Genomic DNA, 57,671 nt, shown 5'->3' on the forward strand with positions numbered 1-57,671 from the left:
GACCCGCAGATTGTCAATCCCGCGCACGCACATTGCAGCGTCCAGTACCGCCATTCGATCGCTGTCAGGCCCCATTCGACAGGTCCCGGCCGGATGGTAGTTCGTCTTGACGAACCGCTTGCAGTGCTTCGCCAAAGCCTCGTCACTATCTTCATTGCCTGCCGGCACGGCTATGGCCTTTACGCGATCGGCCAGCGGTTTCGTGCGGAATGCCTCGAGGAAGTAGCGCTGGCCCGAGATCATCTCCTTCATGTCCTCTGGGTGTGCGAGCAAATGAGGAGAAACCACCGGCATGTCCTTTGGATTGGCCGAGCGAAGCTTCACAAAGCCGCGCGACTTTGGCTTCACAACCACCGTTGTTACGGTCAGCCCATACGTGTTGGCGACCAAAGTAAGAATGTCGCGGTCCAGGTATACGTGCGGCACGCAAAATGCTTGGATCGTCGGCTCGCCTTCGGGATCGGCAGGATTGACGAAAGCTCCCGCCTCGACCCCAGCAGACAAGATCGTGCCGGTGCCGAAAAGCTTGAACTGCAGACCGTTTCTGACCATTCGCCAGCCTTGGCCCTGCTTGAAGTAGCCATAGGATCCGTTGGTGGTGGCGATGATCGGCACCTCTGGATGATCGATCAGGTTCTCACCAACCCCGGGCAAGTCGGCGGTACAGGCGATGCCATGCTGCGCAAGCGCATCGGCGGGGCCGACGCCCGACAGCATAAGAAGTTTCGGCGAAATCAGCGCGCCTGATGAGATAATCACGTCGGCGTCGGCATAGGCGGTGTGTTCTGTGCCAGAGGAATCCACATAGGTGACTCCTCTGGCGCGCTCGTTTTCAATCAGCACGCGGCTGACCGCACAATTCAGCTTCAGGGTGAGCCTGGGATCACGAACTAGAGGCTCGATGAACGCATAGGCGGCACTGCTGCGTTTTCCACCACGGTTCGTGAACTGGTAGAAGCCTACGCCGCGCTGCGAAGCTCCGTTAAAGTCATGGTTGTAGGGCAGTCCCAACCCTTGCAGTGCCTGCACGAACCAGCGCGAAACATCGTCGATATGACCGGGGTCGGAGACGAGCAGGGGGCCGGCGCTTCCGTGCAACTCGCCGGCGAGGCGGTTGTTGCCTTCCATGCCGGTGAAATGCGGCAAAACGGCCTGCCAGTTCCAGCGGATGCCGGCATTGTTGCCACGCAGCAATTCATCCCATTCGTCATAATCTGCGGGCCGGCCGCGCATGTAGACCTGGGCGTTGACCGAAGTACCGCCACCCAGCACGTTGCCTTGCGAGACTTCGTGTACGCGGCCGTCGAGGTGCGCCTGAGGTTCGGTGCGATGATAGCTCATGAATTTTGAGCCGTTGATCATCTTAAAAATACCGGGCGGCATGTCGAGCAGCGGATGGCGGTGCGAATGCCCAGCCTCCAGCAAGAGAACCCGCCGGCCCGCTCTAACCAACCTGGCCGCTACAACGCAGCCCGATGCTCCGCCGCCCACGACAATATGATCGTAGGACCTCTTCATCCTTCTTGTCCGTCAGGTGTTTCGAACGTTCCGCGGACATATTCCCATGCCGAGGCAAGATGGTTGAGCAGAGCCCGTTCGGCACCATCGGGATCACGCTCGATGACCGCCGTGCAGATCTCACGATGGCTGAGGAAATTTACCCGATTGCGCTCAGGCGATCTGGGCATGCGCAGCCAATGCGGCGAGAGCCAGGCGGTAAACGCCTTATGCACGGCGGGCAGCACGGGGTTGCGTGCGATGTCGTAAAGAACCGCATGAAACGCAACGTCGGTGGCATAGAAGTTTTCGGAGTCCGGTATCGCGGCCTCGTTCACCGCAAGGGCCGCCCTGAGCGCTGCGACATCGTCCTTGCGGGCGCTGATCGCGGCACTGCGAGCCAAGGCCGCTTCCAGGAAAACGCGCGTGTCGTACAAGGTTTTCACCCCGGCTTGATCGATCAACAAATGGCCGACGATGCCTTCCAGCGCGCCAAGGGCCGTATCGAGCCCCGGACGACGGGCCACCGGGCGAAAGCGGGGGCGCGCTTCGACTAGACCCCGGCTTGCCAGGCGGGCGATTGCTTCTCGCACCACGCCACGACCCACGTCGTATTGCGCCATGAGTTCCCGCTCAGCCGGCAGATAGCTGCCGTCACCGAGCTTTCCGGAAATGATGTCGCGCTCGATGCCCGCTACCATGATGTCGGCCGCGCGAGCAGATCCGACCATCGCCGGCACTCCCCGATGCTGTTCCGCCTGCAGCAAGCCTGATCTCCATGTCGCTCCTCCATTAAGGCGCAAATCGGACCAAAGCACAAGCAGCTACGACATTTAGTCAGACCAAAACGGCTGATCGATGCTTTAAGGTTGCAGCATAGCCCTTTCTGATGCAATTATGGTCGTACCAAATGAGGCGCGCATATGAGGACTCCGATGTGAGCAGCACGGCAATCCAGGACGTCGAGACACGGCTGTTCCGTGTGCCACTGCGCGAAGAGATGAGCGATGCCAAGCACGGCGCCCACACACATTTCGAACTGGTGACCGTGACCGTTCGGCTTACTGATGGCAGCGAGGGTACCGGCTATACCTACACGGGCGGCAAGGGCGGCCATGCCATCCGCGCCCTCATCGAGCGTGATCTGACGCCCTTTTTGCTTGGGCGCGAGGCCGCTGACATCGATGCGATCTACGACGGCATGTTGTGGCATATTCACTATGTCGGGCGTGGCGGCATCGCTTCCTTTGCAATTTCGGCGGTCGATATAGCTTTGTGGGATCTCAAGGGCCTGCGGACGGGCATTCCGCTCTGGAAGATGGCAGGCGGAGCAGGCCGAACTGCGAAGGTGTATCGCGGCGGCATCGACCTGAATCTCACCCTTGATCAGCTCCTGTCCAACATCGAATCTTATCTCCAGGCAGGCTTCACGGCAGTGAAGATCAAGGTCGGTAAGGACAACCTTGCCGAAGATCTTGCCCGCGTGAAAGCCGTCCGGGAGCGTATCGGACCTGATACGCCGTTGATGGTGGATGCGAACTACGCGCTGGATGTTCCGCGCGCGATCGAAGCGGCAAAGGCGTTCGCGCCCTATGACATATTATGGTTCGAGGAGCCTATCATTCCAGACGACTATGAAGGTTACGCGACCATCGCGCACGCAACTGGCATGCCACTCGCGATGGGAGAGAATCTGCACGTGATTGAGGAGTTCGAGCACGCCTTTGCGTGGTCGAGGCTGTCCTATATCCAACCGGATGCCTCGAATTGCGGTGGCGTCACCGGCTGGCTGCGGGTCGCTCACCGTTCACGCAAGGCCGGGGTGCCGGTGTGCAGCCACGGCATGCAGGAACTGCACGTCAGCCTCGTCGCCGGCCAGGAGAACGCCGGGTGGGTCGAAGCGCACAGTTTTGACATCGACTCCTATACGACCAGGCCCTTGGTGCTTCATGGCGGGCTAGCAGTGGCACCCGACGAGGCGGGCGTGGGTGTGGTGTTCGACTGGGAAAAATTATCGGCAGCCAACGCCGCTTAGTTGGGCGTAGGTGAACGCTTCCCGTAGCAATTGCAGTTGGCGCTAGTGCGGACCTGCGCGTTCACGTAATATGCAGGCGCCTTAATGCGGGCGATATTGCCTTCGCGGCGGACCTGATTCCGCTCGGCCGGCGCCAACCCGCCACCCAGCTCCCACCCGGCGCCGGCCACTTCGATACCCTCAGGCACGGCCCGGCTGTCCGCCCGCCTTCACCAAGTCACATCGCCAAGGACGCTTTTCAAAGAGCGGGCGGAAAGCAGGAATTCTCCAGCTTCATCAACGACAAGGACCGTCTCCAGGTTGAACCAGAGCTCCTGTTCCGACAGGCTGGAACACTGACACCGGGCCGCCTCGTGCCGAAGACGTGTAGCGCGACCGCAAAGCAGGCCACCAGCGAAGTCGGCGACCGCACAACCAGCCTTGTTAAGTCAGAGCAAAGGGGCACCTCGAAACTTAGGCGGCAAAAAACTCGCCGTCGCGATCCGGCCAAAACTCCGATATGCTCAGCGCAAAGCGTTGGGGGTGAGATGGACCCGATCAAGAGCCTAGTCGTGGTGCGGGATGACATAATCGCCGCGATCCTTCGCCTCGAAGCAATCCCGGAAGACGACAAGCATTATGGTTTCGCTCTTCAAGAGCGCGGCTATTTGAAGAGCGTGGTTATTAAGATCGAGGCCGACATTCGCATATTACGAGAAGCGCTATAGATGCCGACTGAATCCCTTCAGGGTGGCACGATTCGCATCTCGCACCCAGCAAGCTTGCAAGAACCATGAACTTCAACGGATCCTGGCGACCAGATCGAAGTCGGCGTGACGCTCTCTTCAATCGTTCGTACCTTTACCGGCGTTGTTTGACTTGTCCGCGATCTGAGCGACCGCAACCTTGGCCCCGACGCGGTCGTCAATTCATCCGGCGGGCCGTTGGCAATCGGGGATGCTTCGCATTGGGCGGTTGACCGGACCATGCGCAAGACGGGTTGATATTTCGCGGCGAATGTTCCTGCGCGGCTGGAAGAGCTTCGCTGGGAAGATCTCTACATTTCGCCTCCGTGGGTGTCGTCGTTGTCCACCGCGGGATTAACCTCAGACGCAGCATTCATTCGCATGGTGCAGACCAGTCCCGATTTGTGGAACTTCAGTGTGACGCGTCCGGACGTGCCGGACGCAAACACGCGCTCGAGGAGCTGCGTGCCGAATCCCTTTCGCTCGATCGGCTCGACGGGCGGACCTCCCCGTTCGCGCCATTCCAGATCGAGCCAGCGATGCTGTTTTTGACCAACAAGCTTCCAATGAATGGACACCGTGCCGGTTTCGTTCGACAGTGCTCCATACTTGAGCGCATTCGTCGTAAGCTCATGAAAAGCCAGAGCGGCCGAGAGAGCGACGTTCGGTGATAGCCAGACCGACTCGCCGTTAACCCTGAAGCGGTCGATCGGTGCGTGTGAGCTGACGGATGTGGCAATCAGATCCCTGACGTCGGCGCCACTCCAGTTCTGCTGAATAAGCAGATCGTTGGCCTTGGCTAGCGAGACGAGACGGCTGGAGAGCGTGCGTCCAGCTTCAGGCAGACTTGTGGCGTTGCGAAGTGTCTGGGCGGCAATGGACTGAACCACGGCAAGGATATTCTTCACGCGATGGTTCAGCTCATTGGTCAGCAATTTGAGCTGCTCCTCGCCGCGTTTGCGTTCCGTTATGTCGAGGCTGATTTGAACGGCCCCAATAATGCCGCCACCGGGGTTGCGGATTGGACGTGCGCTGGAAAGCAGAAGGCGCTCGACACCTGATGGCAACGTGTAGACGAACTCTTCGTGATCCGTCAGCTGCCCGCGCATGGCGCGGCTAAGAGGGCGGTCTTCGCGGCTCACTATGTGCCCGTCCTTGACGGCCACCGTGTCGATAACATGGTCGGGGCTGCCGAAGGATTTGTGCGCGTCGGTTGGCAGGCCCATGAGTTCTGCCGCGAAGCGGTTGCGGATGACCTGAAGAGCCTTCGGATCATAGGTAAACCAGACTGCCGCCGGCGCTGTCTCCAACACCGCCTCCAACTCGTAGCGCCGTTCGGCGATCGCCCGCTCTGCATTCACCATCGCCTGGGCGATCGCAGCGAACTCCGTAACCGAGGTCGGCAAGGCTTCGACGCTGCGGCCGTGACCCAACGCTTCGGCCCGTGTCGCCAGTTCAGCGGTGGCCCGGGTGAATCCCTTGCCGACGAAATATCCCAGAGCAACCGAAACAAGTAGCGACAGGAGACCTATCCCGCAGATCGCCGCCAGCGAGCGCCAGAGCGGCGCCTGCGCTGCTGCAAGCGGCACGTTTGCTGTGTAAAACCAATCAGAGTCCGGAGACCTGTAGTAGCCCGCCAGCAGCGTCTCCCCTTCGAAGTTGCGTGACGTGAATGAGCCCGAGCGCCCGACTATCTTTTCCACGTATTCGGGCAATCCGCGCTTTCCGGTCCATTCGTCGTGCAACCTGGAACGTGCAACGTAGTTTCCGTCGCGATCTCCCACGCCCACAGTCCATCCTTGCGGGACCGCCGGCATCAAAACATCGCGGATCCGGGCAGTCGGCACAGAAAGCGTAAGAAGCAGGTCCTCCCCCTTCGGGGCGGGCACCCGAATGGCAACCGCCACGCGGTATTCGCCCGAGCCCTTGTCGCTGAAGACATCGCTGACGAAAACACCGGAACGGCTGAGTTTCTCGCGCTCGACAGAAGCTATAGGTGCGACGGACGGCAAGGCGGCACCGTAGCCTATTTCGGTGTTCATCAGCTGATTGCCGCCAAGATCGCGCAGGACGATCGTCCGGTCCGTCCCGTGGACAAGATCGAGCGCCTCCCGGTGAAAGGCTTGCAGATCGCCACTGGCGAGCGCGGCGGATTTGGACAGGCCGTCGAGGATGGTTTGGAGATTTGCCAGCTCGCCCTCTACAACGAGCGACACCTGGCGAGCCGTTTGCACGGCATCCTGCTCAAAACGGTATCGTTCATGCAGGGCATATTGGGCCAGCAGATAGCCGGCAAACAGCCACACCGGGACAACTGCGGCGGCGGTCAAAGCAAGCAGATGCGATCGAACTGATCGACGAGGCAAGTCCATATCCCGTGCCGGCTCAGGAACCCTCAACCATAATCGGCGGGCGACGAACAGCAAGCGTTAGTTCGAGCGAATATAATGCTTCCGGTGCGCCGTGGCGCACGCGATAAGGTGCCATGGCCGCCGGTCACTGCCGTGGGTTACTCTTTGACCGCCCCGGTCATTGACGACACGTAGTGCTCGACGAAGAAGGAATAAAGGATCACCACCGGCAGCGAGCCGATCAGGGCGCCAGCCATAAGCGAACCCCATTCGTAAACGTCGGAGCGGACCAGCTCGGTCAGCACGCCCACCGGCACGGTCTTATTCTCGGACGACTGGATGAACGTGAGGGCGTAGATGAACTCATTCCACGACAGCGTGAAGGCGAAGATACCCGCCGAGATCAGCCCTGGTACGGACAGCGGCAGCACGATCTTGGTTAGCACTTGCCAGCGGCTGGCGCCGTCGATGAGGGCGCACTCCTCCAGTTCGAAGGGAATGGAACGGAAATAGCCCATCAGCAACCAGGTGCAGAAAGGCACCAGGAAAGTCGGATAAGTCAGGATCAAGGCAAAGGGCGTGTCATAAAGCCCGAGATTAAACACCATCACCGACAGCGGAATAAATAGGATGGACGGTGGGACCAGATAGGCGAGGAACACGGCCAGCCCGACCTGGCGCGAGCCGGAAAAGCGCAGTCGCTCGATCGCATACGCAGCCAACACCGCGGCGACAAGCGACAGCACGGTAGCGGCGACCGCAATGATCGTCGTGTTGAGCAGCCAGCCGGGATAGGAGGTCTCGAAAAGCAGGTAGCGGATGTTCTGCAAGGTCGGGTGGACGACCCAGAACGGGCTCGATGTATCGTAACTCGTCATTTCTGCGTTGGGTTTGATCGCGGTGATCGTCATCCAGTAAAAGGGAAAGAGCAGCACGATGACAAAAATGGCCAGTGGGACATAGATCGTGACCACGCGACGCGGCAGGCTTTGCAGATAGCTCATGCCACCTTCGTCGCCACCGGCTGCATTGGCCTTGGGGTCGCGCAGAGCCATCTCAATCTCCGCCGCCTTGCTGCCATCTGCGTCGCTGCAGGCCGAAATAGCTGAACAGGATCGCGCCCAGCAGGAACGGGATCATCGCCACAGCGATGGCTGCGCCTTCGCCGAGCTGCCCGCCCGAAATGCCACGTTGGAAAGAAAGCGTCGCCATGAGATGTGTGGCGTTCACCGGGCCGCCGCGCGTCAGCACATAGATGAGCTGGAAATCGGTGAAGGTGAACAGCACCGAAAAGGTCATGGTGATGGCGATGATCGGCGTCAGCAGCGGCAAGGTGACATAGCGAAACAGCTGCCATCGACCGGCGCCGTCCAGCGTGGCGGCTTCGTAGAGTGATTGCGGGATCGTCTGCAGGCCGGCAAGCAGCGTTATGGCGACGAAGGGAATGCCGCGCCAGACATTAGCGGCGATCACCGAAGCGCGCGCGTTTTGCGGATCGCCAAGGAAGTTGATGTTGTGGTCGATGAGGCCCATCTGCTTGAGGGCCCAGGAGATGATCGAGAATTGCGAATCGTAGATCCACCAGAAGGCGATCGCCGACAGCACCGTCGGCACCACCCAGGGAAGAAGCACCACGGCGCGGAAAAACGATTTGAACGGCAGGTTCTCGTTGAGCAGCAACGCCAGCCAAAGGCCGAGGGCGAACTTCAGGACAGACGCGCTCACCGTGTAGAGAAGCGTGTTGAACACGGACAGCCAGAACACGCTGTCGTTCCAGAGGTATTCATAGTTCTCCAGGCCGATGAAGACGCCCGGCCTGCCAATGCGGGCGTCGGTAAAGCCGAGCCAGACGCCGAGCCCCAGCGGATAGGTCAGAAAGACCAGCAGCAGCACCACTGTCGGCAGCATAAAGCCAAAGCTAAGCAGACCACGGCTTTCGGCAATGCGCGACAAGAAGGAGGGGTGGGGCGGGGCGGCGGTTGTCACGGCCATGAAACGCTCCTGTGGCGGGTCTCGAGTTGCAGCAGTCCTTCGACTTTCGTGGACTGCAGGCGCGCGGGCCCATTGGTCCGCGCTCTCTCCTTGTGGGCGCGTGCCTTTCGGCGGCACGTCGCGACGCCTGCTGGGCTCGACCGAAAAACAAAGCGTCTTCCCCCCGCGAATGGAAGAAGACGTCCAGACTACACCCGGTAATACCTGTTGGCGCGCTTTTCGGCCTCTTCCATTGCCTCCTGCGGTGTCGCCCGACCAGTCACCGCCTTGGCGAACATGTCGACCAGCACGTAGTCGGCCATGGTCGCGGCGGACGCGTAGCCGAGCGGCCCTGCGTAGCCGTTGTTGCGCAGCGTCGCTGACGCCTTGGCATAGGGCGCATAGTTTGGATCGGCCTTCCAGATCGGATTGTCGTCGTAGGCCTTCAAGGTCTGGCAGCAATAGCCGGAAGAGCCCTTGATCCATTCCGACATCTGCGGTTCCTCGAACATGAACTGCAGATAGGCCTTGGCCGCGTTGGGATAGGGCGTGTAGTTGAAGATCACCGCCGAAGTGACCTGGTAAAGCTCCACCGCCTTGCCGACCGGACCGATCGGCAAGCTGGCCGTGCGGATGTCCTTGGCCATTTCAGCCAGCTTGGGATCCTTGTCCTTGTTGATCCTGGCTGTTTCATAGGCCGAGATACCGTTGGCGATGACCGACAACTCGCCGGCCAGGAAGGCACGATTGTTGTTCACATCGAGCCAACTTTCGGTGCCTGGGATAAAGGTCTTGTAGAGGGCCTGGGCATATTCGATCGCCTTCAGCGTCTCGGGACTGTTGATCACCACCTTGCTGTTCTCGTCGACCATCTTGCCGCCATGGCTCCATAAGAGCCAGTGGGCGTAATTGTTGCCGTCGCCGACGCCATGGCCATGGGTGAAGCCGGCTGGGTGGCCTTTGGCTTGCACAGCCTTGCACAATTCGAGGAAGCTGTCGGTGTCCTTCGGGAACTCGGAAAAGCCGGCCTCCTTAACCCAGCTCTCGCGGTAGACGATGGCGTTGCCTATGGTAGCTAGCGGCAGCCCAATGAACTTACCGTTCTTGGTGGCGTAGCTCTTGGGGCCCTCGTGCCAGCCGCCATATTTCTTGCCCAGATAATCTCCGAGATCGGTCACATCGAGGAGCTTGTCGGGATATTGGAAGGGATCGTCGAACCAGACGAACATCAGGTCGGGACCCGAGCCGACATTGGCGGCGACCGCCGCCTTGGGACGAATGTCCTCCCAGCTCTCCTTGTCGACGCGCACCTCGACACCGGTGGCATCGGTGAATTTCTTCGTCTGCGCCAGCCAGGCGTTCTCATCGCCCTGGACAAAGGGTGACCAGCGAAGGAGCCTGAGCTTGGCGCCCTTTTCGGGCGTGTATTTCGGCCCATCCTGGGCAAAGGCTGACGTGCCAAGCAGCCGGCTACCGATTGCTCCGGCAGCCGCAGCACCGGCGCTGGTGCGGATCACGTCTCTTCTGGTGTATCTCATGGCCATTTCCTCCTGTTTGATTGACTGACCTCGACATATTCAAAGCCGGCGACCCGTATCTGCGTCAAAGAGATGGACCAGGCTTGGCTCGGCGGCGAGCCTGACGGTTTGGCCCGGCTGAAACGGGTGGCGCTCTCGAAAATTCGCGACGATCTCTTCGCCGCCGGGCGCGCGGCCGATGATCTGCAACTCCGACCCGGTCGGTTCGATGACGGATATGGTGACGGGAAAGCCCTGGTCGCAGAGGCGCAGATGCTCTGGCCGGATGCCAAGCACCACTCGACCTCCATTCAGGCCTTTCGGCGTCTGCGGCAAGGGTACGGCGACGCCGGAGCTGCCTTCAAAGCCGCCGGCGCCAATGCGCCCTGTCAGCATGTTCATGGCTGGAGAGCCAATGAACATCGCGACGAAAAGATTGTCCGGGCGGTCATAAAGGTCGAGCGGACGTCCGATCTGCTCCACATTGCCGTCATGCATGACGACGATCTTGTCGGCCATCGTCATCGCCTCGATCTGGTCGTGAGTGACATAGACCGTCGTTGTCTTCAGGCGCTGGTGCAGTTCCTTGATCTCTGCGCGCATCTGCACGCGCAGCTTGGCATCGAGATTGGAGAGGGGCTCGTCGAACAAAAACACCTGCGGGTCGCGAACGATCGCCCGGCCCATGGCCACGCGCTGCCGCTGCCCGCCGGAAAGCTGCCGGGGATAGCGTGACAGAAGCGGCGTGAGGTTGAGAATTTCCGCGGCACGCGCAACCTTGGCATCGCTCTCCCGCTTGGAGACACGCTTCAACATCAGGGAGAACGCCATGTTCTCACGCACCGTCATATGTGGATAGAGCGCGTAGTTCTGGAACACCATGGCAATGTCGCGCTCCTTGGGGGCGACCGCGTTGACAACGCGCCCACCAATGGCGATCTCGCCGCGCGTGATGCCTTCCAGGCCCGCAATCATGCGCAAAAGCGTCGACTTCCCACAGCCCGACGGGCCGACCAGCGTGACGAACTCGCCGTCTTCTATTTCGATGCCGACGCCATGCAGAATCTCGGCGGCGCCGAAGGACTTATAGACATCGCGGATCGCAACGGACGCCATCGATTTCCTCCCGAGCGATGAGACGCCTGCAGGAAGACGTCCACTTCACATACGCAGCTTTCGGTCTTGCTGCGCCCTCCATCTGAAGTGGTAGCGCTACCAGCAGTGCGTGTAAAGCACAGCCGGATCTCCCCGGACTGAGTGATCTAGATCGGATTTCCAATATTTCTCGAGGCACTCGGCCGCTCGGGACAAGCGCAGCATTCCATCGGACATCGCGGCCTCATCCTTGTGCAATTCCGATTCTCCAAGTATCGCCGAACGAGGCGGCGGCTAGGGGGGCCGCTGATGGTCGGCGACAAGTTGGTTCGGCCGGCGAGGCTCGACTCCTAACTAGGGCACTCGCGGTCAACTGCTAGAGCCCGGTCGTCCTCATCCATGCCGCCCGTCTCCTTCGCCGCATTGGTCCGCATCGCCGCCGCTGCCGGAGCGCTTGCGCGGTGGAATCTGCGCTGCCCAGCTTGGCGCAAAATTCTTGAGCCTTTCTCCAGCCGAACCAGTGACAATGTGATTGTCTTCGATCCCCGGAGCGCGGAATCGTTCCCTGCCGAGGCACGCGCTGTCGACGCCGGTGCGGGTGATCCGTGCGCGACTTGGCCTTAGCAGTGCCGCAGCAATACCGCTTGCACGTCTAGAGCCGTGCCAACCGGCCGCCATCCACGTTGAGCGCCGCGCCGTTGACAAAGGCGGCGTCGTCTGAAGCCAGGAAAGCGGCGGCCGCGGCAATCTGCTCCGGCTTGCCCACATCTTCCGGGCTGATGGATTCGACGCCTGATTTGATGTTCGGATTTTCCCAAAGCATCGGTGTGTCGATGGCCCCTGGCAGGATAGCATTGGCGCGTATGCCACGCGCCCGGCCTTCGACCGCAGTGGACCGGGTGAGCGACAGTAGGGCCGCTTTTGCCGCAGCGTAGGGGGCAACGTGCGGCGTCGTTTCAAGCGCGTGCACGCTCGAGATGTTCACGATCGAGCCGCCATGGGTCATGTGCGCGAATGCCTCACGCGTGAAATGGACTGCCCCCAGCAAGTCCACACTCAGCACCTTCAGCCAGTCGGCGCTGGTGAACGCCTCGATGGGCTTGAACATTATCAGGCCGGCGTTGTTGACGACGATGTCCAACCTGCCAAATCGCGCGAGGGCCAGTTGACAGCACTGCCCGACGGCAATCTCGTCTGAAACGTCGCAAACCGAGACGGCGGTGTCCAGCGCGCCGGCTTTTCGGACTGCCTGTGCGGCCGCCTGCGCACTGCCTTCATCCAGGTCGGCGATGATAATCCGGGCGCCTTCGGCGCCCAAGCGGGTCGCGATGGCCAGCCCAATGCCGCTTGCGGCGCCAGTCACAATCGCGCTCTTGTCAGCCAGGCGCATCGGGTTTCACCTTGTCTTTGGAGGGTTCCAGCGGTTCGGCCCCAGCCTCGGCGATCCGGTCCACATGCAAAAGGTCCCGCGCATAGTCCTGTTGCGCCCGAACACTTGGGTCGTCCTGCTCGGACGGCAAAAAGACGGGCAAAGCGAGGCAGACACTTTGGGTGGCCAGCAGCTTGTTCCAGTTGGCGATGAGCGCCTTATATGCGGTTCCCACCGCCCTGGGGTTGCGGTCCAGATCATAGAGGCCGACCGCATTGACCCTTCCGTTGTTCTCGCGCAGCGCGCTATCCCAGTCCACCTGATCGGTGAGCGAGTACCAAGTGAAGCCCACGATTGGTATGCCGTCGTTGCGGATCCTAAGCACGTTAGCCCACTCCTTCCACAACCAGTAAACGGCTTCGTCCCCGTTCGGCCCTTCGCGGATGTTTGTCTCTGTATGCATCACAGGCAGGCGGTAACGGTTGAAATACTGGCGCGTAATTTCGTCATAGCCGAACACCTCGCCGGAAGCCGACGTGGTTCCGTCTGCCCAAACCCGATGCTCGTTGGTCTGATAATAGTCAGTGCCCATCACGCAATGCCTGCGCAAATGATTTTCCAGGAAAAAGCTGTACTCCTGCGCGGTCATCCCGTTTTCGAGCAGGTAGCGATAAGTGCGCGCGTCGACGTCATGCCCGTAATTGAGGTCGAGCGATAGGAAACGCTGGCTATTGAAGCGCTCCGCCTTGCCGATGGCCGCGGGGGAGTCGGCGTGAAAGTACTCCGAGGACTCGCTTTGAATGAAGATAGCGTCGGGCCTCGCTTGCAGGATTGCCCGCATCGCCACCACGTTGCCCTTCACGATATGCTTGAGGGCGGTGACGAAGGCGGTGTCGGTGCTCAGTTGCTCGTTCCACCAACCCCAGCGCGCTGAAAAGGTGGCGCAGATGAACATCTCATTGACCGGCGTGTAGAGCTGGATCCAAGGAAAGCGGGTTGCGAAGTCGTGCGCATAACGTTCAAACAGCCGTGGAAAATCCGGGTTCTGGAAATTGCCCACCCAGTCTGGAACGCCGAAATGGCAGAGGTCGACGATCGGAAGAACATCCCTGGCCTTCAGGTCAGCGAAGGTCTCATCGGCGAAGGTCCAGTCATAGTGTCCGTCGCCCAACCAGGTCTTGTGAATTGGAGGCCCGTAGCGGAGAAAGCGAAGACCCAGTTCCTGCAGCAGCTCGAAGTCGGTGCGCCATTGCTGGTAGAAGCGACATTTCTCCATTTCGTCGACCCGCTCCCGTCCTCCACTGATCGTGGGAGCGCTGTTTTCAATGCCGGTGGCAAAGACGAAATTGAACATCAAAGGTCCTGAGCAGCCAAGCTGCAGCAATTTCGTAACGTCCAGCTTGCAACGCAGTTCCGGGCCGGCAGGTCAGCACGACTTTTGGCGATACGCGACTACGGTACCGAACGGACGGCGGGTCTCGCCAGCTATATGCGGGACCTGCGTGTTCAGTTCCTGCCGTTCGAGCCCGGGTGAAGCGGATTGCCGCCGAAGGTGATTGCGTCACATATCCACGCGACGAGATCGCCAGGCGATGTGGGATTGCGATCGTTGATTTTTCCGCCTGGATGGACGGGCGCCAAGGGGGAATGCCAAGCGAGGCAGGCATTTATAGGACGAATCTCCCGTTCGTTCGAATGATGGCAACTGAGGAACCACCAGTTAGGTTCCAACTGATGCTTTGGCGCGCGCGGTGGTGTTTCGCTCGCTTCGCGCTTTTGCTCGGCACCGGAAATTTCGACAGGTGGAGATGCAATGCGGTGAGGCTGCAGTCTCGAGGTTCAGCGATGGGTCATGTGCAGAGCACGAGGGCGAATTGTCTCCTCGATGCGTTCAGCTCGATTGGACGATGGACTTCTTTTTTGCCGCACGAGACGCGCGGAAGGCGGGCGGAGGCCATCGTCACCCTCTTTCCGTTATGCCTTGTTTTGCTGTTCGCATCTCCGGCACACAGTCAGCGCGCGCCTGACGCCTCAGCGCCTCTCCCAGCCAGCGACAGTTCGTCCGATGCATTTACGGACAACGTCGATGTCGGCAAAGAGCCCGGCAAGGCAACGGCAGGGGCATTCGGATCCCACGCAGTTGGAGAGCTGGTGCCCAGCGAAGCACAGGCACCCGACGCAGAGGCACAAACGCCGCCAGGCGAAAATCAGGAGATGTTACGACGCGAATTGGATGCCGCACGAGCGGAGCTAGCCAAGCAAGCACAAGTTCTAAAAGAGCAGCAGCGAAAGGACGAAGCCCTTTCGCTCGATCTGCAGACGGCGCAGCGCGCCATCGAAAGCTTCAGGGCCGAAGCCACTCTCTGGGGCGGTGACAAGCCCGCCGCCGGTGCAGCCCAGCCCTCCAAGGACGTCCCCGAGACTGCTGTGACGCAAGCTCTTGACGACGAACGGCACAAGGTTGAGCTCTTGGGACAAGAGCTCACAACGGCTCACCGAACCATCGAGGCCCTCAAGACAGCCGCAAATGCGGCCGCCGTCGAGCTGGCCAACGCCAATAAGAACCGTGAGACGGCCGAAGCAGGTCTACGGCAAACTGGAGAAGCGCTCGAGCTGGAACGCAACCGAGCCGATTCAGCTGCCCGTGACCTCGACGTAGTTCGCAAGGAGCGCGACGCTTCAAGCCGGACCTCGGTCGGGTTAAGCGCGGCGTTCGAAGAAGAACGTGAACGGGCGACCGGTCTAGCCCTGAGCCTCAGTGCCGCGCGCGAGGCAATCGACGACCTCGCAACCAGGAACCGGCCTGCGGCTGCAGCGCGCTCGCGAATGATCCATAAGCCGGCAGGTGTGGTTGCACGTGCACCACCCAGATCAGGTGTTGAACCGAGGCGCAAACCGCGCTCGCGAGAAAAACAGAAACAGGCTGCTGTCTTGGGCCCGCTCTCTCTTCCCCTCGCATTGCTGCCGACCCGACCACCGAAAGGACTCGACCCGCGCCAGTGAACAGACGTGGAGCCGAATGTATGCCGAGGTCAACATAGCAATGAAACAGTACGTCGCCGCCGCCCTGATGATCGGGATTGGAATCGGACCTGCCTACGCTCTCGACAAAGGGGTAGGCGCCAGCGTCGGCGGAATCGGAGTCGGCGCCGGAGTAAACGCGGGTTCGCAAGGCGCAACGGTCGGGGTGGGAGCGAGCGTCGGCGATGCAGGGGGATCACATGTCGGAGCTTCGGTTGGCGCGGCCAAGGGAGCAGTCGGCGTTGGCGTTGGTGCCAGCGGCAGTGTCCGCAACGCAGGCGCAGGCGTTTCGACCAGTATTGGTTCAGGCGACGATTCGGCGGTCGACGACGGGTCGCCTCCCGCTAGCGGCAGTCCAGCCACCACACCCAAAGGAACGGCTGGTCCCACCGCCGCTGCGTCCGCCAGGAGTGGTAAGCAATCGATTGCCTTGCCACCAATTCTTAAGCCTTCCATATCTGCTGACGGCGGCTTCACCGACGGCTATCCTGTCAAGCCTCAGAGACCCCTGAGAGCGAAGCCCGGTATACCAGCTGCTGTTGTGCAAGCCTGCCGCTCCGCGATCACGTCCGCCGCCACACCGCTTGGCGCCGTCCGCGTCAGGGCGTTAAGCGCAGGATTGTTGCGTCGACGTGGGGGTACACTCACGGCACCAATCAAGGTTCAAATAGATTATGCAAGGCAAGGGGGCGTCGAGGTTCGGCAGGCCGACGTCGATTGTCGACTGGACATGGCGGGCAGGGTCACGGCGATAAAATGAGAACTGGTTGGCCAGTTCGAACGCCGCGCCGTTCGGCTGCCTGGGAACTATACCGTCATCTTGCGAGCTTGTTGCAAGCCAGTGAACATCGTGATTTCTAAGCGATCATCGGGGGGCGGGCCATGGGGCATGTCAGGTATTTCATTTCAAAGACCGGTGACCAATGGCTGGTCCGGTTTGACGGTAAGGACTATCCCTATTCAGCGCATTCGGAGGCCGTGCGTGCGGCTGTCAAGGCAGCCAGCAGTGCCTCGGCCACTGGCTACGATGCAGAGGTATTGGTTCAAGGCGTCGATGGGAAGTGGCGAACGGAATGGCCCATCGATTGAGTGGGAACGCCCTGATGAGCGTCCTGCGCCGGCTGTACTGTGCGTTGGCGCTCATCTGTTCGCACTTTGCGCGCGCGCCTTTGGGGCGACCAACATAGGTACCCTCTTGGCACACGCCGGCGATGTTGGTCTCCGGTAGGTTGCACATTTCAGCTGGCCCATAGGCCCCGGCTGCCTCGCCTCAAGTAATTCGAAGAACCGATTGCGCGGCTTTACAGTCCGGTTCGAAACATCACATTGGAAACCTTGTAGGAAGTCGGGCGTTATCGCTGACCTCTCTCAAATGAGCAAAGAGTGCCTGAGAACGCCAAATCATCGTCAGCCCTCCATGGCGACGCGCCGGCCGCAGCAGCCACCACCGCATGGGCGGATCGCAAGGAGCTGGCATCGGCGGCGTTCGAGCGCACGCGCATGCCCATCGTCATCACCGATGCCCGGCAGCCCGACAATCCCATTGTGCTCGCCAACCGGGCCTTCCTGGATCTGACCGGCTATACATCCGATGAAGTCCTGGGGCGAAATTGCCGCTTCCTACAAGGGGAGGGAACATCACCCGCGGCCGTTGCTGAAATTCGAGCGGCGATAGAGCGTGAACGCGAGACCAATGTAGAGATACTGAACTTCCGCAAGGATGGTTCGCCGTTCTGGAACCAGCTCCATCTGAGCCCCATCAAGGACGATGAAGGCGCCCTCCTTTACTACTTCGCGTCGCAGATCGACGTTACGAAACATCGCATGATCCAGAGCCTGGAGGCGGCGGAGCACCGCCTCCTCATGGAGGTCGATCATCGCGCAAAGAACGTTCTAGCGGTTGTCGATGGTATCGTTCGGCTGAGCAAGGCAGACAATGCATCGCTCTATGCCGCGGCCGTTCAACGACGGATCCACGCTCTGGCAGTCGCACACGCTTTATTGGCCGAGCGCGGCTGGCGCGATGTGCCGCTGGACGAAATCGTCTCCAGGCAAGTCGCCCAGTTTGCGTCTGGCAGGACGGCAATGAGCGGTCCTGAAGTACTGATCCCGGCGGTGGTCGTTCAACCACTGGCTCTCGTGGCCCATGAATTGATCGTCAACGCCGCCACCCATGGAGCTCTCGCCCAGGATACGGGGCGGTTGGAGGTCAGCTGGCATGGGACGGGCCACCATGGCGGCTTTAACCTGCGGTGGGAGGAACGCGGGAGATGTAAAGCTGGATCTCCGCCAGGGGCGCCCGGCTTCGGGACGACCATGGTCAATGCGATTGTCCAGAAGCAGCTTCAGGGTGAGATCCTGCGGGATTGGACATCGGACGGTTTGAAAATCAGCATAAGCATCCCGGGAGCAGCTGCCGTTTCGACAGCCAAGGGTGCCTGAGACGCTCGTTGATCTGGCACTCCCATTTTCCATAGCTGCATCGCAGGCCGGCCCCCGCTAGACGAAGGTTCATCAAAAAGTCTGGCCATGAACTATTTCATCAAGCCGGCAGCGCGAAGGGCGCTTTCGATAAGCGGACCGGGCCCAGCCGTCAGACCGCTGCGCGGCTCGAAGGGTGGGTGTGCGACCACCAAGAGGGAGCGCCCAACAGATTTTGCCGGTAAACGCACATCTGGCGATGGGACCTGAGAGCCCGCTTCTTCAAATCCCCAGAACCGGGAGATGAGCGAGGTGGACGATATGCCGGTGTCGATCATAAAGGATCCGCCGTGACTCAATCCGTCCGCAGAGTCCACGGGGGTCCCGTGCGCCATGCCTGCGATCCAGTACGATTCGATGACTTCCTCATTGGCAGCGTTCTTCCAGACCTCGCGGCGGTAGCCCTGATGCACCTGCGTCTCGGGTTGCACTCTACTTTGACCGCGCAATGCAAGCCACTGCCCGACGAGCTGATCGGAGTTGACCGGACTGACTGTTGTGTCGGCGCTTCCATGCCAGACGGAGAGTTTCGGCCATGGTCCGTCGTGACCGGAAGCTTGCTGGACGGCCCTCGCCAACCGCTTGGCAGTGGGGCCGCCGTGGCCTCGCATGCGGTCGAAAGCCTGCGGCAGGCTACTGGCGCTGCCATAGGGTAGACCGGCTATGATGGCCCCGCCGGCGAAGACTTCCGGGTAAGTCGCCAACATGGCGGCAGCCATTGCCCCGCCGGCGGAAAGTCCGGTGATAAAGATCCTGGTGCGGTCGATGTCGTGAGCGGCGCCCACGGCCTCTATCATTTGGCGGATCGAAAGCGCCTCGCCGGAGCCCCGCCGTGTGTCGTCGGGGACAAACCAGTTGAAACAAAGATTGGCATTGTTGCTGCGCTGCTGTTCTGGAAAGAGGACGGCAAAGCCCTTGCGATCCGCCGTCCTCGACCAGCCGGCGCCGCTGTCATAGGATGCAGCCGACTGCGTACAGCCATGGAGGACAACCACCAGAGGGGCCTTCGCCGCAAGGTCCTTGGGGCGGTATGTCCAGCCCCGCAGGTTTCCGGGATTTGACCCGAACGCCTGAAGTTCGGAAAAGCGGTCGTTTTCGTCGGGACCATTCAAGACGCCGTCGATCTGTTTTCGCCGCGCAGCCAAGCGTGCAACGGTATCGGCGAGACTTCTCATGTCGGTATCCTTTCGCGTCGATCCAGAGCGGATCGAATAAACGGAACGCCGCGTCTCCAGGTTGGTTGCTGCAGTGCAGCATAAATTGCCTGCAAGCAATCGATCCGCATGGCATTTGCTTTGCATCGCCGGTGCAGAGAGCCCTCCGATCGAGCAGCAATGCCTGGAACGGACTGGCCGCTCTCGACTTTCACACACTGACATCCTCTTTTTGTGGCTCACAGAGCTTTCCCCAACAAGCCCACAAAGTGGCGGCTTGCTGCTCATCAGGTACACAACTGCTGCATGGCCTGTGTCCTCAAGAAATTCCCACGACGCTTTCGCACGGCTCGCGCAAGGCGCTGGGCGTTTATCTCGCCAAGGCAGAGGCCCTCCACAGGCAGCTTCTGACGTCTGAGACAGGACGATATTGACGACGCGGAACTCTGTCCTTGGCGACCAGAAGTCCGGTGAACCTGCCTTAACGGGGCGATCATCCCGCTTGGACACTGCGCCGGGAAAGGCTCGGCGTCCGGCGGATACCAACACGGTTTCGCCGCGCCGGTGATGGTTCCGGCTTCGGTCGAAGCAAGGCGAAAACGGTTGACACGGGGCATGCCGTCTCGGCGTCGAGAACGTCCAGAAGTGCCACACGGGAGCGGAACATCAGAGCTTGCTGACGGTTCTACCTTGTGGATCTTTCCAATTGAGAGGACGACCGTGTCAGCGTTTGAATTCGTCTATTTTTCTGGTCTGACGGGGAATGATTTCCTAGGCGGTGTCGTCTCGTTGTTGGCGTGCTGCGTTCTCTACAACGTTATCGCTGAGGATCGCCCGCACCGGTGAGAGCGGGACCGCAACGGGTGAGCCCTTGACCGGCCGCTCTCTACTTTGGACGCGTGTGGCCGGTATCAACTTCGTATCGCTCACTAATACTCGCCGCGGTCCTCATGTGACCTGCCGTTTGCTCGGCCGGGCATTCGCGACGACATCGCATGCGGTTCATTTCTGTTTCTACGGTGGGACCTACTCCGCCAGTCATAGTTGGCCCCGTCGGCCGACTGCAGAGTTGCCTGGCGGGTCCCGCCCGGCCTGGCGGGCTGGAACATCTGCGAGAGACCGAGGTTCGGGTGCCGGCCCGCCTGCTCCCGGGCGGTCCTTCCCATGTGAACTGCCCGTCTGACTTACCGGCAGCGGGCTTTTTTGCGGCTCTGGCCAGCCCGCCCACCCGCCGCAGTTCTCTCCGCATTGAGGACACCCCCCCGGGAGCCCGTGAAGAACACTTACGAGAGACGCGTTCTGAGCAAATCTGCACGCCCGTCAGTCGGTGGCCACGACCTCTCGGGGCCATGATCGTGACAGGGCAGCTGGGGAACTTTCCGGACCAGAGCGAATTGAGCCACGGCGGCCGATTCCCACTCCGAATCCGCCGCTGACCAAAGACCCAATCTTGGTCGGCCCGCGACTCCTCAGGAAGGCGCGGGCCAATATTTTGGCAGGATTCGGGTGCGCGGCCTGGGGCGATTCAGTATCCATGTGAGATAGCGGCCCCCTCAACCACAGCTGATCTTGCCCTCTGCAGAGACCCGCGAGCGAAGGGTATGACTTCACCACGGCAAGGCAGTTGCGCGTTGCGTGAGAGATACAGACCTTGCGAGCAGGCCGGAGATCAGCCGCGCGTCAGGAAAACCGAACCGTCACGACCCCAAGATTCCGCACGACGAGGTGCCTTCATGCATGCGGAATTTTTCGCGTCCATTTGGCACAATGCGCATCTCGCACCGTGACGAACTCGCCTGCTGCCCCCGCAGCAGGGGGCGTCGGGATTAGGCGTGGCTGTCTGGGGAGGATCGCGACGAAAACGAGTCCCGCTCTTCCTCGACATGGAAAACGATGCTTGCTCTAAGGGCCAGATCGCCGCCCTCATCTCTTACGACAATCGCCAATTTGTGGTGATCACCGTCTGGAAGCGCGTCTTTGGTCATCTCCGCCAAAGCTTTGATCGCTTCATATTTGACCACGGCAGGTCGGCATTCTGTTCCCTCACCGTCAGGGGATATCGTTCCGTTGTCGTCGAAGTCGAAATAATATAGCGCCATCGCCGCCGAACTCAAAGGCTCGCCGTTTGTTCCCGCTCTCCCCTGATGCTCCATTACCAGAGGCAGCCTCAACCACTCTCGCACGCGTCAAATGCGCAAAACCAGGTCCTGAGCGAAACGCGCGCCAATTCACCCTCCACAGCCTTCATCTTCGACCCGCTGAAAGCGGGAGCGCGGCCAAGTTCAGGCCACTCGATGCCTGTGCGTACAATCCGAGCTTCCGCGTTGCGAAAAATGGTATCGTGCAAAATTGCCTGCAGGCGTCTCGCCTGTCTGCGGGCTTGCGACACTGTGCGTCGGTAGAATTTCTTCGCCAATCAGCTGGACCCCGTGTTTGGTTCGGTGGTGGCCGACCTAGGATGCTTCGACTACCGATCGAACATTCGAGCTAGAATGTCCCGAGGGCGATCGATCCCGATTGGCTGCGGCCTTGGCGAGCAGAGTTTTGTCGGCTCGGCGCCCTGAAGGAGAGTTGCCTGAAAGACGCCGAGCCTAGCCAGAGAGATGAGCGGGGGGCCGCGTCCTCTCGCCGGCTAAGAGGTTATGCGCTCCCTTAGGCACTCGTGAAGCATTCGAATGCACTAGGAGGCCAGGACATTTTCCCTGAAATCCGACTTGCTGGACCAATTTATCCCGCGACGATACGAATTGTTTCGTCCGATCGTCTGGTCACGAAGGACCTGACTTTCCCTGTCCGCACTGCAACGCTACGCCGGCTCGGGAGGGACTTCTGGGTCGAGGCCGTCACGAGGTTCACCTGAATTCGCTGTGCAGGCAAGATCGTTCACGCGACGGCAGATCACCTTCATCGGCCGCGAGTGCCTAACCTCTTGAAGCGGGCCTATTCGTTAACCCGCTCGGCCAGAAACGCCGCAAACGGCTTCACATCCATGCTGCCGCTCGCCTCTTCCAGGCCCGCCAGGTACGCCTTGCGGCCTTCACCCTGACAACAGTCCACGGATAGCCACCGGACCTCTTCGTCGATCACGGTCACAGGGCCGACCGGCTAACTGAAAAGGGTATATCGTTATCACCCGCCCGCTGCCTCACTGGTCGCGGGCTTTTTGATCGCCTGCGGAACATGTGTCAGCGACAAAGGTTCGTGACATGGCCGCCTTACTCCAGCGGCCTTCCCAAGTGACCTGCCCGCTGGGTCACACCGGCGGGCTTTTTTGCTGTGCGGGAATAGCCTGATCAAATTGCAAGTTTGGGCCAACACAGCGCACTCCGACGCTCCTTCGCGCCGCTTGCCAAGGCCAAACCTGGTCGGTCCGCGCTTTTCTGCCGAGGGGCGCGAGCTTCCAGGTCGAAGGGACGCGCGGTGCGCTTGTCGATCAAACCTGGCGATCCTGGGCATAGATGGAGCGTGCCAGCGCGTCTAGGCGCTTGAGGCCCTTACTCGGCTGATCCGAAACAATCATGTCCTGATCTCTTGCTGCTTTGACAAAGGCTTCGAACGCGACGGATTGCCGGCAAGTTCCTGCCTGGGCCTCATCCAGCAAACGGAGTGCCTGTCGATAGGAATGCAACTTCTTGTTCTTCCATTCGCCATCCATTGCCGCTCTGGCTTCGGCAACGGACGAGACGGCCCTCGCCGTTTGGAGGCTCATAAATTTAATCTGCACAGGCAGGAAAGCGCTCAAGGCCAACCCTCTTGATGGTGATAAGGCCTTGCAAACTGTTCAGCCCGAGATTGGTTGCACTCGCCGGCGGGCTTTTGGAATTGTGCGGTGCGGAGCGATCGAGATTCACATCTGTCAGACAGCCACGGAAAAGGCCGAGCCTCCCGAACCGATACCGGACAGCATCCTCGTGCAGGTCCAAAGGGGCAGGCGCGATGCCGGAACTTGCCCTCATCGGAGGCGCCTAGCGGCCCGACAGTTGCAGCTATCGCCGGTTACAAGTCCCCTGAACCGGCCTTCACTACAAGACCCGTCGCCATTAGCCCGGTGGCGGGTCTGCCTCTTTTGGGACCATTTGCGTTTGCTGATTGAGGCTCGGCTGCTGGTTTCGGCTGCTGGTCAAGTTTCGCCATAACCTTGGTCGGCCCGCGTCCGCCGCAAATGGACGCCGGTGTCACCAAGGGGAACCGAATCAGAGGCTTACGACTTGTTAGCTTCACGAGTTTCATAAGGCGCGCCTAGTGTTCAGGGATAAAGAAACACGAATTTTAGAAGCGGCCCTGCTCGCGGCGGTACCAATCTCGGTCCTGGTTGCGGTGGCGATGGTCAGCCTTACGTTCGGTTGGTTCGGATGAGCACCCGAGACACAGACTTCTTCGACCAGTGGATCCAGTCCAACGTTCAACGCAGTGCCTCGACCGCGCCGGCCAAGGCAGCCCGCCGGTCCGCCGCGCGCCGACAGGAGGCATGACCATGGTCACACGGCAAACGGATCAGGCGTGGCTGTGTGGGGAGGATCGCGACCCCGGCTTCCCATGTGAAAGCCCGCTGGCTCGGGCCAGCGGGCTTTTCTGCATCTTGGAGGGAACGTCTCGAGGGCACACAAAGTCGGGTGAGCGCCTCCCAGTTCCGGCCGGAAAGGCGCCGGAAAGTTGTGCTCGAGGCGTGATCTCGGCATGAGGGCGCGCTTCGACGCGGGAGTGGCAACCAGGCTCTTCGCGATCTCTGGGACTTGCAAATATTTTCTCACTTTTGTGGAAACAGCTACACGGCCCCCCAAGATTGTCGCTTGCGTCGAGTTCCGCCGGCATCCAATTAAGGCGGGGCGAGGAGGGTTGCTGGCTTGGTCCTCTATCTGCTGTAAGCTTGGAAGAGCAGCGGCGTCTGAACGTGCCCGTTCATACCGACTGAGTGCCATCCGCTTCCTCAGGCACGAGGTTCCGGACTTGTACACCGGCCAAACGAGCTGCGCGCGGTCTCTCGGCTGCGCGAACAGCGCCGTATTGCAGCATAATGGACTGGCGTGGGCGCCGAGTTCGCGACCAAGGGCGGCCGCGCGGCCGTATTCTGCAGGGAAACCTAGCGAGTTTGATGCGGTCGGAACCAACGCCGATGCCAGAGATTTGCTTGGAGTCATTGACAATGCCGGAGGAACCATCATGCGGATCGGAGACTTCGATACCGGAAGTGTGAAACACAGCGCGTTGTACCGCGACGCCAGGCTCGCAATGCTCACCCACCACGTCCTGTATCGCATGCAGCTAACCGAAACGGCGGTGAGTGGAGTGGAGCACGCACTGGCGCAGTTCGCTCAAGCGACGGATCAGCCTGCCCACGACGCTGCTCGTCGCTCACTCGCAGCTTTCCTTCATCTGGAGCCCGATCAAACCTTGGGGATGTGACCCGCGGCGACACGTGGCAAGTGGATTCAGCAGACTGCGAATGCGAGTTTGGGGCATTTCCGCGATTCCACGAACGACTAGCCTCCACGGGCCGACGCCGCTGACCACCAACGCTCTGATCTCGGACATCCGACTGCGTGATGGGCATCCGCTTGGGAGGTGCCCGGCAGTGCGGCAATACAATGCAACGATGCCGGTGGTTGACATAGGCGGGACAATGCCTCGCATTGGGGCGCCGAGGGAGAAACCATCATGATCAAGAAGCCGTTTGCTTTGCCTCAGGTCATCACGGCCCTTTCCAAGCTGCTCAACCAAATCCGCAACCATCAAACGAACCAAGCGCGTAATTGCCTTCGCGCGCTTACGCGGAACGGACCTGCGGCAGCCAAAAAAGGCTCGAAGCGTTGCCTCTCTGCTAATCCCGGCCGATCCTTGGCAGTTGCTTAGCCCGGTGGCTCATCGCGGACTACCGCCGACAGCCCACCCGAGCGAGACAGCCAGGACGAACCCCAGTACTACGGCCGTAAAGAACCACATCACGCGTTCCTTCGCTGGTTGTGCAGCTCAACGCGGCAAGCGATTTATAGTTGCAGAACCGCACGGGCAGTGATCCGCTCGGGCCGCGCCCTCCGACGCGTGGAGGCCCATATCTGGTTCCCCGGTCTCTGAGGAGGTCCTTGTTGGACGTAGTTGCCACCCGTCGATGGACCGTTCCCGTTCCAGGTCGGTGGATATGGATTGTGCGGTGGTAGGGGCCGCCCATGAAAGCAGGGCAACGCTGATCGAGAAGGAGATCAGCAAGGCGAAGGCGGTCGCGAGCATGACATGGTCCCCAGTTGAAGGCCGGGCATAACCACCGCCAATCTGGTTCGTTCATCACGTTGTGCTTGCTCGTACGTCATAGTTACCGCGCAGTTAATAAACGGCCGCGCACCTTCCCAACTCAGTTGGCAGGCTGGGGAATAACTCCTCGGCCGCCCGCTGGAACTTTTTTCAGCCGCGCGGATTGCTGTGCATGACAAAAGCCCCTGAAGTTGCTCCACCCATTCTAGCCGAGACCAGCCCGGACCGACCTGTCAATTGCGAGGTCGCTTTGGAAACGGCCTTCGACGCCCTTGTCGCTACCTCCATCGCTCAAGGATGGACCCCGGAAGAGACGGCGGAAACGCTGCACAAGCTGGCCATAGAGCATCTCGAACAGCTCAAGGTAATAACAGCCTAATCGCTCCGGCGCGGCTCCAGAATTCGACACGTTACATGTCGAAAACGCTATGGATGCCACCTCCACATTCTGGGAGGAGAGCATGGCTCCCCACGAGCAGCATGCCGTTGAAATCATCCGCGAGAAGAAATGGACCGTGCGTGTAACCGTCTGTGGCAGCGCCGTCCGTTCACTTCCGAATCTGAAGAGTACGCTCCTCATACGCGCATGGGCAGGCGTTCCGCCTGGGCGAGGTCGTCGAATTCAAGCAATCCGCCTTGCTGCAAACCCTCGAACTTTTCCGCAGTTCCTTTCGGCCTGAAGGGGAACTTGGGGCCAAGGGCTTGAGCAGATCGCCAGTCTGCTCCGGCCAAGTCTGCGCATGCAGTCGGGAGGCGCCAGGATGCGGGCATGCGGTCGTAATCCTCGCAATCTGTCGTTGGGCTCATAGGTAGCGATCGCCAGCGTGCGCACGACTTCGCCGGTTGTGTTATCAGAATACACCTCTCAAATTCAGGCTATGCCGAAAGGGTTTGGACTTCATGGCCCTGCGGAAGGAACGCTGTTCCTTTTTACCGGCTCACCAACTTCTGCCGTTCGAAGTCACCGTCGACGCCACCAGGGCCTTTCTGGTTGCGAGATACGCTGCCGATGGTCTCACTAGGAGCATTGACGGCTAGTCGGCCAGCGCCTTCACGAGCTCAGCCCGCCCGACCCAGCCCGCCGAGACGAAGCGGCCATGTTGTGCAACAAAGCGAGGCGAACAACGTTGCCCCTGAGGAGTGGAGGAACGAAGATGGCGGACGACAAGAGCAAGAGAGACTCTCGGGATCGGAACCGCGTCTCGGTCGAAGAAGACTACGAAGTGCGATATCTCGCTGAGAAGGCCGGGATTACGGCCCAGCAGGTCCGCAAGCAACACGGTAGTGACCGCCCAACGCTCGAACGCGAAGCGAAGGGTTGCTGAGGCCAAGATGGCAAGGTACCAGGTGGAAGAGATCTACGGCGACACTGTCGTGTCGTCTGGCGTCGTCGTGGAGGACGATCCGATGAAAGCAGCCGAAGCGGCTGCCGGGCAAAGAATGTCCCCAAGGGCACTGCAGGAACATTGGTTCCGTGTGGTCGATGAAGAGCAAGCCGCCGTCTACGAGTACAGCTTGGCCGCACATGAGGAGCATCCAGATCCGTTTGAAGGGAAGGACCGCTCCGATCTCGGTCGGCGATCAACGGTAAGGTGCAGGGGTCACTCGCGGACGAGCACAACCATTTCAAACTACTTGCTGAAGGTAACCGACCAGCTTGCCGGCCGCGTCCGCACCTGCCCGAATGCCGACCCCCTTTCACTGAGCCCGCTTTTGCGGCCAATTTCGAATGCGCAAACGCTCTGTTGGTGCTGCCGCGGGGTGCTGGTCGCGCGCGCTCACTTTGATCAACGGGCAACAGAAGCCCGCATCTCACGACACTCAACTCTTTGCAGGTGCTCTCGACAAGTGAATGACCTGCTGAATGGGCAAGCGCATTCCGATTCGACACGGTCCGGCTCCCGTGTTGGACGCATGGAGCCGGACCGCAGAGGGATCAGTCGTCCTGCTGGATAACGACGGGCCGATGGTGGTGACGATGCATCGAGCGGGTGATGACGACGGTGTCACGGCGATGATGCCGATGGCGCCAGGCGCGACGGCCGTTGTCATAGAATGCTTCCTGGCCGTGATGCCGGCGGTGAAGACGGCCACCTTCGTCGTTGTATATGACGGTGGTACCATGGTGATGCCGGTGATGTGTTGAAACCACCACGTCAGCTTCGGCGGCAGAAGCGACCACCGGAGCCGCAAGCGAAAGAGCCAAAGCGCTTAAGATCAAAACCTTCATTTTGCTATTCCTGTATGCCTGAAAGACGTCCCTTCACGAAGGCAACGAGGCAGGGGTGTCTTTGTTCCTGCCGCATTGTTCCAACATTGGTGAGGGCCATCCCTCCGTAGACACGCGTTCATTCATCAGCACCGTTTGGTCGGTTAGGCCACATGTGCGCTGCGCGCGAGAAGATCCCGCCACCGAAGCGATGCTGGGACTGGAAGAGGTATGGAGGTGATCGCCCCGGTTTGCAGCTTCAGCTTGCCGGTCTGGCGGCGAGGCGAGCGCTTCTTATCAGCCTGCGGCAGGCGAAGTGGGAGCGGGTGCGTTGCCGCCTTGGTTTTGCTCGGGGGCAACCTTAAGCGGTGTCGCTTGCCGCGAAGCGTTTGACAAGGGCGCAAATATAAAAAAGGCGAGAAGGCCTAGAAAAACGAGGGCGATCACGAGGACCGCCCAGCTCGCGATCCGAGCTGTACCTCGCCGTTCCTGATTGTGTGAGAGATCGTTGGTCATTGGACATCCTTCCGGGATCCAATAGTCGGATCCCAATCGGCTCCCGAACTTCAACTAAGCGCTGATGTTCCTTTCGTTCGGGAACACCAAAGCTATTTTCTGGGCTGATCCAAACGGTCACTTGCCAAGGGAGAGAGCAGCGCGCCGCGCGCAAGAGGTCGACGCCGAAGGCTCCCTGCGGAAGCGGCTGCATGGAACAATCCATCGCGTTCAGATTTCTCGGAGCCGGTTGGCCATAGCCTGGAGAATGCTCCAAGCCATTGGATGGCCAATGGTAACAGCGCTGCTGCCGCCGCGACCCTGCGCCAGCCAACCCGCCTCACCTGGGATCGTCAACACGCCTGAATTGCGCCGGGTTGCCCGATGTTCTTTCGGCGATTTGGATCGGCGCGGCAGTCCACTGCCAAACGGTCGTAGCTGGTGTGCGAAAGAACTGGATGTGGCCGCGAGTGCCGGCAACCTCTATGTGGGGCCATGACTCTGCAATGCTGTTCCGATCAGTGCCGTAGGACCGTATTGCCTGAGCAAGCACCACGATCGTGTCGTACCCTTCCAGAGCAACGAAGGAGGGCGCCTCGCGCAACTTCTCCCGCAGCGCCTTTTCGACGCGTGAGCCTAGCGGGTTGAGGTGTCCGGGTCGGTAGCGCAGGAAGGGGATCGCGGCGCTATCTTCGCCTAGCAATGCGGCCCATTCAGCGAATTCCGGTTGCCCAGCTGGAGCACCGATCTTGATAGTGGACAGGCGACCGTCCTTGCGAACTGACTTGACTATTGAGATTGCTGGCTCTGGCTGGCCTACCAGAAGAAGAAGGACCGTTGCGCGAAGATCCATGAGTTGGTCGCACAACATTGATGGGTCCAGCGAGCTCATGCTGATGTCCGATAACGTCGCGCCATTTGCCTGCAGGCGATCACGCAGAATGTGAACGCCAGATGCCCAATAGACACTCTGCTGCGATGCAACTGCGATCCGATCGTGGCCAGCGCGCGACAGGAAGTCGGCATATGTTTGCCAGCCGCGGGACTGTGGCGGGGCAAGACGTGCGACACACTTGGTTGGTTGATCCGTTAGCTTGTCGAGTACCGCCGACGAACAGAGAAAAGGGATTCCGAGCTCGTCGGCCCTGATAGCCGCCGCACGAGCAACGACACTGTGATACTCTCCCGCTATCGCTACCACGCCCAAACGGGCCAGTTCATCCACTGCCGCGACAGCCTTCTGTGGATCGGCTGCAGTGTCTCGGACGAGCAGCTCAAGCGCCTTGCCGCCAGCGCCGCCAGCGCTATTGATTTCGCTAACAGCTAGCTCAAGGCCCGCGAGCAAATGCCTGCCTGCCTCAACCCAGCCGGGGCGAGACAGAGGCACGAGCGCCCCGATTGTGGTCGTTTCGCCCGATCCAGTCCATCCCATGAGTCCAATGTCTCCTGGTTACGCAATGCTCGCCGCGTAGCCACTACAGCGGATATGCGGCGACCCACAGAGACAGTCGGATCTCCCACAAACAATCTGTACCATTGCGACTACCGACACAGTCCCATTCGATGTCCGATGCGGCAGGTCTTGAGCGGACTGGCTGCCGGCCCGGTCCCTTCTATTCTGCGCTATCTCCGGTGTGCCAAGCGGTAGCGGGCCGCCTTGGCGCGGTTGCCGCAACTGTCCATCGAGCACCAGCGCCTCGGTTTGGAGCGGCTGTCGTCGATGTAAAACCCGCCGCAATTGTCAGCCTCACATCGCCGGATATCCTTTCCTGAGGGGAACAGCACCAGCATGGCAGCGGCCGCTGCTGAGCGGCGCAGCGGCAGGTATAGCCTTTCGTTCGCCGACGAGGATTGGAGGTTCAAGATGCCGCCAAGGCCAGCCGAGCCGCCCGCCTGCGCTATCGCTTTATGAAAGCTGCGCAGGGCAACGCGTTTGGAGGCGGCGTCATGGCCGAGGTTTTTCGCACAGACATTGAGCCAGGATTTGAGGGCGGCGCGTAGCGTTAGCACCTCCAGATGCACATCGCGGGCGACGCGTGGGTAAGTCACGGCACGACGCTCGAGGACCCGCCCTTCATTTTCCGACAACAACAGGGCCGGAATGCAAAAGACCAACAGATCCTGATAACTCGGTATGCAGTCGATCTCTGCCCCGTCGCGCCAGTGCAATGTGTTGGCAAGGTCAAGGGCGGGCGCACCACCCAGCATGCGCATAGGGCCGCGCGGCGAGACGTAGGTCCGGACAAATTCAGTTGATTCCATCATCGTCAATACGTAACCTGATAAACAGTTACTCAAGAGGGCAGGGCGGGTCAAATGAAGAAGCCACTGTTGACGTTCTTGTCCTGGTTTGCGTTTGCAGTCACTGCCCACGCAAACGACGATGTCCTTTATCGCTCAAGCGTGATCGTCACCGGAGATCGCGAGGAAACGCGCGTCCCTGCCATCACTGAGGGCTTCGCACTGGCAGCGCAAAAGCTGACCGGAAATCCCGACATCGTGCACAATCCGGCCTTCGCTTCGCTGGCGACCGGGGCGCCTGCCATGGTTTGGTCCTACACCTATCATGACCGCATGTTCGGCAGGCCAATTCACGACGAGCAGGGCACACGCGATCGCCCTTTCGATCTGACATTCCAGTTCGACCGCAACCGAATGGACCATGCGATGGCGCTGCTGGGTGAGAGACCATGGTTGGGGCCGCGCCCAAAGCTGGAGCTCGTCATCGAGGTTACCGATATGACGCGTAGCTATGTGCTCGCCGCCGATGGCGTCCACGGATCGGACCTGCGCGCAAGCTTTGAAGATGCTTCGGTGCGCTTCGCAGTGCCGATCATATTTCCGAAGGAGGCCGACCTGTCGGCGCTTGCGCTGGAAAACGTCGCTGCAATACCTGATGAGAGCCTGGCCAGACTGAAATCCAGGTTGGGAGCTGACGCGATCTTAGTCGGGCACCTCGATTGGGAAACCAACGAGCCGGGCTGGCATGCGGTTTGGCGCCTCCCCCTTGTTACAGAAAGTAAAAAGTGGGAGATTTCCGGCGTAAATTTCGATGCTGCCTTCCGCAACGCAATCGGAGGTGCCGCCAAGCGCATGCGACCGACCAATTAGGGCGGGTGCCATGACATTGCGGGAGGTCGCATGACCCGCTCACCCAACTCGCACCGCCAGCTGCTGCTTTGAAGCATCGTCATGTCGCGAACCAGATTGAGCGGCTAAGCCATTTATCAGGTTCACTCCCAATCCGGAGGAGCTTGCGCAAAGCGGCTCCTGTAGTCGCTTGGAGCAACCCCGAGCGATCTCATGAAAGCCCGCCGAAAAGTCTCAGGGTCGCCAAACCCAACCTCATGTGCGATCTGCTGGACAGATTGGCGGCTGGTCTCCAGACGGTCTCGTGCCGCCTCAACGCGTAGAGCCTCGACGGCTCGTCCTGGGGACTGTCCATTTTCCTTAGAGTAGACGCGGGCAAAGTTACGCGGGCTCATCGCCATGAAGGATGACAGTGCCGAGACGGACAGATCGGTGCCAGGATTTTGCCTGATCCAAGCGTGCAGACGGTCGAAGCGGCCGACGCGGTCTCTGATTTGTTGACGAAGCGCAGTGCTGAATTGCGATTGTCCGCCGGGCCGTTTGAGGTACAGGACCAACTCCCGTGCGATTGCCAAGGCTGTCGTATGCCCGAGATCTTCCTCAACCATTGCCAGCGCCATGTCGATGCCGGCGCTTACCCCTGCTGATGTCCAGACGGCCCCGCATCGTACGAAAATTGGATCTGGCCTGACGTCGATCGCGGGAAATCGCTGTGCAAGTTCGGCGCAACGCTCCCAATCGGTCGTGGCGGGTCGGCCATCCAACAGGCCGCACTCGGCCAGAATGAACGCTCCCAAGCAGATGGAGCCAAGCCGACGCACGTCTTTTGCTTATCTGATCAACCAACCCCGAAGAGGACGGGATTTTGCGGCCTCTAAGGCCGTCGCCCCACCTGAAATCAGGAGTGTGTCGATCGAGAGCTCACGGCAGTGATCGAAACTGACGGTGTGGAGAGCAACGCCCGCATCCGTCTCGATCGGCCCGCCTCGTTGCGAAACAAGGATGGTACGAAACGCGGGTTCTCCGCTTGCTCGCTTGGCGTCATTGAAAACTTGCAGCGGGCCGGTGACATCGAGAAGCTTCGTGCGATCGAATACCAGAAAGGCGATCAGTCGTTCGCAGTGCGCGTTGGCAGAATGCGAGGTCATAATGGCATTTATGCCACGAGAACCTTGTGCGATCCAGACGGCGAGGAAAGAGATATGGTCCATGCTCGAGATCAGGCCCAATTGCGAATGGTGCGACCGCGATCTGCCCCCGGGCAGTTCGGAGGCTCGAATCTGCAGCTACGAGTGCACCTATTGTGCAGAGTGCGTTTCGACGGTCCTGCACGACGTTTGCCCGACTTGCGGCGGAAATTTTTCAGCAAGGCCGATCCGGCCCAGGCGTGAATGGCGCGCGGGCTTTTGTCTCGGGCTTGAGCACGATCCAGCGAGCAGCCGACGAACACACTCGAAGTGGACAGCAGAGCAGGTTGCAGATCTCGCGAGGCGCCTGCACGACGTGGCGCCGGAGGGCCGATAATAAAAAATCCAAACACAGAAGAGATATAGCAATGGCTAAATTCCACGACTACACCTGCCGCATAGGATGGACTGGCAATCGCGGCGCCGGCACCAGAATGTATCGGGGCTACGACCGGACATGGGATATAACCACGATCGGAAAGCCTGTGATAAAGTGCTCCAATGACCCGCTGCTTGGGGGCAATCCGGCGCTACCCAATCCCGAAGATCTCCTTCTCGCATCCGTTTCGGCCTGCCACATGCTTTGGTACCTCCATCTGGCTAGCGACGCGGGAATTGTCGTCCACTCTTATACTGATCAACCCGTGGGCCATGGCGAGAGCGAGCCAAACGGAGCCGGGCGTTTCGTGGGCGTCACATTGCGGCCCAGGATCGAGGTCGAAAGCGGCATCGATCTCGACAAGGCTGCAGCCATCCATCATCGAATTCATGAGATTTGCTACATCGCGCGTTCCGTCAATTTCCCAATTCGTGTTGAGGCCGATTACCGAAAATTGTGAACGAGAGAACGGCACCCGCAGCGTGCGGTATCATCCTCCGACTGCAAATGCATTGATGTTCAGGCGGCTCGGCCGCCCAACGCCGCCCAGCGCCATGGTGCCGGTCCGACGGTGGCAAGGACCAAACGCCGCTAGCGAAGCGGGAGATCGGGTGCCACCGGAAGCGAACGCTTGTGAGCGGTGCTTAAATACGCATCAAGGATACGCTTTCGCGCCGCTTCGTCGATTTCCTTACCTTCGAGGAAATCGTCAATCTGATCATATGTTACTCCATACGCATCTTCGTCAGGACGAAGCGGCACGAGGTTCTCCAAATCTGCGGTCGGCACCTTGTTGACGAGTTGCGGCGGAGCGCCCAGATGCGCCGCCAGCGCGCGCACCCGGCGTTTGTTTAGCCCGGCAAGGGGAAGGATGTCGGCGGCGCCGTCGCCAAACTTGGTGAAGAAGCCCATCATTGCCTCGGCCGCATGATCGGTACCAATGACCAGCCCTCGTCTGGCAGCGGCGAGTGTGAATTGGGCGATCATGCGCTGACGGGCCTTTATGTTGCCCAGCAAGAAATCTTCCCGACGAGCATTGCCGAGCTCCACGCCAGCCGACCTGATCGAGTCGAGCATCGCGTCCGCCGCCGGTTTGATGTCGAGCCTGTGCGCTTCGTCAGCTCCGATGGTCTCGAGTGCTCGCTGAGCGTCCTTCTCATCGGCCTGCGTCCCATACGGCAGCCTGACAGCAAGGAATTTGGCGTCGTATCCTGCCCTCCGTAGTTCGCTTACGGCCTGTTGAGCCAGAAGTGCCGCCGCGAGCGAATCCACACCGCCGCTTATGCCCAGCACGTACGTGCAGAGCCCTGCTGCACGCAGGTACCCGCTTAGAAAGTCGATGCGTCGGCGTGCCTCCGCGGCGGCATCGAAACTCGCAGCGACGCCCAAGGCGCTGATGATCGCTTCTTGTTGTGTCATATCCCTTTCTGCTCCCGCCGTTCAAAGAATGAAACGTCGTTGGTGCCGATTCCGGCGACCCGGTCTGCGCCTGCGTGGGAAAACCGGAAAGCGTTTTGGCCATGCCGTCAGACCAGGGCGCGCTTGATCTTCCCAAGCGTTCCGCCGCGGATACCGACCCATATGGTGCGGTATCCGCGAGTCTCTCTCGGCGAATGACAGACACCGTAGTCGCAGTTCCTAAGCTGCCTCGGCAGCGACGTTCACGGCTGACACTGCGAGCTGCGTAAGGGCTTCATCGGTGTCCTTTTCCTCGCCAAGGGTAAGCTCGAGAAGCTTAACCGCTTCGGCCATGCCGAGCTCGCTAGCCCAGGTCCGCAACGTACCATAGCGGGAGATTTCATAGTGCTCTACTGCCTGAGCCGCCGCAAGGAGACCAGCATCGAGAGCCTGAGAGCCCTTGTACTCGTCCATGATTTCGGCGCCCTCCTCGGTGATGCCCATAATGGCGGCACAGGTCTTGCCCTGGGGCTTCTTGCCTAGGGCTTCGAATATTTTCTCCAGGCGCGCGACGTGCTCCTGGGTCTGGCCGCGGTGCTTTTCGAAAGCTGCCTTGAGGTCAGGGCTTTGCGCTGCCTTGGCCATCTTGGGAAGAGTTGCCAGGATCTTCTTCTCGGCGAAATAGATGTCCTTCAAAGTGTCGACGAAGAGTTCGTTCAGGCCTTTCGTTGAGGCCCTTTTGGCGGTTGCCATGACTGTCTCCCTTTTTTCACTGCCTCACAAACGGGGCGGACGAGAAACAAAATTGCGCCAATGCAGTTCCATCGGGATTAGACTGGCATGCCGAACGGCTCTTGCCGGCGGTGCATGCAGATGCAAAATCACCGCCGAATTCCGACAAGCCATCGCCACTGCCGGCACACCGTCTTAGTCGCCGGCCCGATCCATCGTCATCACCACCTCGACTCCTTATCGAGCCAGCAGGACGACTGATCGACTTCCGCGCGCCAACAGAAAGGAGCAGGGTTAACCCTGTCGACTCTAGATGCGCTTGGACTTCAGCAGGCGTATGACAAATCACCCGGAGGGCATCTGGGAGCAGCCCGCTATAACTGGAGTGCGAAGCTGTGTCGCCATGCTGGTGAAACGCAATGGGTTTGGAAGGATCTACCGTCCCTCGCGCGTAGTGCCAAACAGCGAGCGATGCAGCCGAAGCGACCACAATCGCCGATCAGCCGGTTCACAACAGACCCGGCCAGCCAAACAGACTGGCTCAGCGGCACCATCACGCGGCGAGCAACATGTAGGCTGTCAGACGCCGGATGGGCCGCGCCTTCTGCCGGTGCGGCCCTCGCCGTGTGGTGCTATTGCGGTTGCCTTGAGGTTATCCTCGCGAAGCTGGTGGGAACCTGTTACCCCTAGCAGATGCATATCCCGCACGCTAAGCGCGAACGTAGCCCTTTCTTCGTCGCCATCGGCGCATCGGGATCAGATGGCCTCAGCGACATCAAAGACCTCCTTAGCAACCTGCCCAAGGACCTGCAGGCCATCGTCCTTGTGGTCCTTCATAGGCCCAGTGACAAGGTAAGCCATCTGAAAGAGGTTTTGAGTAAGAGGTCACAAATGCCGGTCCGGGTCGCCGATGAAGATCACGTCTTCCGCGTCGGAACTTGCTACGTCGGCCAACCCGACGCACACCTCTCATTAGCCGCCAGAAGCAAGGTGGACCTTGTTGAAGGCGCCGGGCACATTCACCGAGGCCAGACCGTCGACATCCTCTTCAATTCTGTCGCCGTTCACGCAAACACCCATGCAATCGGGATTGTGTTGTCGGGTTCACTGAGTGATGGCTCGCGCGGACTTGCCGCAATAGCCCACGCTGGCGGTGCAACGATGGTTCTCACCGAGGCCGGCGAGATCAAGGCCGGGATGCCTATGAACGCGGCGATGTATGATGGGCCGCTCGACTTCACCGGTTCTGCCGATGAGATCGCCCGTGAGGTCATTCGAAGAGTGCGGCGGGTCCAGCCCCAGCCATCACCCGTTTAGAAGACGAGGGGGGCAACTCTTTCAATCGGGCGATTTGGGATCTCCATCTCAAGAAGCTCGCAATGCGTCTCTCGATCAGGTGCGCACCTTTCCGGCGCACGAGGTCAATAAGAGCCGAGATTGCTGAGCGCAATCTAATGGCTATGCCAGGTGCATGTCCGTGACTCCACTCCACCTGAGATCAGGTTCGATCCTTGCGCGTTCGTGAGAATCGAGAGTCGGCTGGTCGCAGGGGGATGCCTGCCCAGGTGGTCCTGCGGGACCGGCGCGTCGAACCAACAGATTTCGATCCAGCGCCCGGTGCGGGCCCATCGCGAGCAATGGCACTTCAAAACTGCTTGTGCCGGGCGCCGCTGCTCGGTTACCGCGGATCGCTATTTCAAATGGCTGAAGGTCGAAGCGTCGGCAAGAAGGCCGACGAGCCCTTTCCCCATGGCGGGCAACCATGCTGGTCTACGGCCCACAGAGGCGGCTGGGGCCCGTGCCGGCCCGGGGGCGTCGATAATCCCGCTGCTGCACCGATTGAGGCGAAGATCGGCGGCTACTGATCGCAAGCTCGTAAACGCTTCTGAGAGACGGACTCCGGAACCTCGCTGCCCCGACTACGTTTCGACTTCGTATCAAAGGAAGGAGGCCACAATGGACTGGAACCGCGTTGAAGGGAACTGGAAACAGGTCAAAGGCAAGGTCAAGGAACAGTGGGGTAAACTCACCGACGACGACCTCGACCGCATCGCCGGCAAGCGCGATCAGCTCGAAGGCACGATTCAGGAACGTTACGGCTTGGAGAAGGATCGGGTCCGCCGCGACGTCGAGGACTCGATCCGCAGCGGGTGAGCGCAAGTTGCTCCGCCAACTCTCCCGTGGCAGCGCGGCCGCCAATGTGAAGCTCGTCTACCGCGATAGGTCCTCGATCGTGCTTTTCGGCCTTCCAATGCGGCAAGACCATCACGGATCAAGCTGTCTCGCGCGTAGTGGTCAGCAACCTGTGACCGCGGAGCCGCTGCCACATCATCGCTCCTTTGTGCCAGCCTTGTGGATGATCACCGCTCTACGATCGCGCCGACGCGCCATCGGACCTCCCCGCAGCGCCCCTGCCTGTTCATAGCATTTGATCCATGTTCAAGCCACAATATGCAAGACGTCACCCAGGCATTTCACCGCTCGCGGCGGCCTTTCCGCCGTTGGCCTAGCGGCCTGTCATTGGGCCCTGCAAACGCGACTGGCATTGCTGCACCTACTGATCAATCCCCACATTGCTGCAAGGGCGACCTGCGCGAGCGACCAGAGGTCTTTAACTCCCGAAACCGCTTGCGCTATCGCCGTCACGCCCGTGTCGTCAGCGTGGAGAGCTGATCGGTGTCATAGCGGCTTCTGAGCTCGGCCAGCGCTTTTGGATCGGGCGCACCCTGCGCCGCGAGCTCGGCGAGCTCTTCGAAGTAATGCTCGTGGCCAGGCGGAGAGAAGGTCATCAGCACGCGCGCAGGCTTCTCGCTGACATTGGTGATGTTGTGCGGCACTCCCGGCGGGATGAACAGGAAGGTTCCCGGCGTTGCGCGGATCGTCTTGTCTCCGACATGCCATTCACACTCGCCCTCGAGCAGGTAGAAGCTCTCTTCCTGTACCCGGTGAACATGCCGCCCGGTGGCGAAGTCCGGCGGTATCGTCCAGTCAAACATGCTCGTATGCCTGGTATGTTCATCGGTGACGAGAAAAGCCATGGGGTGACCACGCAGCATGACGCCCTTCTTCTCGTCGGGCATGCAGATGACGGCTTCAGCGCTCATTTCGATCCTCCTCTGAGTAAGCGTTTGGCCAACATCGGCCGCCCGCGGGAGAAAGTCGTGAATCCGTTCCCAAAAATTTGCTAAAAGACTCCAATGAAAGTCAGGGGCGACGTCCACCAGTTCGGCATGTTTCGCCTCGATCCCGAGGCGGGCATTCTCTTTTACGGAGATGAGCCGACCATGCTTGGGCACCGTGCCGTCGCGCTGCTGCGGCTGCTCATCGAAAACGCGGGGGTGCCCGTATCCAAAGACGCGCTGATCGACGCTGGCTGGGGCGGATCGGCGGTTGCCGATAACAATTTGACGGTTCAGATCGCAGCCTTGCGCCGCACACTGGACGACGCGGCGAATGTCGCGGACTGGATCGAAACCTTACCGCGCCGTGGCTATCGTTATGTCGGACCGGCCATCGCCACCAATGTTGCCGATGCCTCTGCCGCGGCCCGCGCCGCGTCGGCACCGAGGTTGCCCGAGAAGCCCTCAGTCGCCGTCCTGCCGTTCTCGAACTTGAGCGACGATCCACAGCAGGAGTACTTTGCCGATGGGATGGTGGACGACATCATCTCGGGCCTCGCACGCATCAAATGGCTGTTCGTCATCGCGCGAAACTCGACCTTCACCTACAAGGGCCACCCCGTCGACGTAAAGCAGGTCGGCCGCGAGCTTGGCGTTCGCTATGTACTCGAAGGCAGCGTGCGCAAAGCCGGCGGTAGCGTGCGAGTCACCGCGCAGCTGATCGATGCCATAACCCGCACGCATGTTTGGGCCGAGCGCTACGAGCGCAGCTCCGAAGACATCTTTGCGCTTCAAGACGAGATAGCGCTGTCAACCGTGGGGGCGATTGCGCCAAGCGTGCGGAAGGCCGAAATTGAACGTGTCAGGCGCAAGCGTCCCGACAGTCTCGGTGCCTACGATCTCGTGCTGCAGGCCCAGCCTGACGTCGATTCCGGGATGCCGGAGCAAGTGACCAGAGCGCTGGTCCTTCTCGACCGCGCCATCGCGCTCGAACCGGCTTACGCGCTGGCGCATGGCAATGCCGCCATGTGCCATCACTGCTTGTTCCTTCGCGCCGGTCTGCGGGAGATCAACCGCGCCGCTTCGGTCCGTCACGCCCGCTTGGCCATTGTCCATGGACAAGATGATGCGCTGGCCCTCACATGGGCCGGCTTTTCCATCGGAATGGATGCGCATGATCGCGCCGCTGCATTCGCGGCGTTGGAAGCCGCCCTCGCCATCAGCCCGTCCTCGGCTCTGACCTACATCCTTGGCAGTGTGATACTCGGATGGGGTGGTGAAGCGGAGCGCGCGATAGAGTGGAGCGAGCAGGGCATGCGGCTAAGCCCCTTCGATTCGTGGGCTTGGGCAGCGTTTGATGCACAGGCGATGAGCCATTTGCTGCGCGGCCGTTACCAAGAGGCCTGCCGTGCCGCCTACAAGTCCGTCCAAGCCAATTCGGCGCACAGCATTACTTATGTGCAATTGGCTGCCGCGCTGGCCAAGCTTGGCCGATTGGACGAAGCGAAAGCGGCCGCCGCTCGCGTGCTCGAGCTCCAGCCTGGCTTCCGCTACAGCCGTCAGTTTGCAGGCGTAAATTGCGCGCCCGCCCTCGCGCAGGTTCTTGGCAGCGCGTTGTATGCTGCGGGCCTCCCAGAATAGCGCTTAAAGCCCGCGCGTCCTCGCTGTGGGCGGCGGTTCGGTATCGGCGCAGCGCAACAGAAGCCGACAACGCCGCTGCGCTTGGCATTGCCTATCTGATGCGCACCGGCTCCGCCAAGCTTACATCGAGATCAACTCGGAAAGCTGCTAAGGACCAAGCTTCGACTGACGCCGGCGCAACCTGAAGAGTTTCTGGATGACGCTACCCGCCACTCGACAAGTCCTTCCATTCGCGGCCTGGGCACGGTCGGACGCAGTGATTCAAGCCGGCGGTGCGCACCGCGATTGGCGACTATCCGGTTTCGGCAGAGCTGATGGACGGCCATGCCGATGGCGCCGGCGGCGCTGAAGAAACAGTACTGCCGGACGCAGACGGTGGGACGGCAGTGGCAAAGGCACGGCCCGAAGCTCGATCGCGGAGATATTGTGGTTGAATCGACGTTTCCGTCTTCCGCCGAGCAACCTTCCCGCCAATCGTCTGTGGAACGCTTCTCGATTGTGCTGCTCAGGACGTCCTCCCAAGCTTTGACGCAGCCGTTCATCGGGCGGCGGCAGATAGGTGATTACGTCCTTGGGGCCGCAAAATCGCGACAACACGATTTCGCAACTCGTTCCGCCCGTTTTGATTGTTTTGAAAAAAAATGAACTTGCGATGTCGACTGAGCATCAAGCTGCCCGCCCTCTTTCCAATTGCTAAACGAAGGCAACCGAATTTAGTTCATGACGATGATCGAATAGCGCAGCAGAGGTCACATCGGTCTTGAGCTACCACGCTCGCTTCCCTCGCGCGGTTTCCCTGCCCTTTACCATCGCGCTGGACAGCCCCAGTTTCAAACCTTCGCCTTCAAAGGCAGCCTGCCGCGTGCTAAGGCGGATGTCCATGCAAATATTAGCGCCGTCTTTTGCAAGGTTGCTTTCGACGCCCAATGCCAAAGAGCGAAAGCGCATATTGGCGTCTATGCCAGCTGGGCCGTTCACTTCGAAAACAACTCGGCCTGATCGGTTTCTGGAATTGGATGCGGCCATCATATCGGCCACTCGACGGCTACCTGTGGATAAGGAAGTCACCGTTCACGATATGGCGGCCTCTGACGGCATCACCTCGTTGGAACTGTTCAACAGGCTAAGCCAGGAGCGTCCTGTCAGGCTGACGGCAAGCGACTATTACGATGAGATTAGCGCTGCCCGGAAAGGGGTGTGCTGGGTCTTTTACGACAGCGACAATGTTGTCCTTCAGGTAGCGCTGGGTGCTATCGCATTGCGTAGCAAGCAGGCAAATGAGTTTCTCGCCTGGCTGTTGTCCCCCAGCTTTGCAACGCGAACTCGCGTGTCGCTTTTTCATCCCGATGTCATTGCAAAGACGAAGTCTGACGGTCGCTTCATGGCAACCAGAGATGATTTTTTTTCGCCCTCGCCAGTGCGGTATGACGTCGTGCGCGTGATGAACGCCCTTGGGACGAGGAACTTTCCTCGTCTTCAAATCGAACGCGCGGTAACCGCCGTGGCAAAGACAGTTGTCGATGGCGGTTTGCTGGTTTTGGGTCGAAGTGCCGATGAACTCGATGGCAGGTCACAGGCCACGATATTCCAGCGACTCCAAAATGAGTTCATAGCTGTTGCGGATATGGCGGGCGGTTACGAATTGAGGGATTTCGTGTTGAAACTGCAAGCTGACGCTTAATGGGGAAGGCCGTTTCTTGCTTTGTCACTCGCGCATGCTGGCCGCCGCCGTGCCTGACACCCCAGCCCAACCTAAGCGAGCCTCAGCTTTGAGAAAACGATTGGAACAAAAAGAGATCAAACGCATTCCCTAGGCTACGACAGAAGATTGCAATGGAAGACTTGCGCGCAAAAACCGATGCAAACGTCGAGAAAGATCCTGACCAATGGGTGAGTGGTGGCGACCCGATGACGCCGTCCCAGGAGTCCTATCTGAAAACCCTGTGTGAGCAGGCTGAGGATCAGGAAAGCTTTGCAGACAACCTCAGCAAGGCAGAGGCGTCTAAGCGCATAGATGCACTGAGGGCAAAGCTGAAACTTTAAGCACCGGCTCGGGCGCTCTGTCTTTACCGTCTCGACCTTCCGTCTCGCGCGGGCAGGCCTCATGGTCGGCTGGGGAGCGGTCGGGATTGCCAAGCCCTTCCTGATATTGCTGGCAATCGCGGAACTTTTGGCAGGGCGAGACCTTCTCCATGTTCGAAACCACAGGAGGAACGAGTGGCCAATCTAGGAAGACTTGCGATCGCTATGCTGGGGGTTTTGGCTTATCAAAACCGCGACAAGATCGCGGAGGCGATCCGCGGAGCGGGAGAGCGCGATCCCAATAATCCGCAAGGCGGGATACTGGACCAGGTGTCGAAGGGCCTATCCGGCACCGCGCTGGGCGATATTCTTGACCGCTTTAGAAATGCAGGTGCCGGGTCGAAGGTGGACTCCTGGGTTGGCATTGGGCCGAACCAGCCGATCGAGGCGCACGAGGTGGAAACGGCGATTGACGCTCAGACACTGGAAGCACTTTCCCGCCAGACCGGCCTCTCGCGCGAGGAGCTGATTGCAAGGATTACCAGGGATTTGCCCGATGCGGTTAACCAGATGACCCCCGACGGCACCCTCCCAGCAGACCACCGAACAAAAGTCCCAGACCAGCCCAACCTGCTCGACGACGTGCCTTCCCGGCCGATACAAAGCTAATTCCACATGACGGAAGCGGACTGGAGAGGTGCGAAACCGAGGAGATTGGATCGAGCGAGCCATGGCAGCCGGAAAGTAGGGACAAGCGAAACGCCTATTGTGGATCGCCAGACTGCGAGGGCAATCGCCGAGCTCGACCTCTTGGCAGTGCTGCTTGATTCGCGCTGGCGAATCCCGGGAACGCCAATTCGGTTCGGACTGGATGCTCTGGTAGGCCTGGTGCCTGTGCTGGGAGATACAGCAACCGGGTTGATCTCGGCTTACATTGTGCTGCGAGCCCGCAAATGCGGCGCTGGGAAGCTGTTGGTTGCTCGGATGTTGGGCAATGTGCTGTTTGATACCGTCTTGGGAAGCGTGCCCGTCCTCGGATCGATCTTCGATGTTTACTACAAGTCGAACAACCGCAACATCCGCCTGCTTCGTGGCCATCTAAGCCGTCAGGTTGCTGAACGGTAGTTCGCAGGGCATCACCCACGCGGCGTTCGCGACCGGGAAGCGGCCGGTGTTGGCCGGAGACGATGCCGTTGCCGCCAACTTGGAATGTTTCATCCAGCCGCACTCTCGGAACTGGCTGCGGAATCTGCGCCACCTTTGTCGATGTGGGTTCAATTAGTTCGGCAAAATCGGTGAAGACCGATCTTTGTTGCGCCGCTGGCAAATCTGCGCAGCGATCAGGTGATCGGTAAGGTCGATTCCGACAGAGACAGCCAGCGCTTTGCTGAGATAATCGGAGCTAGGCCGCTTTTGCGCCCGATGCCTAGGAACCATGAACCGACCTGCTGGTTTGGACAGCACGCCGGGTGGTCGGCGTGGCAGTTAATGGAGAAACCCAATGACACGAGCATTCACGACTACAGTATTGGCGGCCGCGTTCGCTATGCTCGCCCCGTCCGCCTTTGCGCAATCGGCGGATGTTCCCAAGCCCGCATCACCAGCCCAGGATCGGACGGCGGACGAAGCCGGACAGAACCAGCAAGCAATGCGCCAAATGATGCGCGAGATGATGGATGAGATGCTGCAGGAAAAAACAGCAAAGGATCGAGACCCCGAGGCAGATTGGCGACACAGGGGCCCAAGGCTTCAGGACGACGAGATGAGCGATCGTGATACGGGACGTATGAAGCACGGCCGCAGGGCGGGAGCCGATATGATGCAGGGTGCCAAAATGAGGATCATGTTCGCCATCATGGACACCGACGGTGATGGTACACTGTCGCGGACGGAGGTTCAGGATTTCATCGGGCGAATTTTCAACGCTGTCGACGAGGACGGCGATGAAAGCGTCGACATGCAGGAACTCCAATCCTTTTTCCGTCCCGGAGGAGACCAGGACCGACGTTAGCACCGACAGGTTGTACCTCGGCCTGCTCGACGTCTGAAGCTAGGGCCCACAGGAGATGGCTCGGAGCACGGTATTTGGCTCCCCACCGTCTTATGCTCCGCCGATACTCGGTAGGATCAACGGGGTAAAGACCTGCGCAGAGCTCGCACGAGGCTGGACGGCTGTGCCCGTCGACGACCATAGGCCAAGCATTCCAAAGAAGTGGCTCTAGGCAAGCATTGCGAGGTTTAGGGGCAAACATGCATCTGGTCCAGATTCTGCTACCTCGCGCCGACAACGCAGGAAAGCCCTTCGCCAAGCAAGAGTTTGACCGTGTGAAGGAGGAGCTCGCGCTCCGCTTCGACGGTGTCACCGCGTATTTGCGCGCGCCTGCGGAAGGTGTGTGGAGGCAGGGAGCAGACGAGATCGTCATCTTCGAGGTTATGACTCACGAAGTCGATCTGCCCGATTGGCAAAGGCGGCGTTCGGAATTGGAGCGGCGGTTCCGCCAGGAGCAGGTTGTGATTCGATATCTGCCGATGGCTTTGGTCTAGCGCCTGCGGCAATGGTGTGGCCCAGACGATGACCGAGTGCATGCCGCTTCACGTCTGAGGTATCTGAGGTATACTGCAAGGCAGCTTCGGACTCAGTGCGCCAAACCGCTGATTCAAACTCAGTCAACGGTGGCTCGGCTGTCCTCAAAGGACGATGGCTAGCTGACGGTCTGCACTTCCTGACGGCCACTTTGACAAGATAAACGCCTAGCTCATGCGAGCGGTGCGCATATCGTCAACGATGTCTGGGGTCTGCAGCGTGAGCCCGACATTGCGCGGGTGGCGGCCGAAACCGGCGCCGGGCTCGTCATCATGCATACCGGACGGGATCGCGACAAGCTGCCCGATGTGATCGCCGACCAGCTGGCGTTCCTGGGAAAATCGCTTGAAATCGGGCGCGGGCAAGGTGTCGCCGACGGCCATATCGTGCTCGATCCCGGCTTCGGCTTCGCCAAGGAGACGGCGGAGGAAAACCTCGATCTGATGGTACGGTTTGCCGAGCTTGGCGCGCTCGGCTTCCCGCTGATGGCCGGTACGTCGCGAAAGCGTTTCATCGGCACCGTCACCGGCCGCGACGCCGCCGACCGGGCGGCCGGCACGGCGGCGACCAGCGTCATTCTCCGGCTCAAGGGCGCGCATCTGTTTCGCGTCCATGATGTCGCAATCAACGTGGACGCGCTGGCGGTGGCGGATGCTATGCTGGCGCGGGAAACCGGATCGGAACGCTGAGCCATGTACGTCATCCGCATGAAGAATTGCGCCTTCTTTGCCCGGCATGGCGTGCTGGACGAGGAAGAAGCGCTGGGGCAGCGCTTCTATGTCGATGCCTCGCTCACCGTCGAGCCGGGACGCGCGCTCGTCGATGACGCCATCGGGGAAACCGTCAACTACGGCGTCGCCTTCACCGTCATCGAGGAGATCATCACCGGACACCGGCGCTTCCTGATCGAGGCGCTGGCCCTGGAAGTCGCGAAGGCTCTCAGCGGGCGCTTTCCCCAGATCCGGAAAGCCGAGGTCACCGTTCGCAAGCCCAATGCGCCGGTGCCTGGCGTGCTCGATTACGTCGAGGTGACCGTTGTCTGGCCCGAATAACACCGTCTATCTGAGCCTCGGCGGCAATCTGGGCGCTCCGGCGGCGTCGCCCTCAAGCTCATTTCCTGTAAATTTGCATGTTGGAAGATCCCTCTGGACAGGGTTCGAACTGCCTCAACCCTGGCTTCGTCAACGCACCGCACCTTCTGCCGCCCAGCGTCACCGGTCAGCCGCCGGCTAGACGGACGACCTGTCAGGGCTCGTTGTTGCCCAGACGCACTGGTGCTACGGGATGGCGGTGTCAAAAAGATCCGCTTGCCTAACACACGTTAGTTTCTTCCGCTTCCTTCCAACCTATAAAGGCGAGCGATGAGTGATCCCCGGCAAGCACGCAAGGTTTATTTGGAAGCAGCTCACCTCGGTATCCGTCGGGCGCGGGCGAGCGCTGATGACTTGCTTCGTACCATTGAGGAGACACGGCGCCTTATCCAAGCGTCCCGCGACTTGCTGTCGCGGCTCAAAGCGGCTGAGCTTCGAACCTGATCACCACCTCCAGAACCGCTCTGATCTGCTGGCAGATTGTGTGGAAACATCCCCGTGCGGCAGGGCGTCCCTGGCCATCGCGGCCAGTGCTGTGATTGGCTTCTCTCTGGGCGGCTTCCAACTGGGGAAGCACTGTGCCCTCGGTACCAAAGACTTTGCCGTTGGAGGTTGGTTGCGTGGAAAAGGTCACGCTCATCGGTTCGCTGGCAGCGCTGTGCTCAATGACCAGTTTTGCCCCTCAAGCCTGGAAGATCATCAAGACCCGGGACACAGCTGGCATATCCGCGTGGATGTATGCCATCACTGTGCTGGGCTTCGCGCTGTGGCTGACTTTCGGCATCATCAAAGGCGAATGGCCCATCATAGTCACCAACGCTGTCTGCCTCGTGCTCGCCACTTTTATCCTGCTGATGAGGGTCCTTCCCAGTTCCAAGAGGGAGATGGTGGCGGACGCAATCGATCCTTCGCCTGGCTCCGAGAGGCCTCGGCCGCCCGCGTCCTGAGGCCTGCCTCGTTAGCTTGACCGCGGCCCTACAGAGTTCAGTCGTGTTGGTGGCGTATGTCACGTGCCACAGAAGGTCTGCAGAACGCCCTCGTGCGGCTTAGGTGGGTCCGCGTAATAGGACAGTTTGGGCTGTTCCTCGAACGGCCGTGACACGACTTCCAACAATTGCTCGAAGATTCGGAGTCATCGTCCTCCACCGCAGCCTTGATCATTGCCTCGACGCGATGGTTGCGAGGAATGAATTTGGGATTGCTGCCGTGCATCACGGCTTTGCGCGTCGAGGTGGCGCCGCCGTCCCGCGCCAAGCGATTTCGCCAGCGCATCGACCAGGCATCGAAGGGGCCGGGATCCTCAAACAGCCGCCTCGCGGTAGCTTGGGCGCCAGGGATGTCGAGGTCATCTCCCAGCAAGCGGAAGGTGAGCGTGAAATCCGCTCGCCCACGCGCCATCACATCTAACAGATCGTTGGCAAGGTCCAAGTCACCTTCAGCTTCATTCAGCAGCCCAAGCTTAGCCCTGAACCCGCGATGTAAAATAGCTTCGTAGCGAGCGTGAAATTCCCCTAGTGCCTGCTCGGCCTGCGAGATTGACTCACCCTCGCGCTCGCTCAGGAGCGGCAGCAGAGTCTCGGCGAAGCGTGCCAGATTCCAGACTGCCACCCGAGGTTGGTTGCCGTAGGCGTGCGGCCATGTTGCTCGATGGAGCTGAACACCGCTTGCGGATCATATGAATCCATGAACGCGCACGGTCCATAGTCAATCGTCTCTCCGGATATCGGCATGTTGTCGGTGTTCATGACGCCGTGGATGAAGCCGAGCAACATCCACCGCGCCACCAGTTCCGCTTGCGCCGCGATCACAGCCTCGAGCAGAGCCAGGTAAGATCTCGGTTTCCTGGCCGCATCAGGAAAATGACGCTGGATGGCATAATCGGCAAGGAGCTTCAGCGCTTCTATGTCGTTGCGGGCGGCAAAGTATTGGAAAGTGCCGATACGGATATGACTCGCTGCCACCCTGGTCAGCACGGCCCCTGACAGCCGGCGCTCCCGGTAGACTGGGTCCCCGGTAAGCACCGCCGCAAGGCTTCGAGTGGTCGGTGTGCCGAGCGCAGCCATTGCTTCGCTGACCACGTATTCACGAAGCACCGGACCAAGCGCAGCACGGCCATCGCCGTTGCGCGAAAATCGGGTCGGTCCTGAACCCTTCAGCTGGACATCCCGACGCACTCCGTGCACATCGACGACCTCGCCCAGCAGTGCTGCGCGTCCGTCGCCCAGTTTGGGGACGAAGTTGCCGAATTGGTGGCCAGCGTAGGCTAAGGCTATAGGGTGCAGTCCATCTGGAAAATTGTTCCCGGCAAGCACGGCGATCCCAGCAGGGCTCCCGAGCTGATCGGGATCAAGCCTTAACTCCAGAGCTAAGGGGCTCGTTCAGCCGGATTAGCCTGGGGTTTGAAACCGGGTGGAGAGGGGCACGCGCGAAGAAATGATCCGGTGACTGGGCATAGCTCTGCTGAAAGGGCCAGATCGGGCTCCGCACGGCTGATCCGGCTGTGGATGAAGGCATGAGGTTCTCCTTTGCTGTGGCAGAGGTCGGAACCATGTCGATCACTGCGTCGATGCCGATGTCAACCCGCGGCCGCCGGCTCGCTCCCGGTTCATCCCGCGGCTTTGTTGGCTTTCCCGAACTTCTGCTCCGGTGCTGCCGCCGCACCCGCGCTCCAAACGCCCGCAGCGCGCCCGGCTCGCTAAGGCGTCGTTCCTGCCCTGTGCTACCGCACGCGCGGCTACAGCATTTGGTCTGCTTGGGTTTCAAAGGGGCGGCCTGCATTTCCCTAACCGCCTTCTCGGGTCGCAGGGCACTGCTCCAGTGCTGATGCTTCACCTTGTGCTTTGATCGGGCCATCTGTGGAGAACCGAATGCCGCCCGCTTCAAATGCATTTCGAATCGCTGAAAGTTTACGAGGGCCAGGCACTCGCGACCGCTTTCGAAATCTCGTATCGCACCTTCGCTGAGGCCTGACTTCACGGCGAGCCGCACCTGCGGCCAATTCAGCAGACCTCGCGCTATCCGCGATTGCTCCGGCGTCAGATCAGTCACTGAACTCTCGCCATCGAGCCCGAGGCCATTTGATGCATCGAACGGCCCCAGGCTGCTCCCCAGGATGCGTCTCAGCGCGGCCAACCGCGACAACGGCGACATCACGGCCGCCCATATATCTGCGCGAGCCAGGTCTGCCGGTTCCTAACCAGTTCTGAGCCTCTCCGAGGAGGAGGTGTCTGCCGCTGCGAGACGTCGAGCGAGAGGGCTGGGGTTCTACGTCTCGTGCGCATCGGGGGCCCGGAGATGAAAATTGGACGCATTGGCGAATTGGAGGTGGTGGTCATGAGGTCCTCGATCAGGTTCTCCGAAAGGTCCTCGATCAGGTTCTCCGAACCGAAATCAACCCGATTTGTTCCGGCTCGATGCCCATGACGGCCGCAGCATAAAGAAAAGCCCGAGCGGAAACTGCTTAGCATTCCTCGCTACGCACTTCGACGCCCTCGGCTTCGCCGCGGGGAGAGAAATGAGCCTGGAATATACGTCAAATGTCTATAGTCAGGATCCCGTCCTATGACGCTTGAACCTGATCGCGGCATTGTTCAAAAGCTCGTGAAAGGGACTGGAATCACAGCGCCACAGCGCGGGAGTTCATATCGCTGCTCGGGACGAATTGGGCATCACTCGTCCGAGAGGCGAAAGCTCTGGCGAAGGGTCCAGGCGCCCCGGAACTGCAGCCGTTGAGTTGGCAAACGCCTCGGGTCCGTTAGCTGGTCCTTCCCAGACCGGGGGCGGGGAACATTAGCGCCCGGCCCAAGTTCGGCACGTAACGCAATCCGGTCACAAAAATTGACACAGGCCACTTCCCCGAGCATTTTGACCCGTAAGCTTCAGATAATCTGTGATCTGACGGACTCAGATATCGGTATATTGGAGGGAATTCAATTCCAGAAGCGGGACTTTCAGGCCAATCAGGACATTGTGCGCGAAGGAGATCGTCCCACCCATTCATTTGTCATCCTGGAGGGTCTGGTCGGGTCCACAAAATTGACTGGGGAGGGTAAACGGCAGATCACGTCGTTCTTTGTTCCGGGCGACATTCCTGATCTGCACGGAATGCATCTGTCTGTTTTGGATTGCACCTTCACACCACTCACGCGCGTCAGCGTTGGCTTCATGCGGCATGATGCGCTGCGGGCCATTTGCGACCAACATCCTTCGATAGCGACGGTGTTTTGGCGCTCGACGCTGATCGACGCGGCTATATATCGAGAGTGGGTCACCAACGTTGGAAGGCGCGACGCGTATGCCCGTATGGCGCATATTCTGTGCGAACTCATCGTCCGCCTTCGCTCTATGGGGCTTATCAAGGACCATGTGGCGGAGCTTCCGATTAGGCAGGCGGAACTTGCCGACGCCTTGGGCTTGTCGGCCGTGCACGTGAACCGAACGCTGCAGGATCTTCGAGGCGACGGACTGGTTGTTACCGAGGGCTCCCGATTTCACGCTGTTGACTGGCCTGGCCTCGTTCGAGCCGGAGACTTTGAGACCGGCTACCTTCACCAAAGGAACGCGACGAGCTTGTGAGGGTGGAGGTGGGTTCGATGGCGAGATATTTCTTTGACACCTATGAAAGCGATGCGCTCATCAAAGATGAGACAGGCATCGAATGTGGGGGGATCGAAGCCGCACGAAACGAGGCGCTAGCAGGTCTAATCGACTTGGCTAGAGACTCGCTGAAGGGCGTCGACGGACATCAATTGGCGATTGAAATTCGGGACGAGAATGACAAGAAGCTGGTCAGGCTGAGCCTCTCTCTTCAAATGCTGCTAACGCGCCGTCCTACTGCTCCGACTGCCGAGCGGTGATACGCGACACAGCGGGGGGTCGAGACGTCATTACAGCGAGCAGGTTTTGCGGAAGCCGACCGGTGCTGGCGGCAGTCGCGGCCCAATCAAAAGATGTCAAAGCATCTGCTGCAAGCGCACAAGGCTCAAAAGCAGCGAGAAAATCCAAGTGAAGACGCTTCAAAGCAAGCCGGCAGCATGTTGGTAGATGGCACGCCCTATTGCGGTAATCCAGAGCACCAGCTGGGGCCCGTGGCAGAGGCAATTCGATTGTCGGATTGATACCAACTACCCTTCACTTATCATTTGAGCTTGCTCGGTCCGATGCCCGGCTTAGTCTGTAAACGGCTCTATCAGTCCGGCCTGCGGACGCTTCAAAATTGACTCTGGTGCTTTATGCGTTCGCGCCTCCGTTGATGGTCAGCGCGGCTCCGGTGACAACCGCCCCAGAACAGCCATGGAAGTCATGCTTCAAGACCAAACCGATAGCCGAAAAATTCTCCAGTTTGCGGCAGATGAACTTTCCGACGCAACAGATCCACGCCTGATTGCCGCGCTCAGATTGGTCGCCCGCTCCTATCGAGCGCAATCCGTCGAGGCTGCAGATGATCTGGTGGAGCTCACGCTGCGCACCGCCATTCAGGAGGCGGAGGGGCGACCTGAGGAAATCAGTCTGTTCAACTGGCTCAGCGCTATTATGGCGCGATATCGAAAGTGAGAGTGACGGGGGCCGCCGGCCCGCTCCCAACCTGCAGGCACGTCAAATTGCCTTTCCGATGCACCCAGAAGGCGCCGCGTCTTGCTCGTCCAGGCAGGTGGGGCATGCTCGTCGGGAGCGCTGCTTGCAAGAGTGCCGCTGTTTGAGATCCCACTGCCGGATCGTGACCCTTTGCGAGCGCCACCCAATGCTGAAATTGCCCGGCATCATGGAAAACCAAATTTAAGTACTTTCTACTAGGGTCGGCCGAGGGTTAGTCCCGGGAAAGGTATTTGGGTCAATTGGCCACCACCGCATCCAGTCTCAGCCGGTTGAGACAGTCGTTTTTTTCTTCGGCAAACGTGCCGGCGGCGATCGCTTTTGTGGTCCTTGTGATCTGCGCCGTTTTGGCGGACCGGGAAAGCAGGCTCGTTTCAGGCCAATTGGCGCGCGCCGACGTGTTGGCCAAAGTGAACATCATAAGGGCCAAGCTGGAAGGCAACATCAACGGCAATCTCCAGCTTACGCGCGGCCTCGTTTCGGCGATCGTGACCGAGCCCTATATGGGGCAACAGAGGTTTGCGGCGCTGGCAAGCAACCTGCTTGAGCAGGAATCTCAACTGCGCAACATCGCCGGCGCGCCGGACCTCGTTATCTCGCTCATGTATCCAATGGCTGGCAACGAAAAGGCCATCGGCCTGGATTACCGCAAGAACGATGCCCAACGCACCGCCGCCCTCAAAGCGCGCGACCTGCGGGCGCCCGTGCTGGCCGGTCCGGTCGACCTGGCGCAGGGCGGCCACGGCTTCATTGGCCGCTTTCCGGTCTTCGTGAAGACGGCGGGCGGTGGTGAGCGCTTCTGGGGCATCGTCTCGGCCGTCGTTGACGTCGAGCGCCTCTATAGGGCAAGCGGCCTTTTGGACGCCGATCTCGACATCGAGATCGGCCTGACCGGCAAGGACGGCCTTGGCGGGACTGGTGATCGCTTTTTCGGTGGCGAGAGTATAACGCGGGCCAACCCCGTGACCGAGACGGTGCACCTGCCGTCCGGTTCCTGGCAGATCGCCGCGATCCCAAAAGGTGGCTGGGCCTCATCGGCGAAGAATCCCTGGATCTTGCGGGCGATCATGCTGTTTGCCGGTGCGCTTGTCGTCCTGCCCATTCTCGTTGCGGGGCGGCTGTTCGGCGAAAGGCAGAAAAACTTCGCCGAGCTCAGGCGATTGTCCGGTCGCCTGGAACTCGCGCTGGATGCGTCGGGGATCGGTGTCTGGGAGCACAACATCGCCACCAACGAGCTGGTGTGGGACGACCGAGTCAACGAAATCTACGGCAAGCCGGCTGACCGGAAGCCGCGCGGCTATGATGACTGGGCGTCAGTGATTCATCCTCAGGACATCGAACGGGCGCAGCAGGATTTCGATGCCGCGGCGGCGGTGAAGGGCCCCTATTCCTCGCAATACCGGATTGTCCATCCGAATGGCGAGATCCGGCATGTGCGCACGCGCGCGACCTATTTCCAGGAGCGCAACGAGACGCCCAGGATGATCGGCGCCGAATGGGACGTGACAAGCGACGTCGAGCTCAATGAAAACCTTGTGCGGGAAAGGCATCTGTCGGAACTCAGGAACGCCGAGCTTGAAGTGGCCAAGGGGCGCATCGAACACGTGGCGCTCCACGATTCGCTCACCGGGCTGCCGAACCGCCGCTATCTCGACGACATGCTGGCTACGAGCACGCGTCGGGTAGAACGAACTGCGCTCCTGCATTTGGATCTCGACCGATTCAAGCAGATCAACGACACGCTCGGACACGCGGCCGGTGACGCCATGTTGATGCATGCCTCGAAGGTCATCACGGCTAATGCGGGACCAGCCGACTTCGTGGCACGCATTGGCGGCGACGAGTTCGTGGTCATTTGCGCCGGGCGCGACGACGCCGAGCTCGCCGCGCTGGCCGACCGCATCATCGATGAGATGCGGCAACCCGTCGATTTTCGTGGCCACCAATGCCGGTTCGGCGTCAGCATCGGTATTGCGGCGAATACGGGCGAGGGGTTCGACGCACGGCAGCTCCTGGTCAACGCCGATCTCGCCCTCTACCGGGCGAAGAGCCGGGGCCGAAACCGCTACGAGTTCTTCAACGACGAGCTGCAAAGTGAAATCGTGCAGACCAAGCGGACCGCCGACGAGATCCTGGGCGGTCTCGAGCGCAACGAATTCATCGTTTTCTACCAGCCGCAGTTTGACGCCGACACCTTGGACATTGTCGGCGTGGAGGCCTTGGCACGCTGGCAGCACCCGACGCGCGGGATCCTGGGTCCTGACGTCTTTCTGAGGGTAGCGGAGGAACTGAACGTCGTCGCGCTGATCGACCGAACGGTCCTCAAAAGGGCGTTGGCCGACTTTGAGCGCTGGCAGCTTCAGCACCTCGACATTCCACACGTTTCGGTCAACGTTTCGGCACGCCGGCTTGAGGACAAGGACCTGATCGATGGCCTGCGCAAGCTCAACATCCGCGAAGGTACGGTCTCCTTCGAACTTGTCGAGTCCATCTTCCTCGATGAGAATGACGACCTCGTGGCCTGGAACATCGAGCACATTAAGGACCTCGGTATCGACATTGAGATCGACGATTTCGGCACGGGCTACGCCTCGATCGTCAGTCTGCTCAAGCTTCAGCCGCGCCGACTGAAGATCGATCGCCAGCTTATCACACCCATCACCAGCTCGCTGCCGCAACGCCGTTTGGTGTCATCCATCATCGAGATCGGGAAGTCGCTCGGAATCGAAGTGGTGGCCGAGGGCGTCGAGACGATGGAGCATGCGCGCATCTTGAAAGAGCTCGGCTGCGACCTGCTGCAGGGCTACGCGCTCGGCCGACCGATGGACGCCAAGGCTTTAGAATGCTTCGCGCAATCTCGCAGATGGCCGGCCACCGGATAGCCGTCTGGCTCTCACGGAGTTAATGGGCGTGGCATTCTTTCGGGACGACAGACAGGGTAGGTGAGGGGATCAGAACTCGCGCCGCTGTTCGATAAGATGGGCCGCCGACCAGCAAAGGATTGCCCAAGCTGATCCCACGCACCATCCTGCAAGTACATCCGTGGGGTAGTGGACGCCGAGATAGATCCGGCTCAATCCGACCATGATTGTCAGGAACACCGCGAGGCCAACGAAATACCCTTTCACCCGGCGATCAGGACTTGCCCTGGCCAGCAAAGCTCCAAGCGTAAGGAAAGTGACAGCGGACAGCATCGCGTGGCCGCTCGGAAAGCTAGCGGTAAATACTCTGGTGGTGTGGAAAATGTCGGGCCTGTGGCGATCAAACGCGACCTTCAGAACTGTGCTCAGCGCCTCACCACCAGCCACGGCGGCGGTGACCAGCCAGGCGTATCTGCGCTTCTGCGTTATCAGCAGGTAACCTATGGCCGCCAGCGATGCAAAACCCAGGAACGCAACGCTGCCGAGGGCCGTGACGTCGCGGCCCATTTCTTCAAGCCACGGCGGGCCAATCAGATTCGTTGGATGATCGGCGCTCCGAAACGCCATAAGAACGGCGCGGTCGAATGCGCTCGTGTCACCCTCGACAACTTCCTCGGCCAGAAGGCTGAATCCGAGGACAAGGCCGCCAGCCACAAGCAATGAGGCGATCAGCCAAATAGCGTCGCTGCGAAAGCCTCGCAGGAAGCCGTTTGACGAAGAGGGCGGGTTGATTTCCATCCGCTCAAGCTAGTGAACCGATAAGTCTCGTCAATCCTTGTGCCCCCGCTCGCTGCCGAAGCGCCATCAAGTTAAGTCCGAACAGGTTGGTCCGCTGCTGGGTCACGCTTCGTCCAGCGCCCATCCATCTGGACCCAGACCGAACGAATACTTCGCCGAAGTGGAGAACTGTCCCGCCTGCGGCTGCCAAGCACGACATTCAAGGCGTATCCGTGGACGTTCGACGCGGATTGTGTTGAAGGAGTTGGCTGCGTCGCGACCTCTCATTGAGACGGCGGTGCCTGCCTGTATGAGCAACGCTGCATATCGCGCTTTCGCATAATGAACGGTACTGAGATTGGCTTGTTGGAGGTGGTGATGGCCTGACAAGTCGACGCGGCTTTCGAGAACGCCTCCATGGCCATTTTGGCTCGTCCGACGTCCGGTTGCGATATCACGTTGCCTTCAGCCACAGTGGCGCGACGCTCGGGCTGATCGCGGGCGAACTGCTGCAGGCGAGATTGCGACGGGAAACGAATATCCCTTGTTGGCCAAATTCCGCCCAGCCCGGTTCGGGTGAGTAAGCGTCGAATATCTATCGACCGTCAACTCTTGAGGGCCGGCAACCGCTTGTCTGTTCATCCTGCCTAAAAAACTCGCTGGGCTGAAGGCGCACAAATGTTACGTCGCAACGATCTGCGAAAGCATAATCAGACCTAATGAGGCTAATGCCCGAGCCTGCAGCTCCATCATGGTAAGACCCGGATGCCCGCCGGGGGCTCTAAGGTCGCCCCCGGGAACAAGCTGGACCGTCCTGCGTTGGACAGCCAATGGAACAGCTTGGATCAGATTTGGCGGTGATGGCGCAACCTGGCTACTGGTTGGCTATGGTGCTTTTGTTCGTCCCTTACGCAATCGGCGTGTTGTTTCTGATCAGGTCGTGCCACTGCCTTTGACTTCATCCGCCGGCGTTGAGCTGCAGAGCGCCACGGCAATATGCGCGACTAACCGAGTTTGCGAACAGCCACGTATTGTGACGAGCAGTCCGAGGTCGTCGTGAAGAGCTATCCGTGCCGCGCCCCAGTTACGCCGGTTGGCGACTCCCTGCCGTGAGGATTGGTCGAGCTACCTGCATATATCGGGACTACGCCGCCTGTGCAGGCTCATTGAGGTCGAACTCGACAACCTGTCCTCGATCGATCGCAGCTCTGGCGATAAGCGTTGCCAATTCACGATCGGAAACGAGGTTTTCGCGGAAAACTGTCCGTATCGCCACCACGGCCGCCGATACTGACAGCGGCCAAGGTTTGCCCCTCCTGCAGTCAATATAGTGCTGAACAAGGTACTCCAGATCGCGGCGCTTTTGGCTCATCTCGGCCTCCATACTTGGTGAATGTACAGGAATGAGGCTCGCACTCACTTAGATTTGTTAAAGGCCGCCACTTTTTTGGTGAAGGACAATTCAGCCCGGTGCTTGGCCAAGAAAGAAGCCGAGCGTCTGATGGAAGCCTCACGCCCCGGCTGCTTCCGTTGTCCCCCTTCGGTAGGTGGTTGTCGCCCCTGCCATAGGGACGGCTGCCCTGGTCTCTCAAGTGGTCATCAAACGCGACGGCACTCACGGCAAGTTTCGCACCGCCGTCGCTGGAACACAGCCTGGCTCTCTTGGTTTGGTCGCCAACGATTGCCAGTGACGCGAAAGAGAACCTCAATGCCCTTTGCGACCGCAACTGTTTGGAGCGCCTCATCCAGCACCGGCACCTGTCCATGAGCGATGGTCTCGCATCACTGGCAAAAGCTATCGGCCGCGGTAGTGCGATCCTCTTCGTCGGGCCGGGTGTCTCGATCAGCGTTGGGCTTCCGTCTTGGGAAAAACTGATCGAGCAGATGGCAAAAGAACTTGGGATCGATGACGAGTTTTCGAAGCGACGCGACCGTTTTCAAACTCTAGCCGAGTACTATCGGATACGGCATGGCAGCATCGGACCGCTGCGCAGTTGGATGGACAGAACTGGTCGCTCGCCAAGGATCGGATCGAAAAATCGGAGTTGCATCGCCTCATCGTGATGCTCAATTTCCCCATCATCTATACCACGAATTACGACCGGAATCTGGAACTGGCGTTCGAGATATGGTCGGCGATACGTCAAGGTGGCCAATGCACGCGATGCAGCGCAAGCCCGCCAGGGGGTTACCCACATCGTCAAGTTCCATGGCGACTTCGATGAGGATTCTTCCCTCGTCCTGACCGAAACGGATTATCTCGACCGGCTTTCCTTCAATTCCCCACTCGATGTGCGGTTTCGTTCCGATGCACTTGGCAGCACAATCCTCTTCATAGGCTGTAGCCTCTCCGACCCGAACATCCGGTTGCTGTTGCATCGCCTGTGGCAAACCTGGCATCGATCCGGGTATGAAAAAGATCGCCCTCCTTCTTTCATCTTGATGACCAGCCGAAACCCTGTGGAGAAGGCGGTGCTTGGGCGTTGGGGTATTTCAGTGGTCGTCGGCGAACTCGATGATCCGCAAGCTGCTCTGGTGAATTTCCTCAGTCAATTGGCCGAAGCGGTTGGGCATGAGCCGGAGTTTGGACTGGCGAAATCTGGCGGAACAATGCCGACGGGCGCACGGATGGAACGTCGGGCTAGGAAGGAAGTTAGGCGGGCCCTCTCGAAGGAGCCGCTAGATGGCAGAGAATTCCGTTCGAAATTTCAACATCAATTTCGGTCCCCAGCATCCTGCGGCTCACGGCGTGCTACGCCTGGTTCTCGAGCTCGACGGCGAGGTCGTCGATCGTGTCGACCCTCATATCGGCCTGCTTCATCGCGGCACCGAGAAACTGATCGAAACCAAGACTTATCTCCAGGCGCTGCCGTATTTCGATCGTCTCGATTACGTGGCACCGATGAGCCAGGAACATGCCTGGTGCCTTGCAATCGAGAAACTGATGGGTCTAGCCGTGCCGCGGCGTGGCCAGCTGATCAGGGTGCTGTTCAGCGAGATCTCGCGAATCCTTTCTCATCTGCTCAATGTCA

Annotated in this window: 51 protein-coding genes and 4 pseudogenes (2 of these 55 only partly in view); 31 read left to right on the plus strand and 24 right to left on the minus strand. The window is 59.9% G+C overall.

The window, feature by feature from the left end; translation table 11 throughout:
- Both FJ543_RS22715 and FJ543_RS22720 read right to left on the minus strand, forming a co-directional pair.
- On the minus strand, positions 1-1,518 hold the 5' portion of the coding sequence (locus FJ543_RS22715; RefSeq protein WP_140877313.1) for a GMC family oxidoreductase. 102 nt of this gene lie to the left of the window's left edge; 1,518 of the gene's 1,620 nt are visible here — the first part of the coding sequence; the start codon lies at positions 1,516-1,518; the stop codon falls past the left edge of the window.
- Positions 1,515-2,264, minus strand: a complete 750-nt coding sequence (locus FJ543_RS22720) for an FCD domain-containing protein (RefSeq protein ID WP_224682183.1) — start codon at positions 2,262-2,264, stop codon at positions 1,515-1,517. The genes FJ543_RS22715 and FJ543_RS22720 overlap by 4 nt, the downstream gene beginning before the upstream one ends.
- Before the next feature lie 170 nt (positions 2,265-2,434).
- Here FJ543_RS22720 and FJ543_RS22725 point away from each other — a divergent pair, with 170 nt between their 5' ends.
- Positions 2,435-3,532, plus strand: a complete 1,098-nt coding sequence (locus FJ543_RS22725) for a mandelate racemase/muconate lactonizing enzyme family protein (protein ID WP_140877315.1) — start codon at positions 2,435-2,437, stop codon at positions 3,530-3,532.
- Between the two features lie 527 nt (positions 3,533-4,059).
- Positions 4,060-4,239, plus strand: coding sequence for a hypothetical protein (locus FJ543_RS22730; protein WP_140877317.1), 180 nt, complete (start codon positions 4,060-4,062; stop codon positions 4,237-4,239).
- Between the two features lie 329 nt (positions 4,240-4,568).
- Here FJ543_RS22730 and FJ543_RS22735 read toward each other — a convergent pair whose 3' ends face one another.
- The 7 genes from FJ543_RS22735 to FJ543_RS22765 all read right to left on the minus strand — a co-directional run bounded on the left by FJ543_RS22735 (position 4,569) and on the right by FJ543_RS22765 (position 13,914).
- Positions 4,569-6,683, minus strand: coding sequence for an HWE histidine kinase domain-containing protein (locus FJ543_RS22735; protein WP_224682182.1), 2,115 nt, complete (start codon positions 6,681-6,683; stop codon positions 4,569-4,571).
- 83 nt (positions 6,684-6,766) lie between these two features.
- Complete coding sequence (locus FJ543_RS22740) at positions 6,767-7,663, minus strand: carbohydrate ABC transporter permease (RefSeq protein ID WP_140877319.1); 897 nt, start codon at positions 7,661-7,663, stop codon at positions 6,767-6,769.
- Position 7,664: 1 nt separating this feature from the next.
- The gene (locus FJ543_RS22745) at positions 7,665-8,600 is read right to left on the minus strand and encodes a sugar ABC transporter permease (RefSeq protein WP_140877321.1); all 936 of its coding nucleotides are present in this window, start codon (positions 8,598-8,600) and stop codon (positions 7,665-7,667) included.
- 188 nt (positions 8,601-8,788) lie between these two features.
- Positions 8,789-10,117: an ABC transporter substrate-binding protein gene (locus tag FJ543_RS22750; protein WP_140877323.1), complete on the minus strand. Its 1,329-nt coding sequence runs from the start codon at positions 10,115-10,117 to the stop codon at positions 8,789-8,791.
- 39 nt (positions 10,118-10,156) lie between these two features.
- Positions 10,157-11,212 carry a sn-glycerol-3-phosphate ABC transporter ATP-binding protein UgpC gene (gene ugpC / locus FJ543_RS22755; protein ID WP_140877325.1) on the minus strand — a complete coding sequence of 352 codons (1,056 nt, stop codon included), beginning with the start codon at positions 11,210-11,212 and terminating at the stop codon, positions 10,157-10,159.
- Between the two features lie 631 nt (positions 11,213-11,843).
- Positions 11,844-12,581: an SDR family oxidoreductase gene (locus FJ543_RS22760; protein WP_140877327.1), complete on the minus strand. Its 738-nt coding sequence runs from the start codon at positions 12,579-12,581 to the stop codon at positions 11,844-11,846.
- Complete coding sequence (locus FJ543_RS22765; RefSeq protein WP_140877329.1) at positions 12,568-13,914, minus strand: family 1 glycosylhydrolase; 1,347 nt, start codon at positions 13,912-13,914, stop codon at positions 12,568-12,570. The genes FJ543_RS22760 and FJ543_RS22765 overlap by 14 nt, the downstream gene beginning before the upstream one ends.
- A gap of 491 nt (positions 13,915-14,405) precedes the next feature.
- On the opposite strand from FJ543_RS22765, the gene FJ543_RS22770 reads away from it, so the two are divergent.
- Positions 14,406-15,563 (plus strand): hypothetical protein, encoded by a 1,158-nt coding sequence (locus FJ543_RS22770; RefSeq protein ID WP_140877331.1) that lies wholly within the window; start codon positions 14,406-14,408, stop codon positions 15,561-15,563.
- Positions 15,564-16,964: 1,401 nt separating this feature from the next.
- Positions 16,965-18,023 carry a PAS domain-containing protein gene (locus FJ543_RS22785; RefSeq protein ID WP_140877335.1) on the plus strand — a complete coding sequence of 353 codons (1,059 nt, stop codon included), beginning with the start codon at positions 16,965-16,967 and terminating at the stop codon, positions 18,021-18,023.
- Between the two features lie 92 nt (positions 18,024-18,115).
- Here the strand turns inward: FJ543_RS22785 and FJ543_RS22790 are convergent, their stop codons facing one another.
- From FJ543_RS22790 to FJ543_RS22800, 4 genes are all read right to left on the minus strand, one after another.
- A complete protein-coding gene (locus FJ543_RS22790) occupies positions 18,116-19,237 on the minus strand; it encodes a PHB depolymerase family esterase (protein WP_140877337.1) in 1,122 nt (373 codons plus the stop codon).
- Positions 19,238-21,042: 1,805 nt separating this feature from the next.
- Complete coding sequence (locus FJ543_RS22795) at positions 21,043-21,369, minus strand: hypothetical protein (RefSeq protein WP_140877339.1); 327 nt, start codon at positions 21,367-21,369, stop codon at positions 21,043-21,045.
- A gap of 787 nt (positions 21,370-22,156) precedes the next feature.
- Positions 22,157-22,309: a hypothetical protein gene (locus tag FJ543_RS31550; RefSeq protein WP_181174072.1), complete on the minus strand. Its 153-nt coding sequence runs from the start codon at positions 22,307-22,309 to the stop codon at positions 22,157-22,159.
- Between the two features lie 340 nt (positions 22,310-22,649).
- The gene (locus tag FJ543_RS22800) at positions 22,650-22,958 is read right to left on the minus strand and encodes a DUF982 domain-containing protein (RefSeq protein WP_140877341.1); all 309 of its coding nucleotides are present in this window, start codon (positions 22,956-22,958) and stop codon (positions 22,650-22,652) included.
- Between the two features lie 1,418 nt (positions 22,959-24,376).
- On the opposite strand from FJ543_RS22800, the gene FJ543_RS22805 reads away from it, so the two are divergent.
- The 4 genes from FJ543_RS22805 to FJ543_RS22820 all read left to right on the plus strand — a co-directional run bounded on the left by FJ543_RS22805 (position 24,377) and on the right by FJ543_RS22820 (position 26,787).
- Positions 24,377-24,619: a hypothetical protein gene (locus FJ543_RS22805; RefSeq protein WP_140877343.1), complete on the plus strand. Its 243-nt coding sequence runs from the start codon at positions 24,377-24,379 to the stop codon at positions 24,617-24,619.
- A 252-nt stretch (positions 24,620-24,871) separates the two neighbouring features.
- Positions 24,872-25,066 (plus strand): hypothetical protein, encoded by a 195-nt coding sequence (locus tag FJ543_RS22810; RefSeq protein ID WP_140877345.1) that lies wholly within the window; start codon positions 24,872-24,874, stop codon positions 25,064-25,066.
- Positions 25,067-25,634: 568 nt separating this feature from the next.
- Entirely contained in the window at positions 25,635-25,841 is a 207-nt protein-coding gene (locus tag FJ543_RS22815; RefSeq protein WP_140877347.1) for a hypothetical protein, read from the plus strand.
- Between the two features lie 775 nt (positions 25,842-26,616).
- Positions 26,617-26,787, plus strand: a complete 171-nt coding sequence (locus FJ543_RS22820; RefSeq protein WP_140877349.1) for a DUF3606 domain-containing protein — start codon at positions 26,617-26,619, stop codon at positions 26,785-26,787.
- 611 nt (positions 26,788-27,398) lie between these two features.
- Here FJ543_RS22820 and FJ543_RS22825 read toward each other — a convergent pair.
- The 3 genes from FJ543_RS22825 to FJ543_RS31740 form a co-directional block, all read right to left on the minus strand.
- Positions 27,399-27,692 carry a hypothetical protein gene (locus tag FJ543_RS22825; protein ID WP_140877351.1) on the minus strand — a complete coding sequence of 98 codons (294 nt, stop codon included), beginning with the start codon at positions 27,690-27,692 and terminating at the stop codon, positions 27,399-27,401.
- A gap of 814 nt (positions 27,693-28,506) precedes the next feature.
- Positions 28,507-29,598 carry an ABC transporter substrate-binding protein gene (locus FJ543_RS22835; protein WP_140877355.1) on the minus strand — a complete coding sequence of 364 codons (1,092 nt, stop codon included), beginning with the start codon at positions 29,596-29,598 and terminating at the stop codon, positions 28,507-28,509.
- A 191-nt stretch (positions 29,599-29,789) separates the two neighbouring features.
- Positions 29,790-30,431: a CGNR zinc finger domain-containing protein gene (locus tag FJ543_RS31740; protein ID WP_224682243.1), complete on the minus strand. Its 642-nt coding sequence runs from the start codon at positions 30,429-30,431 to the stop codon at positions 29,790-29,792.
- A gap of 51 nt (positions 30,432-30,482) precedes the next feature.
- Between FJ543_RS31740 and FJ543_RS22845 the strand changes: the two genes are divergently transcribed.
- Positions 30,483-31,277, plus strand: coding sequence for a DUF2066 domain-containing protein (locus tag FJ543_RS22845; RefSeq protein WP_140877357.1), 795 nt, complete (start codon positions 30,483-30,485; stop codon positions 31,275-31,277).
- Positions 31,278-31,399: 122 nt separating this feature from the next.
- On the opposite strand, the gene FJ543_RS22850 is transcribed toward FJ543_RS22845, so the two are convergent.
- Both FJ543_RS22850 and FJ543_RS31960 read right to left on the minus strand, forming a co-directional pair.
- Positions 31,400-32,077 carry a helix-turn-helix domain-containing protein gene (locus tag FJ543_RS22850; protein WP_224682181.1) on the minus strand — a complete coding sequence of 226 codons (678 nt, stop codon included), beginning with the start codon at positions 32,075-32,077 and terminating at the stop codon, positions 31,400-31,402.
- A 9-nt stretch (positions 32,078-32,086) separates the two neighbouring features.
- A complete protein-coding gene (locus FJ543_RS31960; RefSeq protein WP_224682180.1) occupies positions 32,087-32,467 on the minus strand; it encodes a hypothetical protein in 381 nt (126 codons plus the stop codon).
- Between FJ543_RS31960 and FJ543_RS22855 the strand changes: the two genes are divergently transcribed.
- Positions 32,466-32,780, plus strand: a complete 315-nt coding sequence (locus tag FJ543_RS22855) for a DUF1272 domain-containing protein (RefSeq protein WP_140877359.1) — start codon at positions 32,466-32,468, stop codon at positions 32,778-32,780. The genes FJ543_RS31960 and FJ543_RS22855 overlap by 2 nt on opposite strands.
- Before the next feature lie 31 nt (positions 32,781-32,811).
- Positions 32,812-33,282, plus strand: a complete 471-nt coding sequence (locus FJ543_RS22860) for an OsmC family protein (RefSeq protein WP_140877361.1) — start codon at positions 32,812-32,814, stop codon at positions 33,280-33,282.
- 131 nt (positions 33,283-33,413) lie between these two features.
- Here the strand turns inward: FJ543_RS22860 and nadE are convergent, their stop codons facing one another.
- Both nadE and FJ543_RS22870 read right to left on the minus strand, forming a co-directional pair.
- Positions 33,414-34,241 (minus strand): ammonia-dependent NAD(+) synthetase, encoded by an 828-nt coding sequence (nadE, locus tag FJ543_RS22865; protein WP_140877363.1) that lies wholly within the window; start codon positions 34,239-34,241, stop codon positions 33,414-33,416.
- Positions 34,242-34,460: 219 nt separating this feature from the next.
- A complete protein-coding gene (locus FJ543_RS22870; protein WP_140877059.1) occupies positions 34,461-34,973 on the minus strand; it encodes a DUF892 family protein in 513 nt (170 codons plus the stop codon).
- 672 nt (positions 34,974-35,645) lie between these two features.
- Between FJ543_RS22870 and FJ543_RS22875 the strand changes: the two genes are divergently transcribed.
- Together FJ543_RS22875 and FJ543_RS22880 are read left to right on the plus strand one after the other, a co-directional pair.
- The gene (locus tag FJ543_RS22875) at positions 35,646-36,269 is read left to right on the plus strand and encodes a chemotaxis protein CheB (protein WP_140877365.1); all 624 of its coding nucleotides are present in this window, start codon (positions 35,646-35,648) and stop codon (positions 36,267-36,269) included.
- A gap of 639 nt (positions 36,270-36,908) precedes the next feature.
- Entirely contained in the window at positions 36,909-37,106 is a 198-nt protein-coding gene (locus FJ543_RS22880) for a CsbD family protein (RefSeq protein ID WP_140877367.1), read from the plus strand.
- Between the two features lie 488 nt (positions 37,107-37,594).
- Here the strand turns inward: FJ543_RS22880 and FJ543_RS22885 are convergent, their stop codons facing one another.
- Positions 37,595-38,056 carry a cupin domain-containing protein gene (locus FJ543_RS22885; protein WP_140877369.1) on the minus strand — a complete coding sequence of 154 codons (462 nt, stop codon included), beginning with the start codon at positions 38,054-38,056 and terminating at the stop codon, positions 37,595-37,597.
- A 93-nt stretch (positions 38,057-38,149) separates the two neighbouring features.
- Here FJ543_RS22885 and FJ543_RS22890 point away from each other — a divergent pair, with 93 nt between their 5' ends.
- The 11 genes and pseudogenes from FJ543_RS22890 to FJ543_RS22945 all read left to right on the plus strand — a co-directional run bounded on the left by FJ543_RS22890 (position 38,150) and on the right by FJ543_RS22945 (position 46,356).
- Positions 38,150-39,712, plus strand: a complete 1,563-nt coding sequence (locus FJ543_RS22890; protein WP_140877371.1) for a winged helix-turn-helix domain-containing tetratricopeptide repeat protein — start codon at positions 38,150-38,152, stop codon at positions 39,710-39,712.
- A gap of 324 nt (positions 39,713-40,036) precedes the next feature.
- The gene (locus FJ543_RS22895) at positions 40,037-40,357 is read left to right on the plus strand and encodes a hypothetical protein (protein WP_140877373.1); all 321 of its coding nucleotides are present in this window, start codon (positions 40,037-40,039) and stop codon (positions 40,355-40,357) included.
- Between the two features lie 115 nt (positions 40,358-40,472).
- The gene (locus FJ543_RS22900) at positions 40,473-41,393 is read left to right on the plus strand and encodes a hypothetical protein (protein ID WP_140877375.1); all 921 of its coding nucleotides are present in this window, start codon (positions 40,473-40,475) and stop codon (positions 41,391-41,393) included.
- Positions 41,394-41,545: 152 nt separating this feature from the next.
- Entirely contained in the window at positions 41,546-41,755 is a 210-nt protein-coding gene (locus FJ543_RS22905; protein ID WP_140877377.1) for a DUF3072 domain-containing protein, read from the plus strand.
- A 174-nt stretch (positions 41,756-41,929) separates the two neighbouring features.
- A complete protein-coding gene (locus FJ543_RS22910) occupies positions 41,930-42,403 on the plus strand; it encodes a YidB family protein (protein WP_140877379.1) in 474 nt (157 codons plus the stop codon).
- A 6-nt stretch (positions 42,404-42,409) separates the two neighbouring features.
- A complete protein-coding gene (locus FJ543_RS22915; protein WP_140877381.1) occupies positions 42,410-42,859 on the plus strand; it encodes a DUF4112 domain-containing protein in 450 nt (149 codons plus the stop codon).
- 376 nt (positions 42,860-43,235) lie between these two features.
- Positions 43,236-43,745 (plus strand): EF-hand domain-containing protein, encoded by a 510-nt coding sequence (locus FJ543_RS22920; protein ID WP_083882994.1) that lies wholly within the window; start codon positions 43,236-43,238, stop codon positions 43,743-43,745.
- Between the two features lie 239 nt (positions 43,746-43,984).
- A complete protein-coding gene (locus FJ543_RS22925) occupies positions 43,985-44,278 on the plus strand; it encodes a hypothetical protein (RefSeq protein WP_015316681.1) in 294 nt (97 codons plus the stop codon).
- A gap of 204 nt (positions 44,279-44,482) precedes the next feature.
- Positions 44,483-45,007, plus strand: a pseudogene (gene folP, locus FJ543_RS22930) (dihydropteroate synthase); the annotation flags it as partial.
- 3 nt (positions 45,008-45,010) lie between these two features.
- Complete coding sequence (folB, locus tag FJ543_RS22935; protein ID WP_015316682.1) at positions 45,011-45,370, plus strand: dihydroneopterin aldolase; 360 nt, start codon at positions 45,011-45,013, stop codon at positions 45,368-45,370.
- Between the two features lie 659 nt (positions 45,371-46,029).
- Positions 46,030-46,356: a SemiSWEET transporter gene (locus FJ543_RS22945; protein WP_140877383.1), complete on the plus strand. Its 327-nt coding sequence runs from the start codon at positions 46,030-46,032 to the stop codon at positions 46,354-46,356.
- Positions 46,357-46,415: 59 nt separating this feature from the next.
- Here the strand turns inward: FJ543_RS22945 and FJ543_RS22950 are convergent.
- Positions 46,416-47,923, minus strand: a pseudogene (locus tag FJ543_RS22950) (protein adenylyltransferase SelO).
- A 1,323-nt stretch (positions 47,924-49,246) separates the two neighbouring features.
- Here FJ543_RS22950 and FJ543_RS22960 point away from each other — a divergent pair.
- The 4 genes from FJ543_RS22960 to FJ543_RS22975 all read left to right on the plus strand — a co-directional run bounded on the left by FJ543_RS22960 (position 49,247) and on the right by FJ543_RS22975 (position 53,883).
- Positions 49,247-49,984: a Crp/Fnr family transcriptional regulator gene (locus FJ543_RS22960; RefSeq protein ID WP_140877385.1), complete on the plus strand. Its 738-nt coding sequence runs from the start codon at positions 49,247-49,249 to the stop codon at positions 49,982-49,984.
- 17 nt (positions 49,985-50,001) lie between these two features.
- The gene (locus FJ543_RS22965; RefSeq protein WP_015316685.1) at positions 50,002-50,265 is read left to right on the plus strand and encodes a hypothetical protein; all 264 of its coding nucleotides are present in this window, start codon (positions 50,002-50,004) and stop codon (positions 50,263-50,265) included.
- Positions 50,266-50,701: 436 nt separating this feature from the next.
- Entirely contained in the window at positions 50,702-50,962 is a 261-nt protein-coding gene (locus tag FJ543_RS22970) for a hypothetical protein (RefSeq protein WP_140877387.1), read from the plus strand.
- Between the two features lie 311 nt (positions 50,963-51,273).
- Complete coding sequence (locus tag FJ543_RS22975; protein WP_181174068.1) at positions 51,274-53,883, plus strand: EAL domain-containing protein; 2,610 nt, start codon at positions 51,274-51,276, stop codon at positions 53,881-53,883.
- Positions 53,884-53,952: 69 nt separating this feature from the next.
- Here FJ543_RS22975 and FJ543_RS22980 read toward each other — a convergent pair whose 3' ends face one another.
- Positions 53,953-54,660, minus strand: a complete 708-nt coding sequence (locus FJ543_RS22980; protein WP_140877391.1) for a phosphatase PAP2 family protein — start codon at positions 54,658-54,660, stop codon at positions 53,953-53,955.
- A gap of 431 nt (positions 54,661-55,091) precedes the next feature.
- Here FJ543_RS22980 and FJ543_RS31965 point away from each other — a divergent pair.
- Positions 55,092-55,219, plus strand: a pseudogene (locus FJ543_RS31965) (D-amino-acid oxidase); the annotation flags it as partial.
- 564 nt (positions 55,220-55,783) lie between these two features.
- Here the strand turns inward: FJ543_RS31965 and FJ543_RS22990 are convergent.
- Entirely contained in the window at positions 55,784-56,011 is a 228-nt protein-coding gene (locus FJ543_RS22990) for a hypothetical protein (protein ID WP_140877393.1), read from the minus strand.
- A gap of 392 nt (positions 56,012-56,403) precedes the next feature.
- On the opposite strand from FJ543_RS22990, the pseudogene FJ543_RS22995 reads away from it, so the two are divergent.
- A pseudogene (locus FJ543_RS22995) lies at positions 56,404-57,210 on the plus strand (SIR2 family protein); the annotation flags it as partial.
- Positions 57,211-57,322: 112 nt separating this feature from the next.
- Positions 57,323-57,671: the 5' portion of an NADH-quinone oxidoreductase subunit D gene (locus FJ543_RS23000; protein ID WP_140877395.1), read on the plus strand. Its footprint extends 839 nt past the window's final position; the window shows 349 of its 1,188 coding nt (coding positions 1-349); it begins with the start codon at positions 57,323-57,325; its stop codon lies off the right edge, out of view.

It is taken from the genome of Mesorhizobium sp. B2-5-7 (assembly GCF_006440875.1).
GTDB classification, from domain to species: domain Bacteria; phylum Pseudomonadota; class Alphaproteobacteria; order Rhizobiales; family Rhizobiaceae; genus Mesorhizobium; species Mesorhizobium australicum.

Coding starts and splice junctions, on each gene's coding strand:
- FJ543_RS22730 (WP_140877317.1), top strand. CDS start 4,060: ATGGACCCGATCAAGAGCCTAGTCGTGGTGCGGGATGACATAATCGCC.
- FJ543_RS22740 (WP_140877319.1), bottom strand. CDS start 7,663: ATGGCTCTGCGCGACCCCAAGGCCAATGCAGCCGGTGGCGACGAAGGT.
- FJ543_RS22745 (WP_140877321.1), bottom strand. CDS start 8,600: ATGGCCGTGACAACCGCCGCCCCGCCCCACCCCTCCTTCTTGTCGCGC.
- FJ543_RS22750 (WP_140877323.1), bottom strand. CDS start 10,117: ATGAGATACACCAGAAGAGACGTGATCCGCACCAGCGCCGGTGCTGCG.
- ugpC (WP_140877325.1), bottom strand. CDS start 11,212: ATGGCGTCCGTTGCGATCCGCGATGTCTATAAGTCCTTCGGCGCCGCC.
- FJ543_RS22760 (WP_140877327.1), bottom strand. CDS start 12,581: ATGCGCCTGGCTGACAAGAGCGCGATTGTGACTGGCGCCGCAAGCGGC.
- FJ543_RS22765 (WP_140877329.1), bottom strand. CDS start 13,914: ATGTTCAATTTCGTCTTTGCCACCGGCATTGAAAACAGCGCTCCCACG.
- FJ543_RS22770 (WP_140877331.1), top strand. CDS start 14,406: ATGGGTCATGTGCAGAGCACGAGGGCGAATTGTCTCCTCGATGCGTTC.
- FJ543_RS22790 (WP_140877337.1), bottom strand. CDS start 19,237: ATGAGAAGTCTCGCCGATACCGTTGCACGCTTGGCTGCGCGGCGAAAA.
- FJ543_RS22795 (WP_140877339.1), bottom strand. CDS start 21,369: ATGGAGCATCAGGGGAGAGCGGGAACAAACGGCGAGCCTTTGAGTTCG.
- FJ543_RS22805 (WP_140877343.1), top strand. CDS start 24,377: ATGCGGATCGGAGACTTCGATACCGGAAGTGTGAAACACAGCGCGTTG.
- FJ543_RS22810 (WP_140877345.1), top strand. CDS start 24,872: ATGATCAAGAAGCCGTTTGCTTTGCCTCAGGTCATCACGGCCCTTTCC.
- FJ543_RS22815 (WP_140877347.1), top strand. CDS start 25,635: ATGACAAAAGCCCCTGAAGTTGCTCCACCCATTCTAGCCGAGACCAGC.
- FJ543_RS22820 (WP_140877349.1), top strand. CDS start 26,617: ATGGCGGACGACAAGAGCAAGAGAGACTCTCGGGATCGGAACCGCGTC.
- FJ543_RS22825 (WP_140877351.1), bottom strand. CDS start 27,692: ATGAAGGTTTTGATCTTAAGCGCTTTGGCTCTTTCGCTTGCGGCTCCG.
- FJ543_RS22835 (WP_140877355.1), bottom strand. CDS start 29,598: ATGGGATGGACTGGATCGGGCGAAACGACCACAATCGGGGCGCTCGTG.
- FJ543_RS31740 (WP_224682243.1), bottom strand. CDS start 30,431: ATGATGGAATCAACTGAATTTGTCCGGACCTACGTCTCGCCGCGCGGC.
- FJ543_RS22845 (WP_140877357.1), top strand. CDS start 30,483: ATGAAGAAGCCACTGTTGACGTTCTTGTCCTGGTTTGCGTTTGCAGTC.
- FJ543_RS22855 (WP_140877359.1), top strand. CDS start 32,466: ATGCTCGAGATCAGGCCCAATTGCGAATGGTGCGACCGCGATCTGCCC.
- FJ543_RS31960 (WP_224682180.1), bottom strand. CDS start 32,467: ATGGACCATATCTCTTTCCTCGCCGTCTGGATCGCACAAGGTTCTCGT.
- FJ543_RS22860 (WP_140877361.1), top strand. CDS start 32,812: ATGGCTAAATTCCACGACTACACCTGCCGCATAGGATGGACTGGCAAT.
- nadE (WP_140877363.1), bottom strand. CDS start 34,241: ATGACACAACAAGAAGCGATCATCAGCGCCTTGGGCGTCGCTGCGAGT.
- FJ543_RS22870 (WP_140877059.1), bottom strand. CDS start 34,973: ATGGCAACCGCCAAAAGGGCCTCAACGAAAGGCCTGAACGAACTCTTC.
- FJ543_RS22875 (WP_140877365.1), top strand. CDS start 35,646: ATGCATATCCCGCACGCTAAGCGCGAACGTAGCCCTTTCTTCGTCGCC.
- FJ543_RS22880 (WP_140877367.1), top strand. CDS start 36,909: ATGGACTGGAACCGCGTTGAAGGGAACTGGAAACAGGTCAAAGGCAAG.
- FJ543_RS22885 (WP_140877369.1), bottom strand. CDS start 38,056: ATGAGCGCTGAAGCCGTCATCTGCATGCCCGACGAGAAGAAGGGCGTC.
- FJ543_RS22890 (WP_140877371.1), top strand. CDS start 38,150: ATGAAAGTCAGGGGCGACGTCCACCAGTTCGGCATGTTTCGCCTCGAT.
- FJ543_RS22895 (WP_140877373.1), top strand. CDS start 40,037: ATGCCGATGGCGCCGGCGGCGCTGAAGAAACAGTACTGCCGGACGCAG.
- FJ543_RS22905 (WP_140877377.1), top strand. CDS start 41,546: ATGGAAGACTTGCGCGCAAAAACCGATGCAAACGTCGAGAAAGATCCT.
- FJ543_RS22915 (WP_140877381.1), top strand. CDS start 42,410: ATGACGGAAGCGGACTGGAGAGGTGCGAAACCGAGGAGATTGGATCGA.
- FJ543_RS22920 (WP_083882994.1), top strand. CDS start 43,236: ATGACACGAGCATTCACGACTACAGTATTGGCGGCCGCGTTCGCTATG.
- FJ543_RS22925 (WP_015316681.1), top strand. CDS start 43,985: ATGCATCTGGTCCAGATTCTGCTACCTCGCGCCGACAACGCAGGAAAG.
- folB (WP_015316682.1), top strand. CDS start 45,011: ATGTACGTCATCCGCATGAAGAATTGCGCCTTCTTTGCCCGGCATGGC.
- FJ543_RS22965 (WP_015316685.1), top strand. CDS start 50,002: ATGGCGAGATATTTCTTTGACACCTATGAAAGCGATGCGCTCATCAAA.
- FJ543_RS22970 (WP_140877387.1), top strand. CDS start 50,702: ATGGAAGTCATGCTTCAAGACCAAACCGATAGCCGAAAAATTCTCCAG.
- FJ543_RS22980 (WP_140877391.1), bottom strand. CDS start 54,660: ATGGAAATCAACCCGCCCTCTTCGTCAAACGGCTTCCTGCGAGGCTTT.
- FJ543_RS22990 (WP_140877393.1), bottom strand. CDS start 56,011: ATGAGCCAAAAGCGCCGCGATCTGGAGTACCTTGTTCAGCACTATATT.